This window comes from Kurthia populi, from assembly GCF_042686175.1.
Lineage (GTDB): Bacteria > Bacillota > Bacilli > Bacillales_A > Planococcaceae > Kurthia > Kurthia populi.
In genome coordinates, this window is sequence record NZ_JBHUOR010000041.1 from 1 (window position 1) to 53,043 (window position 53,043).

General features: G+C 40.5%; 82 protein-coding genes (1 of these 82 only partly in view). 9 read left to right on the forward strand and 73 right to left on the reverse strand.

Annotation, left to right across the window (positions count from 1 at the left end; translation table 11 throughout):
• The 55 genes from ACFSY7_RS08180 to ACFSY7_RS08450 all read right to left on the reverse strand — a co-directional run.
• Positions 1–267, reverse strand: a 267-nt coding sequence (locus ACFSY7_RS08180) for an HK97-gp10 family putative phage morphogenesis protein (RefSeq protein ID WP_380147517.1), incomplete at its 3' end; no start/stop codon positions are given.
• A complete protein-coding gene (locus ACFSY7_RS08185) occupies positions 264–605 on the reverse strand; it encodes a phage head closure protein (protein WP_380147518.1) in 342 nt (113 codons plus the stop codon). The genes ACFSY7_RS08180 and ACFSY7_RS08185, both read right to left, overlap by 4 nt.
• Positions 595–936 (reverse strand): phage head-tail connector protein, encoded by a 342-nt coding sequence (locus ACFSY7_RS08190; protein ID WP_380147519.1) that lies wholly within the window; start codon positions 934–936, stop codon positions 595–597. The genes ACFSY7_RS08185 and ACFSY7_RS08190 overlap by 11 nt, the downstream gene beginning before the upstream one ends.
• Positions 937–1,089: a DUF7302 family protein gene (locus tag ACFSY7_RS08195; RefSeq protein ID WP_380147520.1), complete on the reverse strand. Its 153-nt coding sequence runs from the start codon at positions 1,087–1,089 to the stop codon at positions 937–939.
• A gap of 10 nt (positions 1,090–1,099) precedes the next feature.
• Positions 1,100–1,972 carry a P22 coat protein - protein 5 domain protein gene (locus ACFSY7_RS08200; protein ID WP_380147521.1) on the reverse strand — a complete coding sequence of 291 codons (873 nt, stop codon included), beginning with the start codon at positions 1,970–1,972 and terminating at the stop codon, positions 1,100–1,102.
• Between the two features lie 26 nt (positions 1,973–1,998).
• Complete coding sequence (locus ACFSY7_RS08205; protein ID WP_380147522.1) at positions 1,999–2,655, reverse strand: DUF4355 domain-containing protein; 657 nt, start codon at positions 2,653–2,655, stop codon at positions 1,999–2,001.
• 175 nt (positions 2,656–2,830) lie between these two features.
• The gene (locus ACFSY7_RS08210; RefSeq protein WP_380147523.1) at positions 2,831–3,085 is read right to left on the reverse strand and encodes a crAss001_48 related protein; all 255 of its coding nucleotides are present in this window, start codon (positions 3,083–3,085) and stop codon (positions 2,831–2,833) included.
• Between the two features lie 34 nt (positions 3,086–3,119).
• Positions 3,120–3,305 (reverse strand): hypothetical protein, encoded by a 186-nt coding sequence (locus ACFSY7_RS08215; protein WP_380147524.1) that lies wholly within the window; start codon positions 3,303–3,305, stop codon positions 3,120–3,122.
• Between the two features lie 24 nt (positions 3,306–3,329).
• Positions 3,330–3,482 carry a hypothetical protein gene (locus tag ACFSY7_RS08220; protein ID WP_380147525.1) on the reverse strand — a complete coding sequence of 51 codons (153 nt, stop codon included), beginning with the start codon at positions 3,480–3,482 and terminating at the stop codon, positions 3,330–3,332.
• 113 nt (positions 3,483–3,595) lie between these two features.
• The gene (locus tag ACFSY7_RS08225; RefSeq protein ID WP_380147526.1) at positions 3,596–4,624 is read right to left on the reverse strand and encodes a phage head morphogenesis protein; all 1,029 of its coding nucleotides are present in this window, start codon (positions 4,622–4,624) and stop codon (positions 3,596–3,598) included.
• A complete protein-coding gene (locus ACFSY7_RS08230; protein ID WP_380147527.1) occupies positions 4,605–6,023 on the reverse strand; it encodes a phage portal protein in 1,419 nt (472 codons plus the stop codon). Before ACFSY7_RS08230 ends, ACFSY7_RS08225 begins: the two co-directional genes overlap by 20 nt.
• Before the next feature lie 12 nt (positions 6,024–6,035).
• Complete coding sequence (locus ACFSY7_RS08235; protein ID WP_380147528.1) at positions 6,036–7,313, reverse strand: PBSX family phage terminase large subunit; 1,278 nt, start codon at positions 7,311–7,313, stop codon at positions 6,036–6,038.
• Positions 7,310–7,786, reverse strand: coding sequence for a terminase small subunit (locus ACFSY7_RS08240; RefSeq protein WP_380147529.1), 477 nt, complete (start codon positions 7,784–7,786; stop codon positions 7,310–7,312). Before ACFSY7_RS08240 ends, ACFSY7_RS08235 begins: the two co-directional genes overlap by 4 nt.
• Positions 7,787–7,823: 37 nt before the next feature.
• On the reverse strand, positions 7,824–8,246 hold the full coding sequence (locus ACFSY7_RS08245; RefSeq protein ID WP_380147531.1) for a DUF1064 domain-containing protein: 423 nt from the start codon (positions 8,244–8,246) through the stop codon (positions 7,824–7,826).
• Positions 8,243–8,401, reverse strand: a complete 159-nt coding sequence (locus tag ACFSY7_RS08250) for a hypothetical protein (protein WP_380147533.1) — start codon at positions 8,399–8,401, stop codon at positions 8,243–8,245. Before ACFSY7_RS08250 ends, ACFSY7_RS08245 begins: the two co-directional genes overlap by 4 nt.
• A gap of 68 nt (positions 8,402–8,469) precedes the next feature.
• Positions 8,470–8,688, reverse strand: a complete 219-nt coding sequence (locus tag ACFSY7_RS08255) for a hypothetical protein (protein WP_380147534.1) — start codon at positions 8,686–8,688, stop codon at positions 8,470–8,472.
• Between the two features lie 633 nt (positions 8,689–9,321).
• Positions 9,322–9,882 carry a hypothetical protein gene (locus ACFSY7_RS08260; protein WP_380147535.1) on the reverse strand — a complete coding sequence of 187 codons (561 nt, stop codon included), beginning with the start codon at positions 9,880–9,882 and terminating at the stop codon, positions 9,322–9,324.
• Between the two features lie 12 nt (positions 9,883–9,894).
• Positions 9,895–10,074: a hypothetical protein gene (locus tag ACFSY7_RS08265; RefSeq protein ID WP_380147536.1), complete on the reverse strand. Its 180-nt coding sequence runs from the start codon at positions 10,072–10,074 to the stop codon at positions 9,895–9,897.
• 50 nt (positions 10,075–10,124) lie between these two features.
• Positions 10,125–10,265, reverse strand: coding sequence for a hypothetical protein (locus tag ACFSY7_RS08270; RefSeq protein ID WP_380147537.1), 141 nt, complete (start codon positions 10,263–10,265; stop codon positions 10,125–10,127).
• 232 nt (positions 10,266–10,497) lie between these two features.
• Positions 10,498–10,725, reverse strand: a complete 228-nt coding sequence (locus ACFSY7_RS08275) for a hypothetical protein (RefSeq protein ID WP_380147538.1) — start codon at positions 10,723–10,725, stop codon at positions 10,498–10,500.
• Between the two features lie 93 nt (positions 10,726–10,818).
• Entirely contained in the window at positions 10,819–11,124 is a 306-nt protein-coding gene (locus tag ACFSY7_RS08280; RefSeq protein ID WP_380147539.1) for a hypothetical protein, read from the reverse strand.
• A gap of 22 nt (positions 11,125–11,146) precedes the next feature.
• On the reverse strand, positions 11,147–11,413 hold the full coding sequence (locus ACFSY7_RS08285) for a helix-turn-helix domain-containing protein (RefSeq protein ID WP_380147540.1): 267 nt from the start codon (positions 11,411–11,413) through the stop codon (positions 11,147–11,149).
• Positions 11,410–11,955, reverse strand: a complete 546-nt coding sequence (locus ACFSY7_RS08290; protein ID WP_380147541.1) for a dUTP diphosphatase — start codon at positions 11,953–11,955, stop codon at positions 11,410–11,412. The genes ACFSY7_RS08285 and ACFSY7_RS08290 overlap by 4 nt, the downstream gene beginning before the upstream one ends.
• Complete coding sequence (locus ACFSY7_RS08295) at positions 11,939–12,166, reverse strand: hypothetical protein (protein WP_380147542.1); 228 nt, start codon at positions 12,164–12,166, stop codon at positions 11,939–11,941. The genes ACFSY7_RS08290 and ACFSY7_RS08295 overlap by 17 nt, the downstream gene beginning before the upstream one ends.
• A 14-nt stretch (positions 12,167–12,180) precedes the next feature.
• Entirely contained in the window at positions 12,181–12,453 is a 273-nt protein-coding gene (locus ACFSY7_RS08300) for a hypothetical protein (protein ID WP_380147543.1), read from the reverse strand.
• Positions 12,454–12,563: 110 nt separating this feature from the next.
• Positions 12,564–12,794, reverse strand: coding sequence for a hypothetical protein (locus tag ACFSY7_RS08305; protein WP_380147544.1), 231 nt, complete (start codon positions 12,792–12,794; stop codon positions 12,564–12,566).
• The gene (locus tag ACFSY7_RS08310; RefSeq protein ID WP_380147545.1) at positions 12,791–12,967 is read right to left on the reverse strand and encodes a hypothetical protein; all 177 of its coding nucleotides are present in this window, start codon (positions 12,965–12,967) and stop codon (positions 12,791–12,793) included. Before ACFSY7_RS08310 ends, ACFSY7_RS08305 begins: the two co-directional genes overlap by 4 nt.
• A gap of 10 nt (positions 12,968–12,977) precedes the next feature.
• A complete protein-coding gene (locus ACFSY7_RS08315; protein WP_380147546.1) occupies positions 12,978–13,436 on the reverse strand; it encodes a class I SAM-dependent methyltransferase in 459 nt (152 codons plus the stop codon).
• A 19-nt stretch (positions 13,437–13,455) separates the two neighbouring features.
• Positions 13,456–13,929: a single-stranded DNA-binding protein gene (locus ACFSY7_RS08320; protein WP_380147547.1), complete on the reverse strand. Its 474-nt coding sequence runs from the start codon at positions 13,927–13,929 to the stop codon at positions 13,456–13,458.
• Positions 13,930–14,172, reverse strand: a complete 243-nt coding sequence (locus tag ACFSY7_RS08325) for a hypothetical protein (RefSeq protein WP_380147548.1) — start codon at positions 14,170–14,172, stop codon at positions 13,930–13,932. It lies immediately after the preceding gene.
• A 2-nt stretch (positions 14,173–14,174) separates the two neighbouring features.
• On the reverse strand, positions 14,175–14,312 hold the full coding sequence (locus tag ACFSY7_RS08330) for a hypothetical protein (RefSeq protein ID WP_380147549.1): 138 nt from the start codon (positions 14,310–14,312) through the stop codon (positions 14,175–14,177).
• Positions 14,309–14,983 (reverse strand): HNH endonuclease signature motif containing protein, encoded by a 675-nt coding sequence (locus ACFSY7_RS08335; RefSeq protein WP_380147550.1) that lies wholly within the window; start codon positions 14,981–14,983, stop codon positions 14,309–14,311. Before ACFSY7_RS08335 ends, ACFSY7_RS08330 begins: the two co-directional genes overlap by 4 nt.
• A 44-nt stretch (positions 14,984–15,027) precedes the next feature.
• Positions 15,028–15,330: a hypothetical protein gene (locus ACFSY7_RS08340; RefSeq protein WP_380147551.1), complete on the reverse strand. Its 303-nt coding sequence runs from the start codon at positions 15,328–15,330 to the stop codon at positions 15,028–15,030.
• Entirely contained in the window at positions 15,327–15,530 is a 204-nt protein-coding gene (locus ACFSY7_RS08345) for a hypothetical protein (RefSeq protein WP_380147552.1), read from the reverse strand. The genes ACFSY7_RS08340 and ACFSY7_RS08345 overlap by 4 nt, the downstream gene beginning before the upstream one ends.
• A complete protein-coding gene (locus tag ACFSY7_RS08350; protein ID WP_380147554.1) occupies positions 15,523–15,969 on the reverse strand; it encodes an ASCH/PUA domain-containing protein in 447 nt (148 codons plus the stop codon). Before ACFSY7_RS08350 ends, ACFSY7_RS08345 begins: the two co-directional genes overlap by 8 nt.
• Entirely contained in the window at positions 15,962–16,468 is a 507-nt protein-coding gene (locus ACFSY7_RS08355; RefSeq protein WP_380147555.1) for a hypothetical protein, read from the reverse strand. Before ACFSY7_RS08355 ends, ACFSY7_RS08350 begins: the two co-directional genes overlap by 8 nt.
• A 76-nt stretch (positions 16,469–16,544) precedes the next feature.
• A complete protein-coding gene (locus ACFSY7_RS08360) occupies positions 16,545–17,093 on the reverse strand; it encodes a hypothetical protein (RefSeq protein WP_380147556.1) in 549 nt (182 codons plus the stop codon).
• Positions 17,080–17,499, reverse strand: a complete 420-nt coding sequence (locus tag ACFSY7_RS08365; protein ID WP_380147557.1) for a hypothetical protein — start codon at positions 17,497–17,499, stop codon at positions 17,080–17,082. The genes ACFSY7_RS08360 and ACFSY7_RS08365 overlap by 14 nt, the downstream gene beginning before the upstream one ends.
• Positions 17,496–17,852 (reverse strand): hypothetical protein, encoded by a 357-nt coding sequence (locus ACFSY7_RS08370; protein ID WP_380147558.1) that lies wholly within the window; start codon positions 17,850–17,852, stop codon positions 17,496–17,498. The genes ACFSY7_RS08365 and ACFSY7_RS08370 overlap by 4 nt, the downstream gene beginning before the upstream one ends.
• Positions 17,830–18,117 (reverse strand): hypothetical protein, encoded by a 288-nt coding sequence (locus tag ACFSY7_RS08375; RefSeq protein ID WP_380147559.1) that lies wholly within the window; start codon positions 18,115–18,117, stop codon positions 17,830–17,832. The genes ACFSY7_RS08370 and ACFSY7_RS08375 overlap by 23 nt, the downstream gene beginning before the upstream one ends.
• Before the next feature lie 74 nt (positions 18,118–18,191).
• Complete coding sequence (locus ACFSY7_RS08380; RefSeq protein ID WP_380147560.1) at positions 18,192–18,356, reverse strand: hypothetical protein; 165 nt, start codon at positions 18,354–18,356, stop codon at positions 18,192–18,194.
• A gap of 2 nt (positions 18,357–18,358) precedes the next feature.
• The gene (locus tag ACFSY7_RS08385) at positions 18,359–18,742 is read right to left on the reverse strand and encodes a beta barrel domain-containing protein (RefSeq protein WP_380147561.1); all 384 of its coding nucleotides are present in this window, start codon (positions 18,740–18,742) and stop codon (positions 18,359–18,361) included.
• Between the two features lie 2 nt (positions 18,743–18,744).
• The gene (locus tag ACFSY7_RS08390; RefSeq protein WP_380147562.1) at positions 18,745–19,623 is read right to left on the reverse strand and encodes an ATP-binding protein; all 879 of its coding nucleotides are present in this window, start codon (positions 19,621–19,623) and stop codon (positions 18,745–18,747) included.
• 22 nt (positions 19,624–19,645) lie between these two features.
• A complete protein-coding gene (locus ACFSY7_RS08395; protein ID WP_380147563.1) occupies positions 19,646–20,506 on the reverse strand; it encodes a DnaD domain-containing protein in 861 nt (286 codons plus the stop codon).
• A gap of 4 nt (positions 20,507–20,510) precedes the next feature.
• A complete protein-coding gene (locus ACFSY7_RS08400; protein WP_380147564.1) occupies positions 20,511–20,669 on the reverse strand; it encodes a hypothetical protein in 159 nt (52 codons plus the stop codon).
• A 2-nt stretch (positions 20,670–20,671) separates the two neighbouring features.
• Complete coding sequence (locus ACFSY7_RS08405; RefSeq protein WP_380147565.1) at positions 20,672–21,385, reverse strand: MBL fold metallo-hydrolase; 714 nt, start codon at positions 21,383–21,385, stop codon at positions 20,672–20,674.
• Positions 21,385–22,317, reverse strand: coding sequence for a recombinase RecT (locus ACFSY7_RS08410; protein ID WP_380147566.1), 933 nt, complete (start codon positions 22,315–22,317; stop codon positions 21,385–21,387). The genes ACFSY7_RS08405 and ACFSY7_RS08410 overlap by 1 nt, the downstream gene beginning before the upstream one ends.
• A 1-nt stretch (position 22,318) precedes the next feature.
• The gene (locus ACFSY7_RS08415) at positions 22,319–22,807 is read right to left on the reverse strand and encodes a YopX family protein (protein WP_380147567.1); all 489 of its coding nucleotides are present in this window, start codon (positions 22,805–22,807) and stop codon (positions 22,319–22,321) included.
• Positions 22,800–24,809, reverse strand: a complete 2,010-nt coding sequence (locus ACFSY7_RS08420) for an AAA family ATPase (protein ID WP_380147568.1) — start codon at positions 24,807–24,809, stop codon at positions 22,800–22,802. The genes ACFSY7_RS08415 and ACFSY7_RS08420 overlap by 8 nt, the downstream gene beginning before the upstream one ends.
• Positions 24,810–24,913: 104 nt before the next feature.
• On the reverse strand, positions 24,914–25,273 hold the full coding sequence (locus ACFSY7_RS08425; RefSeq protein WP_380147569.1) for a hypothetical protein: 360 nt from the start codon (positions 25,271–25,273) through the stop codon (positions 24,914–24,916).
• 148 nt (positions 25,274–25,421) lie between these two features.
• Entirely contained in the window at positions 25,422–25,577 is a 156-nt protein-coding gene (locus tag ACFSY7_RS08430) for a hypothetical protein (protein WP_380147570.1), read from the reverse strand.
• 349 nt (positions 25,578–25,926) lie between these two features.
• Complete coding sequence (locus tag ACFSY7_RS08435; RefSeq protein ID WP_380147571.1) at positions 25,927–26,112, reverse strand: hypothetical protein; 186 nt, start codon at positions 26,110–26,112, stop codon at positions 25,927–25,929.
• Positions 26,113–26,269: 157 nt separating this feature from the next.
• Positions 26,270–26,557 (reverse strand): group-specific protein, encoded by a 288-nt coding sequence (locus ACFSY7_RS08440; RefSeq protein ID WP_380147572.1) that lies wholly within the window; start codon positions 26,555–26,557, stop codon positions 26,270–26,272.
• A gap of 5 nt (positions 26,558–26,562) precedes the next feature.
• Entirely contained in the window at positions 26,563–27,354 is a 792-nt protein-coding gene (locus ACFSY7_RS08445) for a phage antirepressor (protein ID WP_380147573.1), read from the reverse strand.
• A gap of 22 nt (positions 27,355–27,376) precedes the next feature.
• A complete protein-coding gene (locus tag ACFSY7_RS08450) occupies positions 27,377–27,598 on the reverse strand; it encodes a helix-turn-helix domain-containing protein (RefSeq protein WP_380147575.1) in 222 nt (73 codons plus the stop codon).
• A 166-nt stretch (positions 27,599–27,764) separates the two neighbouring features.
• On the opposite strand from ACFSY7_RS08450, the gene ACFSY7_RS08455 reads away from it, so the two are divergent.
• The 3 genes from ACFSY7_RS08455 (at position 27,765) to ACFSY7_RS08465 (ending at position 30,002) form a co-directional block, all read left to right on the forward strand.
• Entirely contained in the window at positions 27,765–28,121 is a 357-nt protein-coding gene (locus ACFSY7_RS08455; protein ID WP_380147576.1) for a helix-turn-helix domain-containing protein, read from the forward strand.
• 233 nt (positions 28,122–28,354) lie between these two features.
• The gene (locus ACFSY7_RS08460) at positions 28,355–28,876 is read left to right on the forward strand and encodes an ImmA/IrrE family metallo-endopeptidase (protein ID WP_380147577.1); all 522 of its coding nucleotides are present in this window, start codon (positions 28,355–28,357) and stop codon (positions 28,874–28,876) included.
• Entirely contained in the window at positions 28,860–30,002 is a 1,143-nt protein-coding gene (locus ACFSY7_RS08465; RefSeq protein ID WP_380147578.1) for a tyrosine-type recombinase/integrase, read from the forward strand. The genes ACFSY7_RS08460 and ACFSY7_RS08465 overlap by 17 nt, the downstream gene beginning before the upstream one ends.
• Before the next feature lie 111 nt (positions 30,003–30,113).
• Here the strand turns inward: ACFSY7_RS08465 and glnA are convergent, their stop codons facing one another.
• The 3 genes from glnA to ACFSY7_RS08480 form a co-directional block, all read right to left on the reverse strand.
• Positions 30,114–31,448, reverse strand: coding sequence for a type I glutamate--ammonia ligase (gene glnA / locus ACFSY7_RS08470; protein WP_380147579.1), 1,335 nt, complete (start codon positions 31,446–31,448; stop codon positions 30,114–30,116).
• A gap of 53 nt (positions 31,449–31,501) precedes the next feature.
• The gene (locus ACFSY7_RS08475) at positions 31,502–31,888 is read right to left on the reverse strand and encodes a MerR family transcriptional regulator (RefSeq protein ID WP_044527207.1); all 387 of its coding nucleotides are present in this window, start codon (positions 31,886–31,888) and stop codon (positions 31,502–31,504) included.
• A 167-nt stretch (positions 31,889–32,055) separates the two neighbouring features.
• Positions 32,056–33,303: a methionine gamma-lyase family protein gene (locus tag ACFSY7_RS08480; protein ID WP_380147580.1), complete on the reverse strand. Its 1,248-nt coding sequence runs from the start codon at positions 33,301–33,303 to the stop codon at positions 32,056–32,058.
• Between the two features lie 129 nt (positions 33,304–33,432).
• Here ACFSY7_RS08480 and ACFSY7_RS08485 point away from each other — a divergent pair, with 129 nt between their 5' ends.
• The 4 genes from ACFSY7_RS08485 (at position 33,433) to ACFSY7_RS08500 (ending at position 36,404) form a co-directional block, all read left to right on the forward strand.
• Positions 33,433–34,038, forward strand: coding sequence for a trimeric intracellular cation channel family protein (locus ACFSY7_RS08485; protein ID WP_044527269.1), 606 nt, complete (start codon positions 33,433–33,435; stop codon positions 34,036–34,038).
• 300 nt (positions 34,039–34,338) lie between these two features.
• Entirely contained in the window at positions 34,339–35,169 is an 831-nt protein-coding gene (locus ACFSY7_RS08490) for a hypothetical protein (RefSeq protein WP_380147581.1), read from the forward strand.
• Between the two features lie 161 nt (positions 35,170–35,330).
• Positions 35,331–35,525 (forward strand): hypothetical protein, encoded by a 195-nt coding sequence (locus tag ACFSY7_RS08495; protein ID WP_380147582.1) that lies wholly within the window; start codon positions 35,331–35,333, stop codon positions 35,523–35,525.
• A gap of 12 nt (positions 35,526–35,537) precedes the next feature.
• The gene (locus tag ACFSY7_RS08500; protein WP_380147583.1) at positions 35,538–36,404 is read left to right on the forward strand and encodes an SDR family oxidoreductase; all 867 of its coding nucleotides are present in this window, start codon (positions 35,538–35,540) and stop codon (positions 36,402–36,404) included.
• A gap of 226 nt (positions 36,405–36,630) precedes the next feature.
• Here the strand turns inward: ACFSY7_RS08500 and ACFSY7_RS08505 are convergent, their stop codons facing one another.
• The 6 genes from ACFSY7_RS08505 to ACFSY7_RS08530 are packed head-to-tail and all read right to left on the reverse strand — an operon-like array spanning position 36,631 to position 41,938.
• Positions 36,631–37,290 (reverse strand): 3-oxoacid CoA-transferase subunit B, encoded by a 660-nt coding sequence (locus tag ACFSY7_RS08505; RefSeq protein WP_020189538.1) that lies wholly within the window; start codon positions 37,288–37,290, stop codon positions 36,631–36,633.
• Complete coding sequence (locus ACFSY7_RS08510) at positions 37,290–37,997, reverse strand: CoA transferase subunit A (protein ID WP_380147585.1); 708 nt, start codon at positions 37,995–37,997, stop codon at positions 37,290–37,292. The genes ACFSY7_RS08505 and ACFSY7_RS08510 overlap by 1 nt, the downstream gene beginning before the upstream one ends.
• Before the next feature lie 4 nt (positions 37,998–38,001).
• Positions 38,002–38,889, reverse strand: coding sequence for a helix-turn-helix domain-containing protein (locus ACFSY7_RS08515; RefSeq protein ID WP_380147586.1), 888 nt, complete (start codon positions 38,887–38,889; stop codon positions 38,002–38,004).
• 10 nt (positions 38,890–38,899) lie between these two features.
• On the reverse strand, positions 38,900–39,661 hold the full coding sequence (locus tag ACFSY7_RS08520; RefSeq protein WP_380147587.1) for a 3-hydroxybutyrate dehydrogenase: 762 nt from the start codon (positions 39,659–39,661) through the stop codon (positions 38,900–38,902).
• 1 nt (position 39,662) lies between these two features.
• Positions 39,663–40,604 carry a 3-hydroxyacyl-CoA dehydrogenase family protein gene (locus ACFSY7_RS08525; protein WP_380147589.1) on the reverse strand — a complete coding sequence of 314 codons (942 nt, stop codon included), beginning with the start codon at positions 40,602–40,604 and terminating at the stop codon, positions 39,663–39,665.
• Positions 40,605–40,615: 11 nt separating this feature from the next.
• Positions 40,616–41,938, reverse strand: coding sequence for a GntP family permease (locus tag ACFSY7_RS08530; RefSeq protein WP_380147605.1), 1,323 nt, complete (start codon positions 41,936–41,938; stop codon positions 40,616–40,618).
• Between the two features lie 525 nt (positions 41,939–42,463).
• On the opposite strand from ACFSY7_RS08530, the gene ACFSY7_RS08535 reads away from it, so the two are divergent.
• On the forward strand, positions 42,464–42,568 hold the full coding sequence (locus ACFSY7_RS08535; RefSeq protein WP_380147606.1) for an IS3 family transposase: 105 nt from the start codon (positions 42,464–42,466) through the stop codon (positions 42,566–42,568).
• A 114-nt stretch (positions 42,569–42,682) separates the two neighbouring features.
• Here the strand turns inward: ACFSY7_RS08535 and ACFSY7_RS08540 are convergent, their stop codons facing one another.
• The 7 genes from ACFSY7_RS08540 to mutS all read right to left on the reverse strand — a co-directional run bounded on the left by ACFSY7_RS08540 (position 42,683) and on the right by mutS (position 51,447).
• Entirely contained in the window at positions 42,683–42,988 is a 306-nt protein-coding gene (locus ACFSY7_RS08540; protein WP_020189531.1) for a rhodanese-like domain-containing protein, read from the reverse strand.
• 77 nt (positions 42,989–43,065) lie between these two features.
• Positions 43,066–43,287 (reverse strand): RNA chaperone Hfq, encoded by a 222-nt coding sequence (gene hfq / locus ACFSY7_RS08545; RefSeq protein WP_020189530.1) that lies wholly within the window; start codon positions 43,285–43,287, stop codon positions 43,066–43,068.
• A gap of 59 nt (positions 43,288–43,346) precedes the next feature.
• A complete protein-coding gene (gene miaA, locus ACFSY7_RS08550; RefSeq protein WP_380147590.1) occupies positions 43,347–44,258 on the reverse strand; it encodes a tRNA (adenosine(37)-N6)-dimethylallyltransferase MiaA in 912 nt (303 codons plus the stop codon).
• The gene (locus tag ACFSY7_RS08555) at positions 44,242–45,180 is read right to left on the reverse strand and encodes an alpha/beta hydrolase (protein WP_380147591.1); all 939 of its coding nucleotides are present in this window, start codon (positions 45,178–45,180) and stop codon (positions 44,242–44,244) included. The genes miaA and ACFSY7_RS08555 overlap by 17 nt, the downstream gene beginning before the upstream one ends.
• Positions 45,173–46,825, reverse strand: coding sequence for a glycerol-3-phosphate dehydrogenase/oxidase (locus tag ACFSY7_RS08560; RefSeq protein ID WP_380147592.1), 1,653 nt, complete (start codon positions 46,823–46,825; stop codon positions 45,173–45,175). The genes ACFSY7_RS08555 and ACFSY7_RS08560 overlap by 8 nt, the downstream gene beginning before the upstream one ends.
• Before the next feature lie 20 nt (positions 46,826–46,845).
• Positions 46,846–48,762, reverse strand: a complete 1,917-nt coding sequence (mutL, locus tag ACFSY7_RS08565) for a DNA mismatch repair endonuclease MutL (protein ID WP_380147593.1) — start codon at positions 48,760–48,762, stop codon at positions 46,846–46,848.
• A 21-nt stretch (positions 48,763–48,783) separates the two neighbouring features.
• Positions 48,784–51,447 carry a DNA mismatch repair protein MutS gene (gene mutS, locus ACFSY7_RS08570; RefSeq protein WP_380147595.1) on the reverse strand — a complete coding sequence of 888 codons (2,664 nt, stop codon included), beginning with the start codon at positions 51,445–51,447 and terminating at the stop codon, positions 48,784–48,786.
• A 79-nt stretch (positions 51,448–51,526) separates the two neighbouring features.
• Here mutS and ACFSY7_RS08575 point away from each other — a divergent pair, with 79 nt between their 5' ends.
• The gene (locus tag ACFSY7_RS08575; RefSeq protein ID WP_380147597.1) at positions 51,527–51,919 is read left to right on the forward strand and encodes a DUF423 domain-containing protein; all 393 of its coding nucleotides are present in this window, start codon (positions 51,527–51,529) and stop codon (positions 51,917–51,919) included.
• A 53-nt stretch (positions 51,920–51,972) separates the two neighbouring features.
• On the opposite strand, the gene ACFSY7_RS08580 is transcribed toward ACFSY7_RS08575, so the two are convergent.
• Together ACFSY7_RS08580 and ACFSY7_RS08585 are read right to left on the reverse strand one after the other, a co-directional pair.
• On the reverse strand, positions 51,973–52,752 hold the full coding sequence (locus ACFSY7_RS08580; RefSeq protein WP_126990718.1) for an alpha/beta fold hydrolase: 780 nt from the start codon (positions 52,750–52,752) through the stop codon (positions 51,973–51,975).
• A 243-nt stretch (positions 52,753–52,995) separates the two neighbouring features.
• Positions 52,996–53,043 carry the 3' end of an RNA ligase gene (locus ACFSY7_RS08585; protein WP_380147598.1) on the reverse strand. 2,100 nt of this gene lie beyond the right edge of the window, so 48 of the gene's 2,148 nt are visible here — the last part of the coding sequence; its start codon lies off the right edge, out of view; it ends in the stop codon at positions 52,996–52,998.

Genomic DNA, 53,043 nt, shown 5'->3' on the forward strand with positions numbered 1-53,043 from the left:
CTTTGTAGCATAGATACCTGTGCCATACTCGACATAAATGGCCCATTCTGCACCGACTGTGACAACCGCTTTTAAACCACCATCCAGCACTTCAACCTCAATTGATTGGCGCAAGTAACCGGTATCAACCGGCGCCAATGCTCTAGCTTGCGACTGGATAAGATTGGCCGTATCAATTACAGCACGTTTTGCATCATCGAGTACGCTATTTCCCCAACGCTCAATTGCGCGCTGTAGCTTATTTGAACCAAATTGCGTAATGCTCATTGACTCACCCTCTTTAATGCCACACGCATAATTTCATGCATGCCGCCCTGGTCCTCTGCATCTGTTTCAACCTCGTATTCAACACCCTCGAAGCGGATGCGAGTATTCGGTTTAATGTCAGCGCCATACGCATAATACATATAGCGGTCTAGTTGGTGTTTAATCTGCATCGCATTGTATTTTTCGGTTGCACTTGGTGTATCAATAAAGCATGCAAACGCATCGTGTAACGTGTGCCATTCGCCATCTTGCACATTGCCTAGTTCATCCTCTGAACCTTCTACGAAGTGCAATACAACGGCTGTGTGCGGAAATTCATTTGCATAATCAAAATACATGGAACTTCGCTCGCTTTCGCGGCAAATACTGCCCATACAATGCTTTCGGGAAATCAATGTTGTATGTGTAGCTGACAGTACCCATTGAACGGCCTTTAACACCAGCGTTTGTCATGTTGTGCTGTAATGCCTTTGCGATGAATACTTTATAGTTCGCTTTCATATCGCTAATCGGAGCGACTACTTCCTCGCCAATTGCATCGTATACATACTCTGCAACGTGTTCAGCTAGAAGCGGCAACATCATCTTGACGTATTCATCCGATTTGTCGCCTTTAATTTGTGCGAGCGCTTTGAAATACGTTACTTCTTCATCGGTTGCTTGCCACATCTAATCACCACTTTCGGTTTTTGTAGCTTTTGCGCGTGGTTTCGGCTTTGGCTTTACTTCCACTTTTTCATAGTCACCTGTTTTGATTAATGAAGCGGCGTGAGCTTCACTTACCGCCCACTCCACTCCTGTGTTTTTGTTCTTTACTAACATGTAATACCTCCTAAGATGGACGCTTCACTGATAGCACCGCTAATGCTTCTGGACGAACTACTTTAGAGCCGTATAAATGAAGTCCTTTTAACGCATCTGAGAATGAGTTTTCAGGGCGGTATGCTTCAGCGTTTTTCGCTTGCTCTGCGCGTGACCATGCGATTTGGTGTCCTGCGATAACCTTGAAGTTTTCTTCTGCCGCACCATCTGCTACCGTCACTTTTGGTGCATTGTTTGATTTAAGGATGTTGAAACCTGCCGCACGACCTACTAAACCATTTGCTAAACGGTCATCAGTTGTTGATGTACCAGCAGCTACAAAGCGAGAATCTTTTAGTAATAGACCTTCATAGAATGGTGGCACGATTACCCAGCGACCATCTGCCGGCACATTTGCTTCATCAAGTTTTGTAGATAGATCCACTAGATAGTCATACGCCGTTTCTTTCGTTACTGCGATTGGCGCTGCATCTGTACCGATTAAGTTGTTAGCTGCGGCTTCAACGTACTGTGACGCATAGTGTTTATCTGCTGTGTTCGCTAAACCGTAAGCGGCTTCTTTCATTGCGGCATCCATTAACTTTGGATTTTGTTGGATTTTGTCAATGTCATCAATTTTGAAATTGAAGTATTTTGCTTGGTTAATTACAAGGTTACGTGTTGCATCTGTTAATTCCTCTGCATCTGTAATTGTACCGTTCTTTGTGTAGTCACCGATTGATACAGCACCGATGTTGTTAATTTTTACAGTGTCGCCACATGCGCTAATTTCACCTTCGTAATCAGTGTTCATTACACCTGCTTGACCGAATACTAATGTGTTTTGTAAGTTTTCTAGTAAGCGTGCTGACCAGATAGTTGGGATAAAGTTGTTAATTGCCATAATTGTTTTTCCTCTTTTCTAATGTTTTATTGTCCACTAAGCACCTTCTGCACTTCTGACCAATTCGCATTGATTTCTTGCGGTGTCATTTGTGCAATACGCTCTTTGGTAAGCGCTGGTGCTTGTTGCTGTGGCGGTGTTGGATTGTCTGTCGATTCGTTGAAACGACGTTTAATTTCTGCTTGTACTTTTGCATCTACAGCTGATTCGAAGTGTTCTTTGAAGCGGGCCATGTTAGCTGTAGTTGTTTCTTCATCATTGCGTACAAGTAAGTCAATGATGTCTGATGGTACGTTGTAATCCGAAGCTGTTTTAAGCGCTGTATTCATTAGTTTTTCTTGTGCAGTTGCATTGCGCATCTGCTCTAATTCAGCTTCTACAGCACGTAGCTTTTTGTCTTGCGGTGTTTCTGGTGGGAATTGCTCATTGATCGCATCTTGAATCTTTTTTGGTAATGTCTTTGTTTCATACGTTTTAATCGCATCTGTAACACGACTATCTGCGAATGACTGCAAATACTTTTTACCTTCGTCTTGTTCCAACAGGAATTTTTGAACTGCATCAAGTGTCAGTGTCGACTCTGCCCCTTGTGGTTCTGTAGCCTGTGGCTCTGGCGGTGTTGGTTCACCTTGTGGTGGTTCGTCTGCAAAGAATTGCAGGTCTAGCTTTAATAAGTCTTTCATATTTCCTCCTTGCCCTCATAAGTTGCCGTAGCCCCTCACAAGTTCAATGATTGTCAGATGTTCTTTAATGTCTGCGTCTGCAAAAAGACATAATAAATAGACAGTTTAACGTCGTGTCTAGGACGAGATATTGTGACCACTGCCTTTCCGCGTAAGTAACGCTGTCTTGCTGTGATTAAATATTTGGTAATTCAATACTTTCTGCATCAGCACGTAACATTAACATGTTTGCGTACTTTTCCATATGGAATAATTGCATCGTTAATGTTTCGTGACTCGCTTTAGGTTCAAAAACCAGCGTTCCTTTATCCCAGTTGTCTAACATTTTAGATAGCCCGTTGATGCGAATCATCAGTTGCGCATACTCGCCGATGAAGCGGTCCTTGTAATCCTCACTATTCATCAATGCTACTGTTTCACTTAACCCCATATCCTCACCACCTTTCAAGATAAAATAAATACCGCTAGGAGCGGCTATTTTGATGCCGTTCAGCTAATTCGTTATATTCTTCAACCCAATCGGGCGGTATAACTTTCTCTACTGCTGTGAAGCGTCCAATAGCTTCAACGATATGTTCCATCCGTTTTTCATCATGTAAGTGACGCGGAAATATGCCTAGTGGCGGACGTTTTCTATTCATTTTACTCACGCAATCCTCTCCATTCTCACAATCTCATTTTGTTGCAGCATCTACACATTGTTTTGCATTCAACTGAACTGTCGAAGCGGTTGCTAGTGCAAAATAAAAAGCTGACGCAAATGGATAAATCCGCATCAACTTCTGATAAAACTTTATTCGTGCTTTTAACTCGTTTTCTTTACTCATTTAGCACCTCATTTTGATATGCTAATTCAGATAACAATGTAATACAGGAACTAGCAAATATTACTCTAAATTTTAGTTTCTTGATGTAAATAAATTATGTATAAAGCACCGTTTTAGGTGCTTTTTTGTTTTCTTTCCCATTCTTCATATGTGATGTAAGAAGTCACCTTATTAGGCGGCTGTATTTCTTCATCTGCCTTTTGATATGCTTTTGCATACGTGTGACCTTTTTTCATGTACTCGTCAATCTTATCCGCTAGTCGTTTCTGATACTTCGCGTCTTTATAGTCACGACCTCTACGCACTCCTGGCAACTGCCCGTCAATGAGTTTAATCTTCACACAACGGCAATTAATATCCATATGCGCTACATTCCACATTGTTGGACCTTTCGCTTTCATGCCTTTGAAGTGGAAATATCCTTCTTTGTCGGCTCTTTGACCATCTAACTTACGATGTTGATGTCGTGTACGTTTATCAAGCGTTGAGAGCCACAAGCATTCAATATCAGTATACTTTCGCATTTCTTCCGTTACTGCTTCATCTGCGAGCGACATTGCTCTAGCGCCCTCTGTACGTGCGACAGTTCTTGCTCTGTTTTGACTAAACCCAACAGCATTTTCAATTCGTTTCGCCATCTTCCAGTAACCTTCACCGGCAAGTAGCGACTGACTAACTTCAATTTGAATCTTGCGAATGATTTCATTTCGATGTACTTCAAGCACACCACGCAATCGAAGAAATTCGATAGGATTAACTAATGCTGCCGCAATAACGTCCTCACTTGGTAATGTAAATCCATCTTCTGTGCCTTGATACACTTGAAATAAATAAGCTGCCAGTAAATATTGCTCAACATAAATACGCTGTTGCGACGCTTCAATATCCTTTACGATTTGCGTGTAATCTGCATTTAACTGTTGTGCAATGCGTTCGAGTTCTTTCGATAAACGATTGTACTTATTTAAGTCTGTGTAACTACTCTCGTCACTCTTTACAAACTTACTGTACATATTGCTAAGCGTTGCCAGAATCTCTTTTAAACGCTTTCCGAGCAGTTCATCGACTTCTCGCTCACTCTGTGCGATTAATTCGTCTAAACGCTTGATAATGTCTAATTGATTATGAATTTGTTTCGGCATCGTCGTCACCTACAAGTGGGCCTAATTGTGTACTGTAAGCACTTGTTTCACGCTCAATTAATTTTTTCTCGTATTTCGAATCATCGACTATACCTTTAATGTTATCGAATAACGTTTCGTCCGAAATGATACCTTTCATCTTAGTTGCGAATTCAGCTAAATGCGCTTTATCTTGCGGCACATTACGACTGAAACCAAATGATATTTTGCGATAGTCGATACCGTCTGTGATAATACGCCAGTTTGAACAAATGACTTTGAATTGCTCACGTAATCCTTTTGAGAATTTACGTGCCTTTGTGCCAGCTTTCGCTTCAAGGTCCATCATCTTCCACTTACGTGATTCGCCCGATTGTGCGCTGCCACTGAAACTCTCATCTGCCATGTTCACGCTGCTACTAAATTTATGGATATTTGATACAAGCATATTTTTCGTATTTTCAAGGAATCCATCATTTACATTTTTCGTAATGAAATAGGCTTTCCCACTTTGGCCATCGTAAGAAGTTGGTAGTGTTAAAACACCTGTACGTTTCGCTTTTTCAGCTTCTTCCTTCTCCATTTCGATTCCTTCGAGCGCTAAGTATGCATGAGCAAACGCTTCTATTTCATTTACACTGTCACTTGTGACAACATCATATGCATCAATAAGTGGCTCGACCTTTTCGAAGTCACACATTTCTTCATTGTTGTTTTGGAATAGAGCAACCGGGATGTGATTGAAGCCATGCGGTTTCGTTTCAACAAGCAGCAACTCGCCTTTTTCATTCGTGGCAAAGCGTGTTAATTCAGTGTCTGTGTATACAGTAACGAGTAGGCCCTTTTCGCCACCTTCTTTCACTGGGGCTGTTTCTTGATAACGAATAGCATGCGTTCGTTTCGTTCCGTTATAAACAAAGAAAATTTCCCACGCAGGAATGTTCATTACTCGAAGCGGAGGGAACTCGCTTTCTTCTAAGGATTGCTCTGGATCTTCTACATTTTCAAGGTACATCAAACGCGCAGCATAACCAGCAGCACTCATGTACGTGCATAGTTCGGCATCTAAATCCGCCATTTCATTTGTCGTGATTAAATCATCTAATAGATTATTGAACGATTGTGCAACAGCTTGTGCGTTTTCATAAGATACTTCATCTACTGTGTACGACACTTCATTACCAAATAAGTAACCAGTCACTTGGTCCACAATGTACCCTCTGAAATCATTTGTCAGTTGATTATTTGGCTTTGTAATATCCTCAACTGTTCGACTTTGAATCTCTAGCCCTTTTTGTAAATAACGTTGATACAGCGCACTTGTTATGCTTTTTGAATTCTTGTGAAGCGCAATAGCTTCTGCAACTGTATCTGTATTCACGTTATCTAATACATAGCTCACACTACTTCTAGGTCCCATATTTTCAACTCCTTATAAACTAAATCCTGCTTTTGCTTTACGTGATGTACGCATATCCTCAGAGAATGAATAGCGTGTGGCATCAATTGTATGGTTATCCTTGTCCTCTAAACGCGGTTTCGGATTACCGTCTTTATCTGTTTGATAGTCGATGTTCTCGAACTCTTTTGCGATGTTTGGTGTACGAAGCGGGTCAATGATAATAGCGTCTAAGTCATCAAGCCATTGCTCGCCATACTCAACGCTATCTGGACCCTTCTTCACGCCTTTGATACGTTTAATACCATGCTCGTTCTTCAGTTCTGCAATTGACTTCGGCTCGGCACTATCAGCGAATATTTCATCTGATTGATAGCCTTTGCTATGCAGCCACTTGGCGAACTCTCGGTTACTAATCTTTTGGCCGTAATGTTCATCCAGTGCATAAATGACGTTTTTCTTCTTGTCATAATGCCATCGCACGAATGCTAAAGGGTCTGTAGCATAACCGAAATCAACTGCGTTACGAATGTTATCAAATGAAGCGGCCATTTCGTCTGTGATGATGCCCTTCTCAATTTGTAGGTTGTCGAATGGTACGACACCAGAGCCAATCGCTTCACCGAGATATTCCCATCTGTACCGCATTTCATTTCGTTCTTTAGCTGCGTTTGCTTCTTCAATGAATTGCTTTGAGATAAACGGGTTATCTAAGTACGTTGAAGCATGAACGAATGTATTATCTGCAACAAATGCACTCTCATACTTCTTGTTCACCCATGACTGCTTACGCTTTGGCGGATTGTACGAATAGAAGAACTTATAAAAAAGACCATCAGCCAATTCCCCACGTAGTAGCGAGTTGGTGATAGTCGTAATTTCATCTTCTGTTTTAAACTCTGCTAATTCCTCTAACCAAGCAAGCGCAAATGGAAAGTTAGCACTTTTTAATGATTTGATTCGCTCTGGCTCACTTGCTCCACGAAACACCATGTAATTTCCTCTTGGAATGTAAGTAATTCGCATCGGACTTTTATTTACCTTGAACAAATGCGTTACGCCTTGTTCGCCAATAGCCCACTTCATCTGCTCGAAAATAGATAACTCAATTGTATTGTCAATCTTACGAATACCTACCGCATTTAAAGGATAGCGCATAAGTAGTTGTACGATGATGTGCGCAATGTCCGATGACTTACCACTACCACGACCACCCTTGCAAACGACATTTAGAATATCTTTGCTAATAGATGCTTTCCATACGCTATGAAACTTCTTTGGCAGCAGTTCAGATAATCGTTTCACTGTCATTCGTCATCACCGCTAATATCATCAATGAATTGTACTGCGCCAGCTACTTCGACCTCTGCTTTTTCAGTGAACAACTTGTAACGCTTACCAAGTAATTCTGCAGCTTTATTAGAATCTGAAAGGCGAGCGGGTATTTCGATGATTTCAATTTCTTCTGTTTTCACCGTTTGCTTTTTGCCATCAACCCATTTTGAAGTTTCTTTTGAAAGTGCCATAGGAACAAATTCTTTGTGTTCTCGACGCATAACACCTGTTAGATATTGCATGACCTCTGTAGCGTCTGCAATGCGCTCTGATGACATTTCTTCGAGCCTTTTTTTTATATAATTTGAGATAACAGGTTTTAACAGGTTTTCTGCCCCGATTTGTTGAGCTGTCTTCTTGCTATACCCTGCTTTAATAGCTGCTTCCGTAGCATTCCCCAACTCAATGTAATAGTCTGCGAACTTTTGTTGTTTAACGGTTAATTTCACTCGCTCACCTCCTTTCAACTAATAATCTTATCCCTATTTATTTTGCGTTCTTTGCTTTCTTCCTAGACTGTCGTGCTTTCTTTAAATCATCCAATTCAATCCAACCACCATCTATTTTAGAATATGTAACGCATTTAAGTGATAGTTCTGGATAACGATATTCAAACAATTTCTTCTTAATCTTGAAGTCTGTTGTTTCCATGCCCTTCACGTCCACAACCTCAATATGACCATCTGCATAAGTTACAACAAAGTCTGTAATGTATGTAATCGCTCGATGTAATTTCCCGTGTTTCCTAAACGATGGCTGTAACTCGTATTTCACTTGCATCTCAAACGATTGCACAATGCCGTCATTATGTAATTGTTTCAAATGCATGTAGTACTTCGCTTCATTCTTTGAATGAAACGTAATGTCATCAATAACAACTTTCTTATTGCCGTACTTACTACGTGTCATTTCTTTTTCTCCCCTTTTCTATTTAACGTTAAGTTAAACACCATAAGCGTAATCCCTATCGCACTAAACCAAATAGGAACAGGCTGTTGCTGAATCATCATCGTTAAAGTGATTACCGCAGTTCCTACAAACATCACGAAAACGAAATCTTTCACCACGATCAACTCCTTCCAAAATAAAAAAGCCACACTCGCAATGAACGTGACTTTCTCATTTACTTCAATTATTTTGATGCATCCTCTAAAATTTTAATAATTTCAGAACCCATATCACCTTGCGTTTTTAATGGCTCTTGCAAAGTTTTTCCTGTTTTGTACTCAATGGCTACTAAATGGACCTTTTCTTCATCGTGATAGAACCATTTATATTCCCAGATAAGTTCGTTTTCAGAAACGTAAATCTTGCAATCATTACTACCATGAAAACCTTTCGAAATACTCATATTCTCACCTCCCACTTCAACATAACAAAATGGGAATTTTTAGTATATTAACTATTTGATATATAGAAAATTTCTCATAGCGTTTATTTATCCCGTCTTAGCACAGTATAACTGTAGCCATTTTACTTCTTGGGTTGTCGTCTTTTTTTATTATTATTTATTTTATGTTTTAAAAATTATGTATGAGAGCCGGGAGGACTCTCTAAGGGGATAGGATTCAGCGTCTGCATGGGTTACATTTTGTGCATTTGTCGGATAACCGAACGCTAAGTTATGTATGGCGAGTAACGCTGCTATGCTCAACTCACCTATTAAATTGTCAATGTGCATGATTGTAATGATGTATGAAAAAACCACAATTTGTATGCACATAGAGTTAATCACTCCTGTAAGCCGATGACGCTATCACGATTAATTCGGTTGATTGATATTCATCGACTTACAGGAAAAATTAATTTCCCGAAATATACATCCATTGAGGAAAGATAGATATAAAGGGCATTACACGCTCAAGATGTATTGAGAAACGTTATATTTCCCACGCCCCATATACAACTCCCCGACCTCCCTTCCATTGTACACCGTCGAAAATGTCGGTTGCAAAAAGTGGGGAAAGTGGGGAATTTGACGAATTTACTTACCAGATTTTACTCGTTTGTTGAATCCTTCTTGCAAGAATTTCAGCACATATTCATTTTCAATAGCTGTCTTTAACATGCGATTTCTCATGCTACGCGCTGTTTTGCGGTCTTGCCCTAGCTTGTTCGCAATCTCCGCTAACTTCTTACCTACGAGCATATCCTCGTACATCTCATGCATCTTCGCGCTCTCGAATTGGATAACAGCGGGTATATAATCAATTAAGTCAATTTCAGCTTTATATTGCAGCAAGCGTTCGTATGCTCGTTTTTCTTTTAATTCCATCGCATCTAATTCAGCAGCACTTTTACCGGAGCACCCCTTCGGCATCACCATGTCGATTCCATATTCAGCGATGCCATATGAAACACGTAGGGAGAACCCGAATACACGTTTTTCTAACTCCTTAACCGAATCAAATTTCCAGTGATAATCCTCGATTAATTCCAACAACTGTGTTTTTAATACTTCACTATTCCAGTCGTTTTGTATGCGATCCACTTGTTCTACTTCAACTTCAATCATCTTATTTGTTTCTTCCATCACTGCAACCATATTCAAATCCCCCTACATATTCGTTTTCTTAATCAAATTCTTTGGTTTTCTTCCAATCACCTGGTCCATCATCTTCACACTGCCGAAATCAATCTTTACTGGATAGCATTTTTCTTCGCAATCGAATCGCTTGTATGCTGTGAATACATGCTCACTCTTACGTTTACGCACACTACTGAACGCACTGAACATTAGCGTTATCCTTCTTTTAAATTCCTCAATCGCTTTCACACTGCTACCCCCTATTTATAAACTTTCACTAACTTACTGTCTCTACGTCCACTGTGCATGCCCATCAAACGTTCAATATCTGCCTGTGTTAGCTTCTCGCCACCTTTGTGTTGCGGTTTCTTCCCTTGCCCCTCGAACTTTACCTTAGTCACGTAAATCACCCCAAAACAGCAAGCCAACGCCTACAAATACAACGCTCATTGCGCCGCACATAAACCAACCGATATTTTCAATCATTCTCATATTCCTCCTTAAACAAGAAAAAACACCGAATCTGTACACACTTATCCCGTTTAGGACTTCATGTGACAAACTCGGTGTTTCCGCTATGTTGTCGTTATTTAACTATGTTTAAATTCTACCAAATAAGGGAATATTAATCAATTATCTATTCGTACTATTTTCATGTTTTGCGTCATAATATTTTCTCGAAAAGTGTGACGATTGTTTCACCATATTGATTTGATTGTAGCGCCATTCGATTAGCACATCACCAAACCCACCTTCTGGAATGTCGATGCATTCTAACTGCCCATTGACTACGATATACACTTTATTTTCTTCAAGCATATGTTTTAATTTATTTTCAACATTTTTTTCAATTTTATGCATATATTACCTCCACGCTGGGTACATATAAGTATCACTGTAACCATATTCTTAATCTCATATTCTTAACACACTCGCGGAAACGGGTGTGTTTTTTTATTGTTCTTTTGGCACACCTAGCAAATCATCAATCTTTTTAATGATTTCATTTGCATCACAGCAATGATAATCGAACGTAGTGCGCTCATAACCGCAAGCCATAAACGATAGCAACTCACGAATAACCCCTAGTTCATCATCTGTCATTAGCAACGCTTTCACATTAGTCGCAAAACCACCTGTTACCCCATCGCCTTCGATTGTGGCCACTTGCATACGACCTTCGAAGTTTTCTACTGTACAAGCCATACCTTGCCCTCTAATAGTACATACAGCTTTTTGGAAATCGCTTATGTTTGTCATTTGTAGCACCTCCTTTTAAAAATTATTGCTGAAAGAACCTAAATGAAATTGCACTTACATTAATATTTTCCTTGTCCGCTTTTGAAAGTAGGTCTGGTTGCGAGAAATAGCGTGGCTTCACATGAAAGAATGATTTAATCTTATTCATTTCGTTGAAATCGGGTTTTGCATAATTATTTTCAAAAGACCATACCTTTTGTTCTGACAACCCAATTTTATCCGCTAATTGCGAACGTGACAGGCAATGTAAATGACGAAGGTTCTTTAAGTTGTCGCCAATCCATTTCATCGCGCTGTTACCCCTGTGCTGCCGAATCCATTTGCTCCGCGGTCTGTTTCATCTAGTTCATCCACTTCGATAATTTCCGGATGCGCTACTGGTGCAATGACCATTTGAGCAATTTTTGTGCCGCGTTCAATAAGAATCGAATTTTCTGGGAACGATTCGCAAAACTGAATTTCTTCACAAGCTAGATTTTCGATAATTGTCGTTTCTTGTGGCGCTACGATTAATCGTCCGTTTACTTCATCAACGCGATAATTCGGCAGCGCTTTATTATCAACAATGACTTTCACCTCACCACGGTACGGTTCATCTACTGTACCCAATTGCACGCGTAAATCCGTTTTGCTAGTGATACCACTTTTAGGTCTGATTTGCGCTTCATATCCATCCGGTAAAGCGATGGCGATGCCAGTTGAAACAGCAATTGTTTCATTCGGCTCGATTACTACTTCTTCATCTGCAAATAAATCAAAACCGCTGTCCGTAGGGTGCGCCTTTACTGGCATAACTGCTGTTTCTGTTAATCGTTTAATTTGTAGTTTCATTCTTCAATCTCTCCACTTCTTTTTCTAATTGCTTAACTCTATCTTCTAAATGCTTGATAATCGCATCTTTTTCCACCGACTTACGCCACTTGCTGTGATATGCTCGCGCTGTGCTGTAAGCGATATTCATATGTTGCATGACGTATTCAAGACTTTTCGCACGATCAAACAGTTCGAATATGCATTGTTGCTTAGTTTTTCGTTGTATCACCTTGCACCTTCCTTTTAGCTAAACAAACTCAATTGTTCCTGCTGTACATCTGACGTAATTTCGTATTTTTCGCACAACCATTCGATGAAATTGTCACGCTTCACTTTCATTAATTGCTCATTCCTATTCAACACCTGCTGCACAAATTCAGAAACTTCATTTTTTATCCACAGCGTAAATTCCAATAAATCATATTCTTGCCCTACTTTAATGCCGAATACTCGCAAATAAACCTCTAAGTTCGGCTGATATTTAATATCTTTTACAACTTCTTTATACAGCGACATTCATTGTCCTCCATTCCTTCCATGCTTACATGCACATATACTCATATTACCAACCCGCCCACCCGAGCCATGACGCTCATTATTCATTATTCAAAACTGGACCACGACTGTCATTCAAACAAACTTATCTGCTCGTATTCTTCAGTCAATTTGCGAATGTCCTTCACGTTGAACGGCCCACATGCTGTATGAATCGTATTTCCTTCGACCGCAACAATTATCGTAGTGTACCAGCCGTCACATACATAACAACGAATTTTTTCACCCTTCGCATATGCTGCTGGTTGTAATTCGTACACCTTACGCCACCCTTGCACAATCGCTTCAACATCTTGTGTCATAACGTATCTTCCAACTGATACTCACTAAATCGATTCTTCAACCGCATATTCTCGCGTCGCAAGTCGTCATTTTCTTCTAAAATTTCATTCGTGTACGTTTCAGCGCCGTGTAACCCTTCTTGCAATAACGCAACTTGTGACTCCAGTTCCGTAATGCGTTCGAATGATTTCATTTACTACACCTCATTTCATGAATACGAGCCAATGCGTTTTACTTCGCTTATCACCGAACAAAGGTTGTTGACCAAAGCAGTCTAAAACCTCTTTTAATGAAATTTGGTCCTCATTCCATTTGAAAATCAATGTACCGTTAGGTTTCAACACTCGCATACATTCGTCAAAACCTTGCATTAAATCCATGCGCCATGTTGCTTCGTTCAATTGACCGTATTTTTTTGCGAGCCAACTGTTTTCCCCAGCGCGCACTAAATGCGGCGGATCGAACACGACCATGTAAAAACTCTCGTCCTTAAATGGCATATCACGAAAATCCGCAACCACATCTGGCGCTACGATTAATTTACGGCCGTCACACAACTCTGTATCTTCTTCACGAATATCCATGTAAGTTACATCTTTATTTTGCTTATCAAACCAAAACATGCGACTACCACAACATGCATCTAAAATTCTTTCTCCCATAACTCCCACCTCTTTCTAATTAAAACGGCAAATCGTCTGAATCAACTGTTTGTCGACTATTATCCGGCGCTGACGGTTGCTCGTATTGTTGGTATGACGGCTGTTGATTATAGCCTTGTTGTTGATTACTCGGTGCGTTTTGCTGTTGATATGCACCGTTTTGACCGTTGTTTGTAGACGGTTTTGATTCAAGGAACTTCACGTTATTAACCATAATGTCAGTTGTGTAAACACGTTGACCATTTTTCTCGTATGAGCCTGTACGCACTTCACCTTGAATACCAACGAGCGAGCCTTTCGCACAGTATTGACCGATAAGTTCGGCAGTTTTTCTCCAGGCCTGGCAAGATAGAAAGTCTGTTTCCTTCTCGCCGTTTGCGTTTTTAAATTGACGGTCCACAGCTAGTGTGAGGCGAACCACAGCAACCCCACTTTGTGTTTGACGTAATTCCGGGTCCTTCGTGATGCGACCAATTGCGCTGAATGCTTGCATTTATTTTTCCTCCTGTTGTTTGATTTCTTTCATGATTTGCTTGTGTAGTTTTTCGAACGCTTTACGAGCTACACTATCTGTCAAAATATCCGCGAAAACTAAGTGATGAATACGTTTCTTATTTTCTTCATAGCGTTCTGCGTTATCACCTAACGTGAAACCTTGTTTGTTCAATTGCGTTTCGATGTCGTCTGCTAAAACACCATACGAGACACGAACTTGAACTGCCTTTTGTTGCTCCATCATTACCCCTCCATATACTTATTTTTTAACTGCTCCAATTCTGCTAAAAATTCCTGCTGTTCATCCGCATCTAGTTCACCGAATCGAACAACGATTTCCGTCATTTGGTCCTCGATGCAGTCTTGTGTTGTACCTTTCATACCAAATTTCCTTTTCTGTATTGATAAATGTTTTTACGTAACGTCGTCGGATTGACACCGTATTTCGTTGCGACTTCTGCCCATGTCATGCTTTTTTTTAACTTTTCAATCTCTACCATTCTTTCTTTTAGCGCTTTGATTTCCGAACGCTTATACTTGTCAGTGCGCTTTTTACCTTTGGCATGTGCGCTCCGTGTTGTAGTTGCTAAATTGCTTAATCGGTTATCGAAATTATCGTTATTCTTATGCACGATTATTTCACTTTTTCCAACTGGGCCATAAATTGCTTCATACACTAATTTATGCACATTTTTCTGTACACCACCCGTCAACTGAACACCGTGCGCACGTAGTGAACGCCTCTTTTTTAACCTACGTAAAGTTGTCGCTCTCGCTGTTGCAGAACCTTGCAAGAGATTCGAATACACATTACCTTCACGATCTACGTAATAAACCGGAAACTCTTTCACTTGGTAACACTCAATGCCGAACTTTTTAATATTTTCAAGTGCCCCTTCCACTTGATTAAGTGCGTGGAATATCGGGCATCCTGCGCAAGGCTCAACGGATGATTTATCACGTTTCTCGCACACCTGGCAATTTTCGAATAACTGCGCTTGAAAGCATAAAGTTTTTAAACGTTCTGCACGTTGCTTTTTGCGATCTAACATGTTGCCCTCTCCTTTATGGCGCTCTACAACGCCTTATTTTAGTCTTAAACCCCAATCTCAATCTTTTCTGACCACGCTCGCACTTGCTTGTACCCTTGTTCCTCGTACTCCGCCAGTTCTGCCAATTTTTCATACGGCGTCACAATCCACGAATGCAAACGTTTGTTGTACATCTCTGCATACAAAATCGTTTTTTTCTTTGTCACTTTTACGCCACGATCCGTAGCATGAAACTCACGAACTTTGTTATTAAATGCAACTTGTCGTGCTTTACGTTCAGCGTATTCGTGTTGGCGTTTAACAAACAGCGTGTCAACTGGAATGCCTGCTTTCGTCATCGTACTCATACCGCAATCAACTCCCTTCCCTCAATAAACTCGTCTGCAACCTTTAAACAGTATTTTTCAGCGTCTTGTATGTCTAACTCTGCATACTCCGCAAAAGCTGTCATAGCGTCGTTAAATGCGTCTGACGCGTAACCTTGTTGAGCGTATGCAACTATCACACGACACATGAGTAAGCGCTCTGTATTTGTGCGGTTATTCATCGCCATCACCTAATGCTTGTCGAGCTTTTTTGCCGTTATCATTCAAAATATCTCCTGGCACTGTTTCTAAATCATTAATTTCATGCCATTCGTAATTTTCTTCATCTGCATAAAATTCAAGCGCTTCACGTAATCGGCTATTTTCTTTAACAACCGCCATTGTTTCATTGAGCCGCTCATTTTCAGCAGTTATTCCTGACTGTGAACGTGCTTTTTGAATACCTAAAACCACGTAATCATCAACTTGTGCGTAATCTGTAATGTAAGTGACCTGCATTAAAATGCTGTAACCTGTAAAATCTTCACCATTCCACTCTTTCAAGTCCAATAAATCGCCAACTTGATAGTTGCGGTCATTTTTACGAATTTCGAATGTTTTTAAACCTTTTGCTACTGCGCCGAAATATTCAGGAAGTATTTTAAGTTCATGTTTATTCATCATCGTCACCGCCCAACCGCATCGTGCCCTCTAACGCATCTTCAACGATTCGGTAAATCTCTTGTGACGTTAAAATGCCTATGTCGTCATAAATCTTTTCTAACGCACGTTGGAAAGTATCCGCATTTTCACCTTCTAATTCGAGCGCTTTTGACGAAACTTTCAAGTGAAATTCGAGTGCATTACGTTGTTTTTTTAACTTTTTATTCTCAGCATCTAATTCAGCGTACTCGGCATATGAAACATCACGTACATTCATGAGTTTTTCGACTGTTTCGATAAGCGCTGGCACATCCTGTCTAGCGTGTGCGATGAATTCAGCGTCATTATATTTTGATGATTCTCCGAAACGATGGACTTCGATAAGCCCGTTATCTTCACCATCCATCCATACGTCTGTAATATATGCACGACTATCACTTTTTTTATCAATTCTCCACGCACCAGGTGTTGTATTCACTACACGCGCTTTAATCGCGTCTAACTGTTCTTTATTCATCACCAAGCCCTCCCCCTAAAATTCTGTTTTCGTCCATTCGCTTGTTCGAAAGCACATTCACTGTTTCGCTTAGAGCCTAATTTTCACGTTCTAGCTGTCTAACGCGCTTCTTCAAATCTGCCACTTCATCTGCTTTGTCGTTGAAAGCATGAAGGATATGGCGCTTTTGGCGTGTAGTGTTTTTTAGTTCGATTCCCATTTCGCACTTTTCGGTATAAGCAGTAACACGCATTTTTCCGATTGCAATTAAATCTCTTTCATACGACTTTCTTATTTCGCGTTCTTCTGCTGCTGTAGAAACAGCTTGCGCCCAACGTTTTTCCATTTCGTGCAATTTGTCATACATCACTTTCATTTCTTCGCTATGCTTATCGTTCTTGTCCATGAGTTGTAATTTCAAATCACCGCGTATTTTATTTGCTTCGTTCAATTCTTCTTTTTTCTTTTTCAACGACTCACTTGTTTTCGTTAGCGCTGTGTTTATAAGCTCTTTTTCTGCTTCTACGGTCTCGTTCAATCTTTTTAAACTTAATAATTCGCCGCGTCTTGCTTCTTCTTCGCCTTTCCAATGCAACACCTCACGCTCCAACATTTCGATGTGGTCTTGCTCGTTAAAATCTCCCATTATCCAAAACCCCTCTCGCAATCTTTTTCATGATATTTGATGCCGTCCATGCGTTCCTTCCCGACACATCTACTTCTACAATTCGTTTTAACGCATCTAGCGCATCGTTAGAATCGTTTTTCGGAATGTTTTGAGCATTTGCTTTACTTTGATGTAATTCGTGCTTTAAACGCTTGATTTCGTCCTCGCACTCTTTCTGCTTTTGCAGTTGTGCCGCAAGCATATTGTTCGCTAACTCTGTGCCACGCTTTGCATTTTCGAGTTCACGCTCACGCTTGATGTCTTTGTCAGCCATTTCGCGCATCATTTGATACCAGACCTTGTACGATTCTTCTGCCGCCATTGTGCATTTAACAGCCGTAGTAGCTGTTTTGACCGATGGTAGCGGTTTAACTGTTGTTGTCATTTGTCATTCACTCCTTTTATTTTGATACCTAATGTATCAAGTGCTGTTGTAATGCCCGCCATTACTCCTGAATGGTAACAGCTTGCGAAACTTCCGTTTTTCGTTCGTTTTGCCGCATTGTATGCTTTCATAATACGTTCATGCGGTGTCATTTCAACCTCGTAGCCCACGATTAATGCTGTAGCTAATTCTTTAGATGTAAGTCCGCCCAAAGCAATAACTCTCTCGTCGCTAAAATTACTCCACCCTGTGCTAACATGAGATTCCATCGCTTCCTCAAAGGCACATCCAACTTTTCCAAGATACTCAATCGCATCCGCAACCTCACGACTAACCTTCAATTTTTCTGTCATCTTCAATCTCCTCCAATACATTTCTCACTTCATTCATAAGTTCTTGCAGATTCACTTGCATCTGCGCAAACTCTTGTTGCTGTTGTTTCAGCGCTTTGTATGTGCGTGTCGTGATGTCTAATTCCATTAATGCGCTGTACTGCCCGATTTCTTCCTTCGATTCACCGACTTGATACCAACCGCCCATTTTTGCCGACTGCAGCTTGCGTCTGAAATCAACTGGCGTATGAGCATGTATGATTTTGCGTTGTAATGTACTTTGCATATTCGCACCTCCTGTTTTTATCTGCGGTAGCAATGCCGTTTAAGGCACTGCTTGTTTGATTGCTTTATACATCATTAGCTCTCCTCCTCGAATAAGAAACTGTAGTTTAATAATGCTACTGCTACAGAAAAATATGTGAATGCTTGTGCATAAATATCGTATTTAACGCCGTTTAGAATTTGAACACCCATGTAAAGGAATAGCGCACTAGCAATGAAGTTGAACCAGTTTATTTTCATCGCTAACCTCCCAAAACTTTGAGCGCACGTTCCATTTGTTCAATTGATGCACTTTTTATTTTTTCACTTATTTCAGCACGTAAATTCCTGCGTTTCTCTTCGAACTCAATGTGTTGATCGTACGCTTCACGTGATGGCCAAATTTTCTTCAGGATCCCAAAATTCATCATCTCCTTTTGCATCGACATCTTCCTTTGGTCAATGCGACTCGTATAGCGATAAGGTTTATTGTCTAGGTCATCAACTTTAACTGCATACGCACTGGCGCTGTTCGCTTCGATAATTTCGTACTCATTAATAGATGTTGTTTCCATAACGCTTAAATGACCGTAATATCGCGTTTCAATCCATATGCGGTCTCCTACTTCTAACTTTCGTTTTCCCATCATTAGCCCTCTCCGAATAACATTTTTTCGAACTGTTCATCTTGGTACTTCGCTTCGCGGTCACGCATACTTTCTTCTGGCATGAACAATTCGTAGCACATCGTATTTAAGCGGCTACCTGTTCGGCTGTCGCCACGCTCGTCTGCGTAACTGCAAAGTGATTTATTTTCGTAGTACGTTTGATTACCGAACTCATTGATCGTTAAGTTAGATGCAATGCACGTAATCTTATTTTTCTCCATGCGCTCGTTGAAAATTTTGTAGTACAGTTCTTCAACGAATCGACTAGGTTTATCTACAGCTAAGTCATCAATTAGCAATACCTCTGCATCAATGAATGTTTTAATAACATCTAGTTCGTTAATTTCGTTATCACTGTTAAATGTTGCTCGAACTTCTTTCGCTACATTTGTTGCATTAATGTACATAACGTCCACGCCTTTAATCATCAGTTCATTACCAAGTGTTGCGAGTAATCGTGATTTCCCCGAACCTTTGCGTTTACTGTAAAGGTAGAAACCTTTTGCATCACTTTGGCCTTTTAAACGTTCGTAGTTATCTACAAAAGAAGTTGCAGCCTTTTTAGCGAATATTGCCTTTTCGACATCTTCCTGGGCATGATACTTCACGCTGAAATTGCTAAGTCGTGCATCAACGAATTTGTTAGGAATACCGACTGTTGAAAGTTTCTTCGCTCGTTCAGCTTCCTCTAGGCGTTTAAGGCGACAAGGGCATTCAGTTGTCCATTCAATCGGCTTTTCAACACCGTCCACAAAAATTCGTTCATACTTACCGTCGATAAGATCCATCGCACGTTTTTGGTCCTTCCACCAAACTAGGCCAGTACCATCGCATGCATTTTCTCCGAGAACTTCGTGCATGCCGCATTTATCAGACGGCTTGTTAGTTCGAATTACCGGTTTCTCTATGCAATAAGCGCGAGCGTCGTTCAACCTCTTCTCGAATTCTTCGTTGTTCATCATCTGCGACATTTTTTTGGCTGCTACTGCTTTGATTAATTCCATGTTGTTCACGACCTTTCATATTTTCATTAGCTTGTAAGTCAGCTAATGTTTTAATGTTTTCGTTTTTCCAGTTGCGAGTGATTGCTGAAGCGTATTTAATTGAGCGTTTATTAGCGAGTACTGATTTCTTTAATGCTTCAAGCGCAAGTTCTTCATTGCAGTCTTTAATCATGTATTCGATTTCTTCGCTAACGAATGGTGTTAATGGTCCAAATTCAGATTCATAGAATTTAAAGATTTCAGACGACAACGACGACTGCTCTTTAGTCTTGTTGTTGTTTTCAGTATTACTAAAAGATTTAGTATTACTTAAAGACTTAGTATTACTATGAGCGGATTTTCCTACGTAGGGATTTCCTACCTTGGATTTTCCTACGTAGGATTTCCCTACTTTGGATTTTCCGATGTAGGATTTTCCATCGTAAGATTCGAATAGATAATCTTCCACTACGTACTTGTAACCACCTAAATTACCTTTATCGTTACGTAACCGCTTACCGCGCTTTAAGTAGCCGTAATCTAGCAGCTCTTTGATAATTGAACGTACGCTATCTTTGCCGTTAGTAGCACGATTGGTTAAATCCTTTTCGTAAAACGACCAGCCGTCCGGTTTGCTCAATAAATAGAGCATCATTCCTTTTGCTTGCCATGAAATTTCTTCGTTATTAACGATTTCATTGTCAATCTGTGTGAAGGAACGTCTTTTTCGTCGTTGTAATTCATTTTGTTGTTCTGACATGCTGCTACACCTCTTTCATGCGGTGCATTGTAAGCGCTAGTCGTAAGTCGTAGTAATTAACATCTTCAAGCTGTTTTCCCTTAACTTTGTTGATGCCGGCTTTGCGTAATTGCCCGATAATTTGGCGCTTTTTGCTGTCTTGCATTGTATCTGAAGCGTACATAATCATTCTCCTTTTGCGATTATCACTCGCTTGCCTGTTAGCTTTGCGATAGTTTCGTACATCAGCTTTTCGTCTGAATTTTTGTCAGATAAGTGCAGCAGATGTATTTCTTCAACTTGTGATAAATCGTTTGCTTTGATAAATTCGATTAAGTTTTCGAGTGAGAAATGTGATTTCATTACTCGCTTATATAAAAAGTTGTGGATCTTGCCGTCCTCTAAATTTTGGTCCAGCACTGATTGAGCGTAATTGCATTCAATCATCATGTGCGTAATGCCGCTGAATCGTTGCTTGATGTAGTACGTGTCTGTCGCAAAGAGTAGTACATCGCCCTCTTTACTGCGAATTAAGAAGCCAAAAGGCTCATTAACATCGTGCTGTACATCAAATCCAATGATTGTCCAAGTACCGATTTGATACTGTTTATTAGCTTGAATCGTTTTAATACGATGATGTTCGATGTTTAATGCGCTTGCTGTGCCTGTTGACATGTAGCAATTAATTGCCGCACTTAACATTTGATTTGTGTATTTTGCGTGATCCATATGTTCGTGTGTGATTAAGCACCCGACTGGACTTTGCAAATTAAATTTTAGTGCCTTTTGGATTTGCTTGAATGGTACGCCAGCTTCGAGCAATAGGGATGTTTGCCCATCACTTATGTGATAGGCGTTTCCCTTACTGCCACTTGCGATTGTTGTGATAACAAGACCCATCAAAATGGGTCATCTTCATTGCTTGTTGTAGGTGCATCGAAAAGTCCTTGCTGTCCTTCTGGAATTTCTTCGTGTTGTACGTCAATTGGCTGTTGTGGTTGTTCATCGAACCCGATAACATCACCTTGATTTGCATTAGCATCAATCTCCTGTTGGATAGCTTGCGCTTCGACTACGTAATCACGCTCATTGTCGTATTCGTTTTCTGTTGTGCGATTGATTGTGTCTACAAGTACATCGCTATCGTCAGATGTGTTAAGGAATGTTTTAGATGCACGATTGATCACTGTACGTTTTGCCATTTCTTGTGGGTATTTGTTTTGTACTGATTGGTTTTTAGATGTTGACCAAGCCGTTTGAATCTCGGCCATTGTCATCACTGTTAAATACTGCGTACCGTCTGTGCGCTCGATGATGCAGTAAGCACCGATAATGTCCTCTTTTTTACCTGTTGCGGCTTGCCAGTCAGCTTTATGGCCTTTGAATGCTAGTTGACCACGTTCGTTGTACTCAACTTCAAATTCTTCACCTTTCCAGATTACGTTAGCCCACATGTCTTTCACGTTCGTTAAGCGACGTAGGACAGCTTGTGTGCCATGATAAGAGCGTTGGAACTGTAATTTGCCGTTGTAGTTGATGAAGTAGCCTTGTTTCTTAGCTACTGATAACCCTTGAATCGCCATATCTTGAAGCGCAAACGCCACAGAATCGGGCGTTACTTTTTCAATTAGCGGTGTTTTGTTCGCGAAATCGGTCGCCGTTAATGTGAAGAAAGCTGCTTGTAGTGCATTTACTGCTGAATAATTTTCGGGTAAGTTGATTTGACCTTGTTGACGCATTTCTGTAATGCGTTCAGCTACTTGTGTCACCATGCTGTTTTGTTTTTTGTTTTGTTGCACCTGGTTATTTTGTGTTTGCATTTGATTTGTCATATTATTTTTCCTCCAATAATTCTTTATTTTCGTAGATGTTGCCGATGACTTCATACTCTTTTTTAACATTTAATCTATCTGTTAGGTTTTGAATGTATAAATCTGGTTTGTCTGTGCGTTTCCCTTCTCCGAAAAAATACGAATCGTATGCAGTATTTGAGTTCGTGCTAGTGATAAAACCTAAAGTATTTTCAAAAACATCAAAACGCACTACACTAATGACTTCCCTATCACCATAAACTGCGAATGTATCGTACTTTCTACTACGACCACGACGGCTTCTTGTAGTCCCTACTCGTACGTTTTCTGTATGACGGATAATATCCCCCTCATAAATCTCAACGCCATTTACGTCTTTCAAGCCTGTGTACTGTATTAATACGCCATCACGCATTTTATCCGCCCAATAAATTGGGTTTTGCGTTAAATCGAATGGACCTAACATTTCGTTATTGTCCGCATCCCAAATGCGGATTTTATGTTCACGCATGTACACTCACCTCATTTGTTACAACACGTAATGTTTTATCTGCAGCACTTACGATTAAGCGGATAACTTGTGCATCTGTGTCGATTAATTTTGTTACTGCTTCAGCGTTGTCAATTACAATTGGCGCTGATACTTCGTGATGTTTTGAAAGTGTGTTGATAATGTCGATACCTGCGTTGATGCGAGCCGCGTTGTTAAGGCCTGTCGAGAACGGAACACCATTTACCAGCACCTCACACGTTTCAATGATTGCACCGTTAACTTGCGTGTCGAACAATTTGAATGTTACGAGTTTGAAATGACTGTTGATTTTTTCTTCTAACAGCTCGCATTTCACCTTCATAAATTCTTCAATCTGGAATAACTGTGCTTCGATTTTCCCGTACTCATTCGCTAGTTCTGTTTCGCGTTGTTCTAATTCAGCAATACGAGCCTTTAACACTTCGGCATTACCCATTTGCGCTACTTCTGCGCTTAGTTCGCTACGTTGCGCTGTGATTGCTTGCTTTTGCTTTTCAACGTCTGCAATCGCTTCATTTGCATGTTCTTCGAGCGATTTGATTTCATCACCTAGTGTCGTACCTTCTGCGACCATTTTTTGATACTGTTCATCTTTATCTAAAGTCGGTGCGGCAGCTTGTTTTGTCGCTAGTTCTTTTTCAAACTTCGCAACTTCTTCTTTCTTCTTCGCAAGAGCCTTTTCAGCTTCTTCGATGTCAGCTTTTAATTCGTTGATTTTGAGTAAAGCATCGTTTTGTTTCACTTCTTCGTTTGCGATTTCACCTGCAATTTGTTTGCCAGTGTGGACTAATCCATCTAGCTTCTTTGATTTTGCTAGGTTGAAATCTTCGAGCGCTTTTGTTCGTGCAGCTTCTAGCTGCTCTTGCGGTAGATCCTGTTTGCAAGTCGGGCATGTGCATGATTCTTCATATACAAATTCGACTGCACGTTCAGCGTGATATTTTTGAAGCATTTCAGCCTTTTCAGCTTTTAACGTTGTTTCTTTGGCCTTGCTGTCAGCAATCGCACTTTCAAGCAATGCGACCTGTTCATGCAAGCCGTTTAACGGACGTTGCATAATAAGAAGATTTGTTTGTTCCTCTTGTGTACGTGCTTGTAATTTGTAGACATCTTCATTTGCCTTTGCTTTAAATTCAGCTTGATACGTTGTTAGTTCAGCGCGCTTTTCAGCGAGCAAAACTTTCTTATCAGCGATTGCACCGCCGTTTTTGATGTTTGAAATCTGTTCGTTTAACACTTCGATTTCTTTATCAAGTTCAGCGATTTTTGCTTTTAAAGGCGCTGTATCACCAGCGAATGTGCATTGCTTTTGGAGTTCGCTAATACGTACTGGCACTTCTTTTAACTCGCTATTGATTTCCTTTTTCTTTGCAGTCGTGATTTTCTTGAAGTCATCAAATGAACGACCACTTAGAGCAAACATCAACTCTGCCAGTTTCGGATTTTCTGTCACGACATCTTCGTCTGTAACCGCGCCTAACTTCATTAGTAGAAGTCTGCGGCTCTCCCAAGGAAGAATTTCCGAAAAGTACAGCGGATTTGTTAGTAATTTGAATGTGTCCTCGTCAATGATTTCAGCGACTTTTGCTGTGTACTCGCCTTTTTTAGACGGTACATCATCAATCCAATATTTCGTTTCGTTACCTTCGAATACTTTTTCAGCAGCACCGCGCTTTTTAGTCCACTTCTCTCGGTATGTTTTCTTCAGTTTGACTTCCAACTCGTCAACTAAAAGAACCATTTCGACTGTGTGTTCGCCGCCGCGCTGTTCGTTGCCATCTTCATCTAGTGTTTTAATAGCAAATTTACTTTTGTTTTGGCTGTCTTTATCGAACAAAACCCACGAAATCGCGTCTGCCGTAGTTGTTTTACCTGTCGCGTTATCACCTAAAATGTCAACATTTTGACCGTTTGCTTCGAATGTAGAGTGCAAACCTTTGAAGTTTTCAGAAGTTAATGCTTTGATTTGTACATTTTTCATGTTTATTTCCTCCTGTTTTTGGGGTATAATTCTGTAAATATTATTTAATGAGGTACCGACATTCGTGCCGGCACCAAAGGTAATACATATTGCTTAGTCGACTATTAGTGGTAGTCGGCTTTTTTCGTGAGTGCATCTGGGTAAGTTACGCTCATGATGTAGTGATCGTGGAGTTCTGTAAGATACCCAGCTACTTTAGCGCATTCGAATGGATTCGCGATTTTGTATTGATGCATCATTTCTTCGATTTCGCCATCCTCAAAAGACGCTAAGATTTTTTCTAAAATGTAATCTTCGTCTGCGTCAAGTGGGATTACTGTGTAGAACTGTTTGAAATGTTCTTCGATTTCAAGTGATGACCATAAATCATCCATTTCTCCAAGTGCCGCGAAGCCTTGTCGCTGTAAGATAGCCGACTGGACATATTGCGGAATCATGAATGTACTATTTTGCTTTTGTACCATATGAAGCCCTCCTAAAATTATTGATGCACCTACGAAGCAAAGCCTTTCAGTTTAGTTTTGTGTGGCAAAAAGAAACTAAGTCTTTGAGTTTCCGATGCATCATCCAAAGCCCAAAGTTGGACTCTCGATGACAAACCGGAGTTTGTCTTTAAGGCGGTTGTTTTACTGCGCTCACTGTAGCTGTTTCGCTTGTGTACGTCTTATGCGTATCGCCTGTGATGTACCACCCTAATTGAGTAAATGTGGCTTTAAAGCCCATGACTGTGTATCTTACTTCGCGAATTACTTTTTTAATATTTTTCATAATTCCCACCCCTTCTTTGATGCGTTTAACACATCATCCAAAGCACCTTATGCTCTCGATGATGGCCTAAACCATCTATTTAGTTGTCAAAGAACGATAGTCACGCTATGTCAGTGCAACTATCCAACCGACTAAAAAAATAGTAAGTTGGAGACAAGCACTGACGCTTGCCTTAAAGTGTGTTATAATCATGTTGTTGCATCGGTGTAAGCCGATAATCTAGTCGTTAGCATTCCAAGTGCTGGCGACTTTTTTTATTTTCTGGACCATCCATGTGATAGAGCCAAAAAATAAGAACAAAGCAAGCGAACCCTGCGTAATAATGTCGAATAAGTTACCGTAAACTAAGTCATACAAGTACTGCATCATACTCTGCCATCCTTTCGAACTCTGCTAGTACAGCCAATTTGCCATGTAGTTCAGCCGTCTTTAACATTGCCGTATGCGAGTTACCGTTTTTAATGTGCTGCGTTACTGCTTTTGCTAGTTCTGCGATGATTGCATTTAAGTTGAAAATTTCAGTTTCAATTGTCATTTTAAGAAAAACCACCTTTTGATTGTCTTAGTTTTCGATTCATTCTTTTGCATCTCCTTACGGGCGTTTAACGACTGCTGCGTCAACCCCCTCTTTTTGTAGTTGCTCTGCTAAATCCTGTAGCGACAATTGTTTATCTCCCTTTTAGCTGTGGTATTTATACATATGAAACACGTTGCAACATTATTTGTTCTTGCGACCAGGTATCGAGATATGCCTTAACTTTGGTAGCTGGGAATCGCCATGTTGCACCGATTTTGAACTTTGGAAAGTCTGGATCATAGAAGAATTCTTTTTTCATTGTGTCGATACAAAGATTTGCGTATTCTTCAAGTTCCTTTACAGTCCAGAAGATTTTCTCTTGTGCGATTTTTTCAGCTTGCTCTTGTACAGCTTGTTGCATCATTTCGCGCATTAAATCTTCATTGATTGAGAATAAATTCATGATGTTCACCCCTTAGTAAGTTTATTAATGAAATATAATTGTCCTTTGCCGGTAACTTTAGGTGTGCGCTCTATCACAACGCCTGTCGAACGTGTGATAGCTGTTTCTTTTATCTCAAAAAGCCCTAAGTCCATACTCTTTTGAGTAGGTAAGTTACGGTCCGAACCATGGCGTTTGATTAAATAGCCGTTTTCACGTAGCCAGTCGAAGAAACGTTTCTCGCCTGTGTCTACACCGTTTTGTTTCAATAACTTAGCTAATTCGCGAATCAGAATTGATGTTTCGCTAGAACTTACTGAATCAGCAAACAGCACTTTGGGTTGTTGTGCTTCAATAATGTTGTTTGCTTCAATTACAGCTTGTTCAGCGAATTTGCGTTTTTCCTGTTCATCCTTTAAGTTTTGGGCTAACTGGATGATGGTATCTGGATTCAGCAGCACTTCTTCAATTTTTTCTGTAGTTAAGTGACCGCCATGCTTTCGGATGTTTTTAAGGATGTACTTTACTTCCTTTTTGAAAACTTTCGCAATTGGCTTGCGTGACTGCATGAATACTTCGTACAGCCCATCCTCAGTTAAGAACCACATTTCGCGATTCTGACCTGAGAGGAATAATGTTCCCATCAGCTTTTCATCTTCGTCGATTCCTAATAACATTTTTGAAGGTTGAGTATGTTCAATCCAGTTGGCTACATCTTTAGCTAAGAAAAGCGGTTCTTCTACAGTGCCGTAAACCTTTAAGTTTTTACCTAACATTACTTGTGTATGAATAACAGGTAAGTTTTTGTCGTTTGTCATTTTGTTGTCCTCCTTTATTATTTCAACAACACATTTCGTGTTGTTCATTTTCAAAAAAAATTTCCTGCACACTTCTATTGTAATAATTCGCGATTTTAACTTTTATTTCATCACGTGGTACTCTCTTTCCATTTTCGTACATTTGAAGTGCGCTGTTACTAATGCCAATAGCTTCTGCGACTAACAACCTTGATTCATCACCTCGGAGTTCAGTGAGCGTTATGCCGATTTGCTTTTTGTTCAATTGTCTCACCGCCTTTCAACAACACATTTCGTGTTGCTTGTAATACAACTATAAACCACACGTTTCGTGTTGTCAACACATTATGTGTTAATTTGTTTAAAAAAATATTTAATTAACACGTTTCGTGTTAAAATTAAGGAGGAGATATAATATGGAGGTTTTAACAATGACTACTTTCGGAGAACGTTTAAGAAGTTTAAGAAAGAATGAAACTTCTTTAACTATGAAAGAACTTGGCAAACGTATAGGCGTAAGTGAGAGTGCTGTTGGTATGTACGAACGCGGAGAGCGCGAACCAGATATGGAAGTTATCGGACGCATCGCTGATTTATTTGAAGTGACGGTCGATTACTTATTAGGACGTAGCGATCAAAGAGATTACACTGCTGCAGAAGATGAAAAGTTTAATCGTTTTAAAGATGACCCTACAATGGAACGTTGGTTCAATGAGTTGCCTAAGACTAAAGAAGAAGATTTACGCAAGCTCAAAAAAATGTGGGATTTAATTAAAGATAATCATTAACACACCTTTGCTAGGTGTGTTTTTTTGCACGTTTTTTATTATCAATTTATTACAAATTGTAGAATAAATAGTTAAATATTTCTAATTTAATACAAATTTACTTAATAACTATGACATTAGTCATGTCTAATTATAGGAAATTTTGTCGTAATACTTCCAAAATAAAGAAAGAGTAACTATAATATGGTTATAGACACAAAAGAACACATGTTCTTAATTTTGGGGGGAATATGATGAATTTGGATAAAATTGTTACAGATTTGTACACTGTACATGGCATTACAGATATTGGAGATTTAAACCCTATTTCTATTTCAAAGAATTTAGAAATTGAAACGCATTATTATGATGAGGGTTCTGAAGCATTAATCTTCGAAGGAAAGAAATATATCTTTTTAAATAAAAATCTTGATATAGAAGAAATGTGGTTTCAATTCTGTCATGAGTTAGGCCACCTGCAATTGCATTGTGGCAATCAAATGCAGTTTCTTGGTACACCTGCCGATAGTTTTGTTAGTTTTCAAGAGATGAAAGCGAATCGTTTCGCTCTCTTGGCATGCGCACCGACATTTATTCTTGATGATTATAAGGTGTTTAATATGAATATTGCTAAGGCTGAACGCTTTGTGAAAGAGAAATGTTTGATGAATGAATACCGCGCAGTCAAACGTTTGCGTGAGTATGAGCGATTACACGCTTCCACAAACGGGAATATTGTTTATAAAGGAGGTGAAACAAATGGCGTCATTTCGTAAGCGTACAGGTGGCTGGGAATATCGTATTAGTGTTAAAGAAGTAGATGTAAAAGGTAAAGTGAAATATCGCACTGTTTCGAAGGGTGGCTACCGCACCAAGAAAGAAGCGGAGATAGCAGCTACTCGTCGTTATGAAACTTTAGCGGAGGATCGTGGTGTAAAAGGACAGTCAATCGGTCAATTCGTTAGTGAGTGGTATGAAGAAAACATTGAACAAAAGAAAGATGACTACGCACTCAATACTCGAAAAACGTACAGCCAAGTAATTAAAAATCACATCGTACCAAAAATAGGGCATGTTCAAGTGAAAGAATTAACGCCTAAACGATACCAACGCTTCATCAACGAATTACTCGAAGAATTTTCAGCAGGTACAGTGCGGCGTATTCACACGCCGATTGCACTCGCTTTTAAACAAGCTGTTATTAATGGCTATTTAATAAGTAGTCCAGTTCAATACGTGAAAATTGGTAAGCGTGAGCGTAAGAAACTTAAATATCTCGAAACAAAATACGTGCAGGAGGTTTTAGAGTTCTTATATAGAAGAAACTATGACCAGGCAATCTTTTTCGAGTGCTTATTTGAAAGTGGTATGCGTAAAGGTGAATGCACTGCTCTACAACTGAATGACATTGATTGGACGAATAATACAATACGCGTAGATGAAACATATAACTATCAAGCGCGTGGCGATGAAAAACGGCTGGATGTCGTAAAGACTGAATCATCTGAACGTACTATCGTTATGCGGCCGTCATTCATGCAGAAATTGAAAACTTATGTGAAGTATCGCATCGAAAAACGTTCATTGGTAGGTTCGTTGTATGATACAGAACATAATTTTGTTTTTGGACGCGCTGATGGAACGCCTTGGCCAAACTCAACAATCGACAATAGTTTTAAAGCGGCGTTAAAATCAATCGAATATGATTCGCTGCCGATTCATTCAACGCGACACACTCATGCTGTGATGATGCTTGAAGCTGGCGCAACGATGAAAGAAGTTCAAGAACGATTAGGACATTCATCTATGCAAGTGACCGCAGATATTTATTCGCACGTAACAAATAAGATGAAAACTCGTTCGATAGAATTGTTCGACGAATATATGAAAAAGAACGTTTAAGAAACGTTTTTGGTCCAATTTTGGGCTAAGTTTATAGAACAGACCAAAGTGGGTATAAAAAGAGTATAAAAAAAGAGCCACAATTGCTTGTGGCTCTAAGGTTTGAACGGCTTAGTATGTTTTCATGTATTGTTCGCGTTCCCATGGGTGTACATTCGTACGGAACATATCGAACTCGATTTCTTTTGCTTCTTTGAAGTTGGCATAAATATGTGAGCCAAGTGCATCTTGGACTACTTTATCTGCTGCTAATTCTTTTAGCGCATCATTTAAGCTTTCTGGTAAGTTGCCAATACCTACTTCAGCGCGTTCCTCAGCATCCATTACATAGATGTTACGGTCTACTGCTGCTGGCGGTGTTAATTTTTGTTCAATACCGTTAAGACCTGCTTCAAGAATTACGGCCATTGCTAAGTATGGGTTCGCCGTTGGGTCAACTGAGCGTACTTCGATACGAGTTGATAAACCACGTGAAGCTGGTACACGAATTAATGGTGAACGGTTTTGACCAGACCAAGCGATGTAACAAGGTGCTTCGTAGCCAGGAACTAAACGTTTATATGAGTTTACTGTTGGGTTTGTGATTGCTGTGAACCCTTTAACGTGTTTTAATACGCCCGCCATGAATTGCATAGCAGTTTCAGACAATTTCATCTCTGCATTTTCATCGAAGAATGCATTTTCTTTCCCGTTAAATAGTGACACGTTCATGTGCATACCAGAACCGTTGACACCAAATAATGGTTTTGCCATGAATGTGGCATGTAAACCGTGTTTACGTGCAATTGTTTTAACTACTAATTTGAATGTTTGGATGTTATCACAAGCTGTGATGGCATCTGCATATTTAAAGTCGATTTCGTGTTGTCCAGGAGCCACTTCATGGTGAGATGCTTCAATTTCAAAACCCATTTCTTCTAGCTCAAGAACGATATCACGACGACAGTTTTCACCAAGGTCCGTTGGTGCTAAGTCAAAGTAAGCACCGTGGTCATTTAATTCTAAAGTAGGTTCGCCTTTTTCATCTAGTTTGAATAAGAAGAATTCTGGTTCAGGTCCTAAGTTAAATGATGAGAAGCCCATTTTTTCCATACGGGCTAGGATGCGGCGTAAGTTGTTACGTGGATCCCCTTCAAATGGTGTAAGATCTGCTTTGTATACGTCACAGATAAAGCGACATACAGTCCCTTTCCCAGTTGTCCATGGGAATACGATAAATGTATCAAGGTCTGGATATAAGTACATGTCTGATTCTTCGATACGTACGAAACCTTCGATTGAAGAACCATCGAACATCATTTTATTGTCTAATGCTTTTTCTAATTGAGATACAGGAATCTCAACGTTTTTAATTGTACCTAGAATATCTGTGAATTGAAGACGGATGAATTTTACTTCTTTTTCTTCAACCAATTTACGAATATCATCTTTTGTATACTTACCCATTGAAAATCAGCTCCTAATTAATTGTTTTACGTATTATTTACAAACTCATTTTTTTAACGTCTAAAAAAACGAGATAAATCACCTTGTCTGAGCGAAGTGCGTTGCATGGTCTGAGCCTGCTGCATTTCCTCACGAAGTATGCGGCGTAAGTCCGCGTCTGTGATGTCTTTTTTATGTTGGTTCGTTACTACAGGTTCGTTCTTTAATGCAAAAACTTTTTTAATCCCTGCCATATTGATGCCTTGGTCAAGTAAATCTTTAATCTCTAATAAGGCATCTACATCATTGAGTGAAAACATGCGGCGATTGCCTTCTGTTCTCGCAGGCTCGATTAACTCATGCTCTTCATAATAACGAATTTGCCGTGCGGTTAAATCCGTTAACTGCATCACTATACTAATAGGTAGTAGTGGCATCGAGCGTCTTATCTCACGACTCATCTCGCTCACCTCGCCTTTCACAAGTCCTATACTAAACCATGTTAGATTTCATGTCAATTCCATGTTAGGAAAATTAACATATCATTTTTCGAACAATTCAATCGAATCAGAATATAAGAAAATAAGCGAGCACATCTCCGCATAACTGAGGACGTGCTCGCTTATTATTAGTGCATTTGCTGAACAGCGCTTAAGATGGCTGTTTTCACATGTTCGTATGTTAAACCACCTTGCATATAGACCGTGTAAGGAGGACGAATTGGACCATCCGCAGAAAATTCGATACTTGCGCCTTGCACAAATGTACCCGCTGCCATAATGACTTCATCTGTATAACCTGGTAGAAGCGATGGCTCCGGCGCAAACTGTGCATTAACAGGCGAATTTTGTTGGACAGCTTGGCAGAACTGAATCATTTGTTGTGCATTATTAAAAGATACAGACTGAATTAAATCCGTACGCTTCGCATCAAAGCGTGGTTCTGGTGTCATACCGACATGTTCTAAAATCGCTGCTGAGAATACCGCGCCTTTTAACGCTTGTGATACAACATGTGGTGATAGGAAGAAACCTTGATACATATCCGTTAATGTATTTAATGACGGACCCGCTTCTGCACCAATGCCTGGCGTCGTCATACGGTACGCGCATTTCTCAACTAAATCCGCGCGCCCTGCAATATAGCCGCCCACTTTTGCTAAGCCACCACCTGGATTTTTAATTAACGAACCGGCCATTAAATCCGCACCTAATTCTGTTGGCTCTTTGTAGTCAACAAATTCGCCATAGCAGTTATCAACGAAAATAATGACATCTTCTTTCATTGCACGTACTTGTTGAATCATTTCTGCGACTTCATCAATCGTAAATGAAGGACGTGTTGCATAACCTTTTGAACGCTGAATGGCCACCACTTTTGTTTTTTCTGAAATCGCTGCTCTTACCGCATTAAAATCCACTTTATTTGTTGCATTTAAATCGATATGCTGATAATCAATACCCCAGTCTTTTAGCGAACCGGTATCTTTGTCGCCACCATCAACGATTGATTGTAATGTATCATACGGTTGCCCTGTAATATACATTAATTCATCACCAGGACGTAATACGCCAAATAATGATAACGTAATCGCATGTGTGCCCGAGATAATTTGTTGACGTACAAGTGCTGACTCTGCACCAAAAACATCCGCATAAACACGTTCTAAATTGTCACGGCCCTCGTCATCATAGCCATAGCCTGTCGTACCATTAAAATGATTTTCACTTACTTGATTGTTACGAAATGCTGCGAGTACCTTTTGTTGGTTATAAAAAGCAATCTCTTCGATACGCTCAAATTGTGCTGTTATTTTTTGTTCGATTTCTTTTCCTAATTGCTGCGTTTGTGCAGTTAATGTTGATTGGAATGCCATCTAATTCCACTCCTTATTTAAAGTTCTCTTCAATCTTAACAATAAATAACGAATCGTCAAACAAACTTAGTGAAAAACAGACAAGTTTTTGTTACAATTCATTGGATTAAATGAAAGGAGTTGGTCACGCTGGCTTGGGAAGTTTTAAGTATTTTTGGCACAATTGCCTTTGCCATTTCAGGCGCAATTGTTGCAATGGAGGAAGAGTACGATATTTTTGGCGTTTACCTCCTTGGCGTCGTTACCGCTTTTGGTGGCGGTGCCATTCGTAATCTCCTTATCGGTGTCCCTGTATCCGCACTTTGGGAACAGGAAATGTTTTTTCAAATCGCCCTTGTATCGATTACGATCATGTTTTTATTCCCGCAGCGCCTATTACGTCATTGGCCACTCTGGGGAAACTTTTTTGACGCCATTGGCTTAGCGGCTTTTGCCATCCAAGGCGCTTTATTTGCTGTAAAATTAAATTTACCACTTAGTGCTGCCATCGTTGCCGCTGTGTTGACGGGTGCTGGTGGCGGGATTGTGCGCGACCTATTAGCGAGCCGCAAGCCCACTGTTTTACGGGATGAAGTATACGCCGCCTGGGCGATTTTAATTGGTCTTATTATCGGCTTAAAGCTTGTCACCGATGATATTGGCCTTTATGTATTATTTGTCGTCATGACGGCTTTACGTATTATTTCTTATATACGTCGCTGGCGTCTACCCTTTAAAAAATTACGCAATCCTTAATAGAGTAAAAACAGCTATCTCGCTTCTAGATGGCTGTTTTTTTATTTCCCAAAAAAGGATTAACTGTTTAAACAGTATGCTTTTGGCAATGCTACTAAATAAGGAGGAATGTGATGTATGGAAATTTCGAATGCCTATTCGCATTATTTTTTGCCCATCTCACTTCATAATGTCGAGGCGACAGCAATTTAAAATCAACTCATCGAACAGCATTTTTTACTATATGAAAAAGAGACTGCTTCCCTTGTACGCTATGGTGATGAAATAGAAGATAATTTTGAAACACTTAAGCATTATTTTATGCCCTATGTAAGTGAAAAGATTTTTTCTTGCACTCCTGAAAATGGCTTTCAACGTTTTTCAAAAAATAGTCACCTGCATGGTACATTAAATGATTTGCAGCTGTCTTTTTCTATTCCAAGTATCGATGTAATCATATGTCCATTCGCGGTTGCTTTTATCGTTATTCATGTCTCGTATGACGAGGCTTCAAAAGAAGATTTAGCAAAAGCATTTAGACAGTTTAAAGAATTTAAAATTAAGCGTTCTTTTACCATAGAAGAAAAGCGCTATACATCATTTGAACAATTTTTAAAGAAAGAACTTTTTGCACATCTTCCGTATCTCGCAAAAAATGGCGCGTTTCAACGTTTTGAACGTTTTCAAGATGGCGTCTTACTAGCAAATCATTTTATTGCGGCCTCTGTGGAAGCGACGAATGAAACACTCTTTCAACTAAACGGCGGTCCAGGTGCCTTTTCACTAAATGAACAACTTGCTCCTTACGTTTCTCCTAGCTATATCAATCGCTATGTTGAAGAAGGAGAACTTATTCGTCATAGCCCGACAATTCGCTATATACAGGCGGAAGAAAGTGGTGTTTTTTGGACTTCACTCTCTCCTAAATCGACACCATATGCGTCTTTACGGCGGTATTTTAATGGCCCATTATTTTATCAAGTAGTGATTCATTATTTCCAAAAGATTGTCTTATTATCTTTTTCAAATGCTTACGCGAAAATCGACTGGAAAAAAGATGCTGCCTTTATTCGTTCACTTATGAAAAAGATGACCCTTTTTGAAGCGCAATATGATTTCCGAGATATTTCTGCCTTAAAGAAAAGCAACTAACTTTATTATTACGACAAGCGCTTGATTTACAACGGATTTATGATGAAGCCTTTCATTCCTTGCAACATCTTTACTCGACACAAGAACATTTATCTGATATCAAGCAAAATAATTTGCTCTTTTTCTTAACAATGTCCACCGTAATATCCGGAGCATTTGGCATGAATTTAGTCATTGATGAATTAAAAGATGGCGTAACACTTTCTAAACTCGCCGCACTTACGTTTACAGAAGTATTTGTTTTAATTGTGACACTCATTAGCGTCGTAGCAGCAGTATTTTTCAGTGTATATACCGTTAGCCAACTTATGTACCAAACATATCAAAAGAAACAACGTCAAAAAAATAATGATTAAAGGAGTATTTATATGACAAACAAAGATTATATGAAGCAAGCACCTGCACAAACACAATCACGTCAACCAGGAATGGAACAACAAATGCATCCTGAACCAGTACAGCCTTTTGATTATCAAGGTGCGCAGAAACTAAAAGATAAAGTCGCCATTATTACGGGTGGTGATTCCGGTATTGGCCGCGCTGTTGCAATGGCATTCGCATGTGAAGGCGCCGATATTACGCTAAATTATTTACCAGAAGAACAGCAAGAGGCAGAAAAGGTAGCCGCTTTTGCAAAAGAACAAGGGCGTGACGTCTTATTACTTCCTGCTGATTTAACCGAACCACAGCAATGCGAACAACTCGTGGAGAAAACCATTGCTCATTTTGGTCAATTAAATATTGTTGTCAATAACGCAGGGATTCAATTTCCTGTAGAAGAATTTACAGATATTACGAATGATCAATGGAAACGTACATTTGAGACAAATGTAGATCCAATGTTTTATTTAACTAAAGCTGCTGTTCCTCATCTACAAGAAGGCGACACGATTATTTCAACAACGTCTATTAATGCCTATAAAGGCCACGCGATTTTAATTGATTATACCGCTACGAAAGGCGCGATTGTCGGCTTTACTCGTAGCTTAGCACAAAGTCTCGCACCAAAAGGCATTCGCGTGAACATGGTCGCACCTGGCCCTATTTGGACACCACTTATTCCAGCAACTTTCGATGAACAGCAAGTAAAAGAATTTGGTCAAGATGCGCCGCTCGGTCGTCCTGGACAACCCGAAGAACTTGTAGGAGCCTATGTTTTACTTGCATCTTCTGAAGGAAGTTATATGACGGGGCAATGCATTCACGTAAATGGTGGCGCGATTATGCACTCATAGCTTTAAATATGAACACAGCCGGCCGTTGTTGTTCTTAAATAAAATCGTCAATCTACATTCAATGAGGGCGTTATCAGCGGGCCTGCTCCTGATAACGCTTTTTTTAATTTGTTAAACAAGTTCATTTTTTCCCTATTTAAAAAACACTTCCAATGGCTTTCGCCTTGAAAGTGTTTTTAAGTAGATCTTAGGTTTTTAGTTAGGTGCAACATCCACCTCTTTTTAGTTAAAAGCGACTTTTGGCTTCGCCTTTATTTAAACCATTTTGAAAGCTTGCCTCTGTTTTTTCCGTTACTTCCTCTAATGTATGACCATCTAATAATTCAATTAACACCATACCCTCCGGTGTAAAATCAAATACCGCTAAATCGGTAATTAAACGGCTAATGACCTGCTGCCCTGTTAGTGGCAAGGTACATGTCTTTTTCACTTTCGATTCCCCATGCTTATTCACATGCTCCATAATAACGATGACACGCTTTGCACCAACGACTAAATCCATTGCGCCGCCCATGCCTTTGACCATCTTGCCAGGAATCATCCAGTTCGCAAGGTCTCCTCGCTCTGACACTTCCATACCGCCAAGAATCGCTAAATCGATATGACCACCGCGAATCATTGAGAATGACGTCGCACTGTCAAAATACGACGCCCCTTTTGCCGCGGTAATCGTTTCCTTACCAGCATTGATTAAATCCGCATCCTCTGTACCTTCTACTGGGTACGGTCCAATACCAAGCATACCGTTTTCAGACTGTAATAATACGTCGACACCTTCAGGGAGTGCATCCGCCACAAGCGTTGGCATGCCGATTCCTAAGTTAATATTCATCCCATCCTGAACCTCTTTTACTGCGCGCTGTACAATGACTTCACGAGCTGCCATTACGCTTCGCCTCCTTTTGAACGTACCGTACGTTTTTCGATGCGTTTTTCATAGTCTGTCCCTTTAAGCACATGCTGCACAAAAACAGCTGGTGTATGGATAGCATCTGGTGCTAATGTGCCGAGTTCAACAATTTCCTCAACTTCTGCAATCGTTACTTTTCCAGCCATCGCACATAACGGATTAAAGTTTTGTGCCGTATGACGATAGACGATATTGCCATAGCGGTCTGCTTGATAGCCTTTGACAAACGCGAAGTCCGCGATAATGCCTTGCTCTAATAAATAATCCGTGCCATCAAAATTACGCACTTCCTTCCCTTCTGCAATTGGTGTCCCCACTCCTGCCGCTGTATAAAACGCTGGAATTCCTGATCCACCTGCACGTAGACGCTCCGCTAACGTTCCTTGTGGTGTGAGCTCTACCTCGATTTCACCATTTAAAAACTGCTGTTCAAACGTTTTATTTTCACCGACATACGATGCGACGATTTTTTTGATTTGCTTTTCTTTTAATAGCAAGCCAAGTCCCCAATCATCGACACCACAGTTATTACTATAAATCGTTAAATCTTTCGTACCCTGTTTCATAAGCGCTAAAATTAATTTTTCAGGAATCCCACTTAATCCAAACCCACCAACAGCAATTGATGCACCATCTGGAATTTGCTTGACGATTTCTTCAAAAGATTGTTTTACTTTATCCATGCTCTTACTCCCCCTGTTCAATGTGTAGCTTTTTTAGCTTTTGATACAATGTCGTGCGATGAATGCCTAACGCTTCTGCGGCTCTCACCTTATTGCCACCATGCTCTTTTAGTACTTGAATAATTAAATCACGCTCATGCGTATGTAGCGTGTCTTTCATATGAGAAGATTGCTGTAGTAAATTATTTTGATGCATTTGATCATAAACATTATAAATTTTCGTAATTTCCTCAAACATTAAAAAGCCAATAGCGCCGATTGTGACGCCTTTTTGAATAAGCGGTAGTCGGTGGACTCGCATCTCCTGACCATTGATGAGTTGCTGCTGGTTACGCTCTGCGATGCCCGTTTTTACAACGACATGCATTTGCGTATTTTCAATAATTTCCGTCACATGACGCCCAATGGCATTGGCATGTGGCACACCGGTAAAACGGCTATAGGCATCATTAAATTCGACGATTATCCCGTTGCTGTCTACAACGACGATGCCCTCATAAGCATGCTGCAGCGTCATTGCAAAGGCACGCTTCTCTAACCCATAGCGCTCCATAAAGTCCTTCATTAAGACGTGCATGACGTCCTTTGTTAAAAGGCCAATTTGCTGATGCTGATGATTTTCAACAACGACCGGAAAGGCTTGCTCCAATGATATTTTCTCAATCCCTATCGTCTGAACCGGCTGCATAATATCTGACACTAAGCGCTCTAGTTCATCGATATGCGCTAGTATTTGCTCACTTTCTAAAATTCCGACGACGCGACCTCGTTCTACAATGACGACAACATGAACTTTTTGATTTGAAAAATAACGTGCCGCCTGGCGTAGCGTTGTCGTATGAGCAAGCTGATACGACAGCGGCTGCATATAACTCGCCCATTGTATGTCCATAAACGTCCTCCTACTGTGCCGTATAGCCACCATCAATAATAATTGCTTGCCCCGTCATTCCTTTCGCACTATCGGATGCTAAGAAGAACGCCGTATCCGCAATCTCACTTAAATCAATTAATCGTTTTTGTGGAATAAGTGGATATAATACATCCTCTAGCACCGCTTCACGGCTAATGCCACGCGTTTTTGCTAGATCATCAAATTGATTACGCACAAGCTCTGTATCCGCATAGCCTGGACAAATTGCATTGACTGTAATACCATGCGCTGCCGTTTCAAGTGCCGCCACCTTCGTGAAGCCAATGACACCATGCTTCGCCGAATTGTATGCCGCCTTACCCGCAAAGCCAATCACGCCATTGATCGACGACATATTCAAAATGCGACCAGACTGCTGTTTTTTCATATGTGGTAAAACATGCTTTGTCATAACAAATGGTGCCACAAGCATGACATCAATTAGCAATTGAAACTTCTCTGTCGGAAATTCTTCAATCATCGCTACATGTTGTAAACCAGCATTATTAATGAGCACATCAATGCGCTCAAACTCAGACATTACTTGCGCGACCATATCTTTAATTTTTTCTTCATTCGTGACATCACACACAATACCAATTGCGCGCTCACCTAATTTTTTTGCTGCCGCAGCTACTTCTTCGTGTAAATCCACTAACACAACTTTATCTCCCGCTGTGTAAAACTTTTGTGCTAGCTCATAGCCAATCCCCTGAGCGCCACCTGTAATAATTACAACGCGTTCTGTCATCTTATGCATCTCCCTTGTCATTTCGATCCTCTAGTAAAAAGCGCATTAACAACTTTTCACGCTTCGTTGCCACATCATTCATTTCCGCTTCGTTCCATTCATAGTACCCTCGACCACTACGCACACCGACATGCCCGTATGAAACGAGCTCATTTAAACCAGCACCTGCTGCTTTAAGCGTCGATAAATCATCAAATAAATAATCTGAAATATCTTTGAAAATATCTAAGCCACCAAAATCTGCACTTATTAAAGGCCCGGTAATCGGTAAGCGGCGACCGATACTATACGTAACAGCCGCATCAATATCCTCTTTTGTCGCAACACCTGCATCATACAATGCCTGCGCTTCGCGGAATAAGGCGAACTGTAGACGGTTGCCAATAAAACCTGGCACCTCTTGACGTACAACAATCGCTTTTTTATCAATTCCTTCAATCCATTCCTTCGTACGTAAGACTGTCGCCTCGACTGTTTCTGCTCCTGGCACAATTTCCACAAGTGGAATTAAATGTGCTGGATTCCAAAAGTGCGTCACGATAAAGCGTTCCGGATGCTGACTACCAAGCGCTAAATCACTTGGCTTTAGACCAGACGTATTGCTCGCAATAATGACATCTGACGACACAAGCGACTCGATTTTTTGATAGAGCTCATGCTTCATCGTTAATTTTTCTGGAATGGCTTCAACGATAAAGGTTGTATCCGCCAGTGCCTGCTCTAAATCATCGTGATACGAAATTAATGGTGTAATGTCTGATGTTGCTTGAAGTAAACCCTCCTCGACCATGCGCTCAGCCTTCTCTGCAATACCCTGCTGTGCACGCGTTAGCTCCTCTGCTGAAATACCGTATAATACGACTGGCTGTTTCGCCCAAGCTATCGCTAGCGCAATCGAATGCCCCATTGTGCCTGTCCCAATGACTGTTACGTGTTCTGTCATGTAAATTCCTCCTAAATACCAAGTCCAAGTGAGAATAAAATAATCGCTAAAATAAGACCGATAATCGGTACAATGACGGTCACCGCAGCCATTGCTGGATACGCATCTTTATATTCCTCGTTTGCAATCGAGCGAATCGTCGTTACGACGTAGCCGCCTTGCGGTAATGTATCAAGTGAACCAGATGAAATCGCAATCGTTCGGTGAAGTGCATCCGCATTGACACCCATATCTAAATAATGTGGTGCAAGCAGTGGCAGCGCTATCGTTTGACCACCTGAAGAGGAGCCTGTTAGACCAGCAATCACTGCGACCGCAATGGCACCACCAATTAATGGACTACCTGGAATATTTGTCATTAGATCAACTGCTGACTGGAATGAATCTGTCACCTTTACAACGCCACCAAACCCAACTACTGCGGCCGTATTCGCAATCGCTATAATGGCACCCATTGTTCCTTCTGATAGTGCGTTACTAATATTTTGGAAATACTTACGATTAATTAAATACGTCGCAACAATGCCACTCGTTAATGCAATAATTAATGCCGATGTGCCTAATTTATCATGGAACACAAACGATAAAATCAATACAATCGCAAGTGGAATCATGCTCATTAATGGATTCGGTAGCGCGCGTGAGGCATCATTAACGGGGTCACTAGCTCGTCCAACAAAGCCTTCACCCTTCGCAACCGCTTTCAAAACTAAATGCTTAATCCAAATGTAACCACCAACTGCCATAAAGATTGCAACAATAATGCTGACCTCCCAGCCTGCATATGGTGATGTGCCTAAATATTCAATCGGAATCCAGTTTTGAATTTCCGGTGAACCCGCTGACGTCATCGTAAATGTAACCGACCCTAGCGCAATAACCCCCGGGATGAATCGACGTGGATAATTGGCCTCACGGAATAAACTAACTGCCATCGGATACACTGAGAAAGCAACGACGAATAAGCTGACGCCGCCATACGTTAAAATCGCACAAGCTGCGACAATAGCTAAAATGGCTTTTTTAACGCCTAGCTTCTCAACAACCCATTTCGCTACTGCATCTGCAGCACCACTATCTTCCATCACCTTACCGAAAATAGCCCCTGCTAAGAACATTAAGTACCATGAACCTACAAATCCGGTAAACCCACTCATATAATTACTAACAAAGTTTGGATCTCCCTCTTTTACTAACTGTGGAAAGAGAGGAATGCCATTTAATAACGCCACAAATAATGCCGTTAATGGTGCAGAAATTAATAAATTTACACCACGCACTGTTAAATAAATAAGAAGTAACAGCCCGCCTACCATACCAATCATGCCAATCATCGATACACCTGCTTCCTTTAATAAACTATTTTTTAAAAAATTTACATTCAGTGAAGCAACAATCCTGTTCAATAAAGTGTTGCCCTCTGTCTTTATTTGTATACAGCGATTGTAGTGTATCAACTATAAAAATACAATATATTCTCGAAAAAACATCTTTTTATAGAAATAAACATCTTTTTTGTCTATTTTATTATACAAATATGTAGTTTTTTATCTACACTACTATTTCCTTTTTCACCATTTTAAAACATAAAAAAGGAATAATACGATTGTGAGCCCTAAATGTCTAAGACAATATCAAAGTAAAAAGACACTTAGAGATGTATCATTTATAGTTACAAGAGTGAAAGGCCCCTCTGAAAAGCAATCAGATGAAGTGACATCGCACAAGTATGAACAAGCGGAAAAAAATGGCGTTATCAGGAGCATGTCCCTCAAAGGCACGCTTGCTGATAACGCCATTTTATCTTGAAATGTTTTGAGAACGACAAATAAGGTTGTCGTTCAAACCGTTAAGAAGACATCAACTACGATAATCATACGCGAATTTTGGCAAAGTTAAACCACCTTTCTCCAGTTGAATACCGAAAAAAGATGGTTAAACAAGAATTTGACGGCAACTCCTAAGGGGCCCCCAGGAAAGCGTCCGTCAAATTCAATTGAAGAATATTGGCCTTTTCTTTGTCTCACTTTCATGGATCAACGCGATTAACCATTCCTTCTACATGACCTAAAGGCAAATTAGAATTCTAATTCGCCTTCCCAAGCGCTCATGCCGCCTTCCATGTTTGTCACATCAAAGCCTTCGCTATCTAAGTAAGACGCTGCTGTAAAGCTACGACCACCTGCATGACATACGATAATGTATGGTGTTTCTTTATTTAATTCGCCTTGACGATCTGCAATTTGACCTAGTGGAATGTGAATTGCACCTGGGATTACACCATTTGCTACTTCATCATCTTCACGTACATCGATTACATTTAATGCTTCATTTGCATCGAATTTGTCTAATACTTCATTGGCTGTAATGTTTTTTAATGCCATTGTTAATATCCCCCTTTAATTGATTCGTCTTAACTATACAAAAAAAGCCGATACCCCGCAAGGTAATCGGCTTAATTTTATTCTTCCGTTAACTCAACAGACTTCGCTGGTGCGAATGTTGAAATCGCATGCTTATAAATTAAATTTTGTTTTCCCTCTGCTTCTAAAAGTACAGTAAAGTTATCGTATGAACGAATTGTACCTTTCAGTTGGAATCCATTTAATAAAAACACGGTAACGAATACCCCATTTTTACGCAGCTGATTTAAATATGTGTCTTGTAAATTCGCTGGCTTCATGAACTGACATCCCCCTCATCTTCCAATTAATCTATTCTACACAATAGGTATACCCCTATTTATTGGAAAATATCCTTAAAAACCGCTTCTTTTGCAGTAAAAGAATCATACCACGTAATATCCATTTTATTGCGGAAGTAGGTCAATTGTCGTTTAGCATAACGACGAGAGTTTTGTTTTAAGTTTTCAATCGCCTGCTCAAATGTTTCGCGGCCATCAAAATAGTCATACAGTTCCTTATAACCAATCGCGCGAATTGCCTGTACATCGCGAATATCGCGGTCATATAAGTCACGCACCTCATCGACAAGCCCTTGCTCTAGCATCATATCTACACGTAAGTTAATACGCTCATACAATTTTTCACGGTCCATATTAAGGCCGATAATTAAATGATGATATAATGCCTTTTCCCCTTGATGCTGTGCGTCATTCGATTTTTTGACATCGCTATGCTCAGCCATTTCTAGCGCACGAATGACACGACGTGTATTATTCGGATGAATCGTTTTCGCTGTCTCAGGGTCTACCGCAGCAAGGCGCGCGTGCATTGCCTCAGGTCCTACTTGTTCAAGCGCTGTGTAATACGCCTCACGTACGCCTTCATCGATCTTTTCTTCCGTAAAACGAAAATCATACAGCACTGCTTGCACATATAAGCCTGTACCACCAACGATAATTGGCATTTTACCGCGCGCTTGAATTTCTGTAATTTTTTCACGTACCGCCTGTTGATAATCTGCAACAGAAAAACTATCTGTCGGCTCTAAAATATCGAGTAAATGATGCGGCACGCCGTCCATTTCCTCTGGCGTAATCTTTGCGGTACCGATATTTAAATCGCGGTATACTTGCATCGAATCGCCATTAATAATTTCTCCATCGAGCTTTTTAGCAAGCTCGATGCTTAGTGCAGTTTTGCCGACTGCCGTTGGTCCGACAATCGCAATCACATCATAGTTGTTGTTCATAAATCTTTTTCTCCAGCCATTTCAAAATCGTTTGATAGATTAGTTGATTATTTGTTTCGTTTAAAATTTCATGTCGCATACCATCAAAAAGATGCACGCTTAGCTTTGAAATGCCCGCATCATAATATTGACGCGCCACTTTCCAAACGCCTTTGCCATAACCACCAATCGGATCATCACTCCCGCTAATGAGGAGCATAGGCAAGTCCTTACGAATTTTCGCGACTTCTGTTGGACGAGATGCCACTTCAAAGCCTTCCATAAAATCCGCATAAAACTGATTTGTTGACGTATAGTTGCAATACGGATCTTTTAAATAGGCCGCGACTTGCGCCCGATCCGTTGACAACCAGTCCTTGGGTGTTTCGGCGTTTTTTATTTTACGATTATTACTTGAGCCGCCTAATCGGTCAATTAGCTTAGCCTCGGTCGCTTCTCCGTCTCGCTTCGCTAAACGTTTCGCCAGTTGCGCAGCTACTTGATGAATTGGTGAATGCACAAGCGTCCCCATAATGATTACCTTTTGAATCGTATCACTATACAGTTCAATGAAACGACGTGTTACAATCGAGCCCATACTATGCCCCAATAATATCGGCTTTGGCAAATCGTAGCGTGTACGCAACGTCATCATGACGAAATGCACGTCTTCGACTACTTTATTAAAGCCATCTGTCGGGCCATAATAACCGAGCGGTGTATGATTGAGTTCTGCATTTTCCCCATGTCCTCGGTGTGAATGCAAGCCCACGACATAGCCATTTGAAGCGATATAACGCGCAAAATCATCATAACGTCCATGATACTCTGACATCCCATGCAGAATATGCAGATAGCCCTTTTGCTCACCCTCGGGCATATATACAGCGGTTGCTAATTGATAGCCATCCGGTGTTGTCAAAATAAATTCTTCTTTACGCATACGTGCCATCCTTTGCAAAATGTGCGGCATCATGCAGTAACTCTTCTACTTCTAAACGATAACGCTCTTTTTCCGCTTCACTATAATGTAGTAAATCGGCCATCAATTTTTGGACACCGTCTTTGTAGTTGTGCACGCTATCAATATTGAAAAACATACGACCTGTACGATGTACAAGTACATCAGACGGGCGATACGCAAATTCATGCTCCACTGCATACACGACCTCTGCATAAATATCTGCTGGCAATCCAAACGTATCCTCCGGCATTGCAGCGATAATTTTAAATAATTTGCTAACATTCGCACCGTATTTTTCGACTAAATGGCGTGCCTGCTTCGTTTCAAGACCTAATCCCTCACCATCTGCTGTTCGTTTTGCAACAAATGATTCAAACGTTTCTGGCGTTAAGCCCTCTGCACCTGCTAATGGTAAATGCTGCGTTTGACACGCTGCATAATGCTTAAACTGCTTACGCTTCGCTAAACGGTCAACAATGTCCTTTGCCATATGACGATAGCCCGTCAGTTTACCACCCGCAATCGTTAGTAGACCCGTTGGCGCCTCCCAAATTTCATCTTTACGTGAAATTTCAGAAGGGTCCTTACCATCTTCATAAATTAATGGACGTACCCCTGCCCAGCAAGATTCCACGTCTTTTTGTGTCACATGAACATCCGGGAACATATAATGAATCGTATCTAAAATATACGTAATGTCCTCTTGCTCAGCTACAGGCTTTTTCGGATCCTCATCATAAAATGTATCCGTTGTCCCAATATACGCCTTACCCTCACGTGGAATCGCAAATACCATACGGCCATCTGGTGTATCAAAATATACCGATTGATGGAGTGGGAATACGGATTGATCAATGACAATATGAACTCCTTTTGTCATACGAAGCTTTTTATTATTTGATACGACGTCTTTTTCACGAACTTTATCCGTCCATGGACCCGTTGCATTAATAACCGACAATGCTTCAATATCAATTGTACGTCCTGACACTTCATCTTTCACTTTCGCACCAGCTACACGCCCATTTTTATACGTGAACTCTTCCATTTTTGCATAGTTTAAGCAAATCGCTCCGAGCTCTACCGCTTTTTTCATTACTTCAATCGTCAAGCGTGCATCATCCGTACGGTATTCCACGTACAGACCGCCACCTTGTAGACCATCTGTTTTCAAAAGAGGCTCTTTCGTTAATGTTTCATCCGGTGACAACATGACGCGGCGTTCTTCTTTTTTCACTTGCGCTAATGTATCATACACTTTTAACCCAATCGATGTAGACAACGGACCAAATGTGCCCCCTTTATAAAAAGGTAGCAGCATACCAAGTGGTGTCGTAATATGTGGCCCATTTTCATACACAATCGCGCGTTCACGCCCTGTTTCTGCGACAACATCAATTTGTAATTGTTTTAAATAACGTAGTCCGCCGTGGACAAGCTTTGTTGAGCGGCTTGATGTCCCTGCCGCAAAATCCTGCATTTCCACAAGCGCTACTGAAAAGCCGCGTGATACGGCATCTAATGCAATTCCTGCACCTGTAATTCCACCACCAATAACGAGTAAGTCAAATGAATATTTTTCGAGTGTTTCAATCGTTTCTTGACGCTTTTTAGCTGAAAACATGAAATTCTCTCCCTTCAAATTTACATAACACGTTTAAACATTTTTTCAATTTCATACGTTCTAAAATGCACGACTACCGGACGACCATGTGGACATGTAAATGGATTCACACATTTTTTCAAATCGACTAATAAACGTTCCATTTGCTGTTTATCTAAGTAGTGATTCGCTTTAATCGACTTTTTACAGCTCATCATAATCGCTGCTGCTTCGCGAAGTTTTTTAATATCGGTTTTTCGCACAGTCAGCACTTGTTCGATAAGCTCTTCAATAATTTCCTGCTCCATTCCTTTTGGGAACCATACAGGATGCTCTCTGACGATAAATGAATGCTGCCCGAACTCTTCTAAAAATACACCTACTTCGGTCAATTCATCCATATGCTCAACTAATTTTAATGATTCATCAGCTGAGTAATGGAACGTCAGCGGTAATAATAGCGCCTGGCGTTCACCCGCGTTCACTTCACCAACCATATCCTTGAAAAACTCATATTTAATACGTTCTTGTGCGGCATGTTGGTCAATTAAGTAAAAGCCATCTTCACTTTGCGCAATAATATATGTGCCATGAATTTGCCCGACAATTTCTACCATCGGGAACGGCTCTTTAATCGGTGATGCTTCCGAAAATTCCTGTTCAGGCCAGTCGGTATTTTCCTCTAGCTGCTCCACTTGTTCGGCAGGCATATTGTGATTTTCACGTTCTCTTATCTGTTCCCATGTTTCCGGTTCGCTAAAACCTTTCTCAGCAGGTTCATTTAATTCATAACGCGGATTTTGCGGCGCTTCTAATATCGTTTCTGCCACGTTCTTGTGCGGTAATTCTTTTGGACGTGGCTTATCGCCAAATTGCTCAACAGCCGTTTTTTGATAATCCAAGCCTTTCCAAAAATTAATTTGCTCTGTTTGGGCCGCTTGCTTTTTCGGTTTCTTCATAATTTCAGGTGCTTGCATCGATGCACGAACTGCGTTGTGAAGAGACGTTTCAATAAGTTTCATTAAATCGCCTTCCTTACTCAGACGTATTTGCTGCTTCGATGGATGGACGTTAACATCTGTTAAAAAAGGATCGCCCTCAATATGCAGCACCGCAATTGGAAAACGGCCAATCGGTAAATACGTATGATACGCGTCAATAATCGCCTTTTGCACTGTATAATGACGCACCCAGCGTCCATTCACAAAAATCGATACATAGTTTTTAGAGGCGCGCGTAATTTCTGGAATTGTCGCATAGCCGGTCACTTTATAATCGGCGGTCTCGCCTTCAAAATGGACCATTTTTTTTGCATTCGCCAAACCATAAATCGCTGCTAGTACTTGGCGTAAATCGCCACGACCATTTGTTTTTAATAGTTCGTGGTCGTGATGTACGAGCTTAAAAGCAATTTGCGGGTAGCACAGCGCCAGGCGGTTCATTAAATCAATCGTATGCCCAAGCTCTGTTTGGATCGTCTTCATATATTTTAAGCGCGCAGGTGTATTGTAAAATAACTGCGCCACCGTAATATCGGTTCCTTTACGCAGTGGTCCTGGTCGCTTATTCACGACATGACCACCCTCTAATACAACTTCAATGCCACTATCGCCATTAGATGTAGCGAGAGTTACTTTTGATACCGATGCAATTGACGCCAATGCTTCACCACGGAACCCGAGTGTACGAATACGGAAAAGGTCATGTTCATTAATGATTTTACTCGTCGCATGACGCTGGAAGGATACTAAAGCATCCTCCTCATCCATGCCACTTCCGTTATCAATGACTTGAATCGACATCAAGCCCGCTTCCTCAAGTAACACTTCAATCGATGTACTGCCTGCATCAATTGCATTTTCTACTAATTCTTTCACAACAGAGGCTGGGCGTTCGACAACTTCCCCTGCCGCAATTTTATTCGATAGAAATTCATCCATAATATGAATCTTGCCCATATCGAATGCACTTCCTTTACGTTATTTTTTTAGCAATTGTTGCTGTAAACGGTAAACCATTTGCAAGGCATCCATCGGTGTCGTTCCAGAGATGTTCATGCCTCGTAATTCCGTTAGTACATCCTGCTCCTCTTGTGTCTGTTCTTCAAATAGCGATAGCTGTGCAGAAGGTTCTGCTACGGCCGTTGCGCTCGCCACTTCGACAATACGCTCGACTGGCACCTCAACGATACGTTCAACCGGTACTTCGACACGCTTTTCAACAATGCGTTCCACTGGTACTTCAATGCGTTTTTCAACGATTTTTACATCGCCATCATTTTGCGACTCGAATTGTTCAAGTAACACATGCGCACGTTCGATAATTTCCGTTGGTAAATCGGCAAGCTGTGCCACATGAATCCCATATGACTTATCAGCTGGCCCTTCTTTTACTTTATGCAAGAATACAACACGACCATCCTGCTCTGTTGCAGAAACATGTACATTACGTAAATGCGACAGCTGCTCTTCTAGCGACGTTAGTTCGTGATAGTGCGTTGAGAATAATGTATTTGCGCCAATATGGTCATGAATATATTCCATCATGGCCTGTGCTAAGCTCATGCCATCATACGTTGACGTCCCACGACCAATTTCATCAAATAATAATAAACTACGAGACGTAGCATTCATGATGGCATGTTGGGATTCAAGCATTTCCACCATAAATGTCGATTGACCACCTGCTAAGTCATCAGCTGCGCCAATGCGCGTGAAAATCTGGTCGGTAATCGGTAACACTGCCTCATCCGCTGGTACATAGCAGCCCATTTGTGCCATGACCGTAATAAGTGCTACTTGACGCATATACGTTGATTTACCCGACATATTCGGACCTGTAATTAGCATCATATTTTCCGCTTCATTGAGCACACAGTCATTTGGTACATACGTTGATTTATTCAACATTTTTTCAACAACCGGGTGACGCCCGTTGATGATTTTTAGTGCGCGGTCTGCATGGAATACCGGCTTCACAAAACGATATTTTTCCGATACCGTCGCAAACGCTGCATACACATCTAGCTCACTAATTTGTGCTGCAATTTTTTGCAGACGACCAATGTATTGCTTCATCGTCTCACGGATTTCTGTAAATAATTTATATTCTAAAACAGCACTTTCTTCCTCTGCATTTAAAATAAGCGCTTCTTTTTCTTTTAATTCCTCTGAAATATAACGCTCTGAATTCGTTAACGTTTGCTTGCGCTCATAACGAGATAAATCCGCTAAATGAATATTTGATTTCGTAATTTCAATATAGTAGCCAAATACGCGGTTATAGCCAATTTTTAAGTTTTTAATGCCCGTACGCTCACGTTCTTTTTTCTCTAATTGCGCAATCCAGTCCTTACCATTACGTGAGGCATCACGTAGCTCATCAAGACGTGTATTATAGCCTTCGCGAATAACATCGCCTTCTTTAATTGAAATCGGTGGATTGTCTGTAATCGCTGTTGCAAGATAACGCTCAATATCCTCACATAAATCCAGTGCCTGGCCAAGAGCTACTAAATTATCACGTCCTGATTCTAGTAATTGCTTTTGAATCGCCGGTAGCTGACGTAGTGAATCACGTAGCTGAGCTAAATCACGACCACCTACACTACCAAAAGCTACACGCCCTACAAGACGCTCTAAATCATAAACATTTGTAAATAACTCTTGTAATTCCATGCGTAAAAAATATTCTTCAAGTAATGCTGTCACAACGCCAAGACGTTTTTCAATCGCCTGCTGATTGGCTAGTGGTTGATGGAGCCATTGTTTTAATTTACGACCACCCATTGCTGTGACCGTTTCATCTAGTAGCCATAACAGTGTACCCTTTTGGTCACCACCACGTAATGAGTGGATTAACTCTAGATTACGTTTTGAATGCGTATCAATATTTAAGTATTGCTCGACTTCTTGATAATTAAACGGTTGAATATGTGCGAGCGAGCGCATTTGTGTACGCTCAATATAACGTAATAGCTTGTAAATCGTCGCATGAAGATCATCAGGTGATGCAGTTGTATACATTGCCCCGTTTTCTGCACTCATTGCATCCTCTTCAATTGATAGCACAATCGAATAAACATCTGCGAGTTCCTTTAACTCATCGAAAAAAGCATCGGACACCACGAGTTCACGAATGCCAAGTGACTGCAGCTGCTGCATCAGGTCATCATTTGCACCGTCAACATAGGTTGCTGTTGCTTCACCTGTAGAAATATCTAAATAGCAAAAGCTATAACGTGCGCCAATTTTTTCAGCCGCCGCAATGAATAAATTCGTTTTACCATCCATGCCCTTGCCTTCCATTAACGTCCCTGGTGTCACGACTTGTACCACTTCGCGTCGCACGACACCTTTCGCTTGGCGTGGGTCTTCTGTTTGCTCACAAATGGCTACTTTATAGCCTTTTTGCACAAGCGCCTCAATATAGCCCTGTGCCGAGTGATGTGGGACTCCACACATTGGAATGCGCTCTGGTGCCCCAGCATCTTTCCCCGTTAATGTAATTTCAAGCAACTGCGATGCTTTTGTCGCATCGTCAAAAAACAACTCATAGAAATCGCCTAAACGGAAAAAAACAAACGCGTCTTTATAATCTTTTTTTATATTAATGTATTGTTGCATCATAGGTGTATATCCCATAATCAGTTAAAACCTCGCTTCTACTTTCATTGTTCTTTTATTATATCAAAATTAGCAGGTGAAAAAAGGAATACGTGTTATGATGGAATTTGAAGAGGGAGTGAAGAAAATGCTTGTAACAGGTTCAGTTATTGCCATGTTAGCAGTTGTTATTGGTGCATTTGGTGCACACGCGTTAAAGACTCGATTTGAAGGAACAAATTACGGGGAAACGTGGGAGACGGCTGTTAAATATCAAATGTATCATGCACTTGGTCTTATTCTTATCGGCATTCTACAATTCGATACATTACTTGGTGCGCAGTCGATTTTTTCAACAGCAAGCTGGCTAATGGTCATCGGGATTATTTTATTCTCAGGTAGCTTATATGTACTCGCACTCACAGGAATTAAAAAACTTGGTGCAATTACACCACTTGGCGGTCTATGCTTGATTGCCGCTTGGCTTTGCGTCGCAATTGGCGTAGCATAATAAAAAAGAGGCGAGGGACGTATCCCTTGCCTCTTTTTTATTGCAGTAAAAGATTATTCAGCTTCTACGTCTGATTCAGCTTCTACATCTGTATCCGCATATTGTTCTTCAAAATCTGCAATTAAGTTTACAAAGCCTCTAGGTTCTTCTAGCATACCTAAGTGACCTGTGTTTGTTAACATCATTTCTACGTATAAGTTGTCTGTTTCAACAGGCTCTACGATTGTGTCCTCTTTACCTTCGATGACAAGGATTGGTGTTTCCGTTGTATCTAGTAATTGTTGTTGGTTCGGACGTTGTTTCATTGCTTCAAGCGCTGCAACTAAACCTTCTTTTGTAGCACCATTTGCGATTTTTTTAGCAAACTCGACATCAGTAGGTTTTGCATCTTTTTTGAAGAATTTCGTAATTGTGTAATCAACATAGTGCTCAACACCTTGTTTAGTGATGATGGCTTGTTGGTCATTACGTTTTGATTTTGTAAGCTCGCTGTCAGCAGCTGGTGAAGAATAAGCTAATACCGCTTTTGTAATTGGCATTAATTGTTTTTCAAGTGCTGCAAGTGTGATATACCCACCTAGTGAGTGGCCCACCCAAGTTGCTTCCTCGATACCTTCTTCTTTTAACACGTTTACGATTTCTTGTGCATAATCGTATACTGTGTACGCTTCTTTTTCCATTACGCTTTCACCATGTCCCGGTAGATCCACAGCAATCACATCAAAACTTTGTGAAAGTGGTCCAATCACGCGGTCAAAAATGGCTGTGCTTCCTAAAAATCCATGGATTAGAACAAGCGGTGCGCCTGTTCCTTGTCGTGTATAGTGTAACATAGCATAGCTCCCTTCAAACTTCCTATATGCTTGTGTATTCCCTACTTTAATTTTGATGAAAACTAACTCGGGTAAATTTGTATTCTAAATTGCATAACGCAACCATACTATAATATAACAAAATTCATCGTCTAATAGGGAGTTCGAGCAGGATTTCTTCTAATTTTCTTAAAAAACATCTACTTTCATATGTTGAAATTTTCATGGAAAATACATAATTTTGAAATTACCTTATAAAATTGGTTATTTTTTGTATCGTTTACGCACATCTAAAATCGACATTTCTTTTAA

Coding starts and splice junctions, on each gene's coding strand:
- ACFSY7_RS08480 (WP_380147580.1), bottom strand. CDS start 33,303: ATGGCATTCCAATCAACATTAACTGCACAAACGCAGCAATTAGGAAAA.
- ACFSY7_RS08315 (WP_380147546.1), bottom strand. CDS start 13,436: ATGGGAGAAAGAATTTTAGATGCATGTTGTGGTAGTCGCATGTTTTGG.
- ACFSY7_RS08420 (WP_380147568.1), bottom strand. CDS start 24,809: ATGAAAAATGTACAAATCAAAGCATTAACTTCTGAAAACTTCAAAGGT.
- ACFSY7_RS08285 (WP_380147540.1), bottom strand. CDS start 11,413: ATGAAATGGATTGGCGACAACTTAAAGAACCTTCGTCATTTACATTGC.
- ACFSY7_RS08380 (WP_380147560.1), bottom strand. CDS start 18,356: ATGAAAATAAACTGGTTCAACTTCATTGCTAGTGCGCTATTCCTTTAC.
- ACFSY7_RS08500 (WP_380147583.1), top strand. CDS start 35,538: ATGACAAACAAAGATTATATGAAGCAAGCACCTGCACAAACACAATCA.
- ACFSY7_RS08305 (WP_380147544.1), bottom strand. CDS start 12,794: ATGACACAAGATGTTGAAGCGATTGTGCAAGGGTGGCGTAAGGTGTAC.
- ACFSY7_RS08310 (WP_380147545.1), bottom strand. CDS start 12,967: ATGAAATCATTCGAACGCATTACGGAACTGGAGTCACAAGTTGCGTTA.
- miaA (WP_380147590.1), bottom strand. CDS start 44,258: ATGAACAACAACTATGATGTGATTGCGATTGTCGGACCAACGGCAGTC.
- ACFSY7_RS08395 (WP_380147563.1), bottom strand. CDS start 20,506: ATGTCAGAACAACAAAATGAATTACAACGACGAAAAAGACGTTCCTTC.
- ACFSY7_RS08510 (WP_380147585.1), bottom strand. CDS start 37,997: ATGGATAAAGTAAAACAATCTTTTGAAGAAATCGTCAAGCAAATTCCA.
- ACFSY7_RS08185 (WP_380147518.1), bottom strand. CDS start 605: ATGTATTTTGATTATGCAAATGAATTTCCGCACACAGCCGTTGTATTG.
- ACFSY7_RS08465 (WP_380147578.1), top strand. CDS start 28,860: ATGGCGTCATTTCGTAAGCGTACAGGTGGCTGGGAATATCGTATTAGT.
- ACFSY7_RS08350 (WP_380147554.1), bottom strand. CDS start 15,969: ATGAATAAACATGAACTTAAAATACTTCCTGAATATTTCGGCGCAGTA.
- ACFSY7_RS08320 (WP_380147547.1), bottom strand. CDS start 13,929: ATGCAAGCATTCAGCGCAATTGGTCGCATCACGAAGGACCCGGAATTA.
- ACFSY7_RS08440 (WP_380147572.1), bottom strand. CDS start 26,557: ATGAATTTATTCTCAATCAATGAAGATTTAATGCGCGAAATGATGCAA.
- ACFSY7_RS08290 (WP_380147541.1), bottom strand. CDS start 11,955: ATGAAACTACAAATTAAACGATTAACAGAAACAGCAGTTATGCCAGTA.
- ACFSY7_RS08410 (WP_380147566.1), bottom strand. CDS start 22,317: ATGACAAATCAAATGCAAACACAAAATAACCAGGTGCAACAAAACAAA.
- ACFSY7_RS08580 (WP_126990718.1), bottom strand. CDS start 52,752: ATGTTACACTATACACGACAAGGAACAGGCGCACCGCTTGTTCTAATC.
- ACFSY7_RS08525 (WP_380147589.1), bottom strand. CDS start 40,604: ATGACAGAACACGTAACAGTCATTGGGACAGGCACAATGGGGCATTCG.
- ACFSY7_RS08445 (WP_380147573.1), bottom strand. CDS start 27,354: ATGACAAACGACAAAAACTTACCTGTTATTCATACACAAGTAATGTTA.
- ACFSY7_RS08390 (WP_380147562.1), bottom strand. CDS start 19,623: ATGCACGAAGTTCTCGGAGAAAATGCATGCGATGGTACTGGCCTAGTT.
- ACFSY7_RS08205 (WP_380147522.1), bottom strand. CDS start 2,655: ATGAAAGACTTATTAAAGCTAGACCTGCAATTCTTTGCAGACGAACCA.
- hfq (WP_020189530.1), bottom strand. CDS start 43,287: ATGAAGCCAGCGAATTTACAAGACACATATTTAAATCAGCTGCGTAAA.
- ACFSY7_RS08210 (WP_380147523.1), bottom strand. CDS start 3,085: ATGGGGTTAAGTGAAACAGTAGCATTGATGAATAGTGAGGATTACAAG.
- ACFSY7_RS08520 (WP_380147587.1), bottom strand. CDS start 39,661: ATGACAGAACGCGTTGTAATTATTACAGGTGGCGCTCAGGGGATTGGC.
- ACFSY7_RS08260 (WP_380147535.1), bottom strand. CDS start 9,882: ATGGTTGCAGTGATGGAAGAAACAAATAAGATGATTGAAGTTGAAGTA.
- ACFSY7_RS08230 (WP_380147527.1), bottom strand. CDS start 6,023: ATGGGACCTAGAAGTAGTGTGAGCTATGTATTAGATAACGTGAATACA.
- ACFSY7_RS08335 (WP_380147550.1), bottom strand. CDS start 14,983: ATGTTAGATCGCAAAAAGCAACGTGCAGAACGTTTAAAAACTTTATGC.
- ACFSY7_RS08225 (WP_380147526.1), bottom strand. CDS start 4,624: ATGCCGAAACAAATTCATAATCAATTAGACATTATCAAGCGTTTAGAC.
- ACFSY7_RS08455 (WP_380147576.1), top strand. CDS start 27,765: ATGACTACTTTCGGAGAACGTTTAAGAAGTTTAAGAAAGAATGAAACT.
- ACFSY7_RS08415 (WP_380147567.1), bottom strand. CDS start 22,807: ATGCGTGAACATAAAATCCGCATTTGGGATGCGGACAATAACGAAATG.
- ACFSY7_RS08280 (WP_380147539.1), bottom strand. CDS start 11,124: ATGACAAACATAAGCGATTTCCAAAAAGCTGTATGTACTATTAGAGGG.
- mutL (WP_380147593.1), bottom strand. CDS start 48,762: ATGGGCAAGATTCATATTATGGATGAATTTCTATCGAATAAAATTGCG.
- ACFSY7_RS08265 (WP_380147536.1), bottom strand. CDS start 10,074: ATGTTCAGTGCGTTCAGTAGTGTGCGTAAACGTAAGAGTGAGCATGTA.
- ACFSY7_RS08385 (WP_380147561.1), bottom strand. CDS start 18,742: ATGGGAAAACGAAAGTTAGAAGTAGGAGACCGCATATGGATTGAAACG.
- ACFSY7_RS08540 (WP_020189531.1), bottom strand. CDS start 42,988: ATGGCATTAAAAAACATTACAGCCAATGAAGTATTAGACAAATTCGAT.
- ACFSY7_RS08365 (WP_380147557.1), bottom strand. CDS start 17,499: ATGACAACAACAGTTAAACCGCTACCATCGGTCAAAACAGCTACTACG.
- ACFSY7_RS08400 (WP_380147564.1), bottom strand. CDS start 20,669: ATGTACGCTTCAGATACAATGCAAGACAGCAAAAAGCGCCAAATTATC.
- ACFSY7_RS08405 (WP_380147565.1), bottom strand. CDS start 21,385: ATGGGTCTTGTTATCACAACAATCGCAAGTGGCAGTAAGGGAAACGCC.
- ACFSY7_RS08430 (WP_380147570.1), bottom strand. CDS start 25,577: ATGAAAAATATTAAAAAAGTAATTCGCGAAGTAAGATACACAGTCATG.
- ACFSY7_RS08515 (WP_380147586.1), bottom strand. CDS start 38,889: ATGGACATACAATGGGCGAGTTATATGCAGCCGCTGTCGTATCAGCTT.
- ACFSY7_RS08425 (WP_380147569.1), bottom strand. CDS start 25,273: ATGGTACAAAAGCAAAATAGTACATTCATGATTCCGCAATATGTCCAG.
- ACFSY7_RS08190 (WP_380147519.1), bottom strand. CDS start 936: ATGTGGCAAGCAACCGATGAAGAAGTAACGTATTTCAAAGCGCTCGCA.
- ACFSY7_RS08575 (WP_380147597.1), top strand. CDS start 51,527: ATGATGGAATTTGAAGAGGGAGTGAAGAAAATGCTTGTAACAGGTTCA.
- ACFSY7_RS08360 (WP_380147556.1), bottom strand. CDS start 17,093: ATGGGAGATTTTAACGAGCAAGACCACATCGAAATGTTGGAGCGTGAG.
- ACFSY7_RS08560 (WP_380147592.1), bottom strand. CDS start 46,825: ATGTTTTCAGCTAAAAAGCGTCAAGAAACGATTGAAACACTCGAAAAA.
- ACFSY7_RS08435 (WP_380147571.1), bottom strand. CDS start 26,112: ATGACAATTGAAACTGAAATTTTCAACTTAAATGCAATCATCGCAGAA.
- ACFSY7_RS08505 (WP_020189538.1), bottom strand. CDS start 37,290: ATGGCAGCTCGTGAAGTCATTGTACAGCGCGCAGTAAAAGAGGTTCAG.
- ACFSY7_RS08325 (WP_380147548.1), bottom strand. CDS start 14,172: ATGGAGCAACAAAAGGCAGTTCAAGTTCGTGTCTCGTATGGTGTTTTA.
- ACFSY7_RS08300 (WP_380147543.1), bottom strand. CDS start 12,453: ATGTCGCTGTATAAAGAAGTTGTAAAAGATATTAAATATCAGCCGAAC.
- ACFSY7_RS08375 (WP_380147559.1), bottom strand. CDS start 18,117: ATGCAAAGTACATTACAACGCAAAATCATACATGCTCATACGCCAGTT.
- ACFSY7_RS08490 (WP_380147581.1), top strand. CDS start 34,339: ATGCCCTATGTAAGTGAAAAGATTTTTTCTTGCACTCCTGAAAATGGC.
- ACFSY7_RS08245 (WP_380147531.1), bottom strand. CDS start 8,246: ATGACACGTAGTAAGTACGGCAATAAGAAAGTTGTTATTGATGACATT.
- ACFSY7_RS08495 (WP_380147582.1), top strand. CDS start 35,331: ATGAATTTAGTCATTGATGAATTAAAAGATGGCGTAACACTTTCTAAA.
- ACFSY7_RS08220 (WP_380147525.1), bottom strand. CDS start 3,482: ATGAGTAAAGAAAACGAGTTAAAAGCACGAATAAAGTTTTATCAGAAG.
- ACFSY7_RS08355 (WP_380147555.1), bottom strand. CDS start 16,468: ATGAATAAAGAACAGTTAGACGCGATTAAAGCGCGTGTAGTGAATACA.
- ACFSY7_RS08340 (WP_380147551.1), bottom strand. CDS start 15,330: ATGAGTACGATGACGAAAGCAGGCATTCCAGTTGACACGCTGTTTGTT.
- ACFSY7_RS08555 (WP_380147591.1), bottom strand. CDS start 45,180: ATGCGTAAAGAAGAATTTATTTTGACAACACCGGATGGCTATCAATTA.
- ACFSY7_RS08370 (WP_380147558.1), bottom strand. CDS start 17,852: ATGACAGAAAAATTGAAGGTTAGTCGTGAGGTTGCGGATGCGATTGAG.
- ACFSY7_RS08345 (WP_380147552.1), bottom strand. CDS start 15,530: ATGAATAACCGCACAAATACAGAGCGCTTACTCATGTGTCGTGTGATA.
- ACFSY7_RS08275 (WP_380147538.1), bottom strand. CDS start 10,725: ATGCATAAAATTGAAAAAAATGTTGAAAATAAATTAAAACATATGCTT.
- ACFSY7_RS08195 (WP_380147520.1), bottom strand. CDS start 1,089: ATGTTAGTAAAGAACAAAAACACAGGAGTGGAGTGGGCGGTAAGTGAA.
- ACFSY7_RS08235 (WP_380147528.1), bottom strand. CDS start 7,313: ATGACAGTGAAACGATTATCTGAACTGCTGCCAAAGAAGTTTCATAGC.
- mutS (WP_380147595.1), bottom strand. CDS start 51,447: ATGGGATATACACCTATGATGCAACAATACATTAATATAAAAAAAGAT.
- ACFSY7_RS08330 (WP_380147549.1), bottom strand. CDS start 14,312: ATGAAAGGTACAACACAAGACTGCATCGAGGACCAAATGACGGAAATC.
- ACFSY7_RS08255 (WP_380147534.1), bottom strand. CDS start 8,688: ATGAGTATTTCGAAAGGTTTTCATGGTAGTAATGATTGCAAGATTTAC.
- ACFSY7_RS08200 (WP_380147521.1), bottom strand. CDS start 1,972: ATGGCAATTAACAACTTTATCCCAACTATCTGGTCAGCACGCTTACTA.
- ACFSY7_RS08460 (WP_380147577.1), top strand. CDS start 28,355: ATGAATTTGGATAAAATTGTTACAGATTTGTACACTGTACATGGCATT.
- glnA (WP_380147579.1), bottom strand. CDS start 31,448: ATGGGTAAGTATACAAAAGATGATATTCGTAAATTGGTTGAAGAAAAA.
- ACFSY7_RS08475 (WP_044527207.1), bottom strand. CDS start 31,888: ATGAGTCGTGAGATAAGACGCTCGATGCCACTACTACCTATTAGTATA.
- ACFSY7_RS08530 (WP_380147605.1), bottom strand. CDS start 41,938: ATGATTGGCATGATTGGTATGGTAGGCGGGCTGTTACTTCTTATTTAT.